Origin of the sequence: Helicobacter suis (genome assembly GCF_902196135.1) — a bacterium.
GTDB lineage: Bacteria > Campylobacterota > Campylobacteria > Campylobacterales > Helicobacteraceae > Helicobacter > Helicobacter suis_A.
In genome coordinates, this window is the sequence record NZ_CABIKE010000012.1 from 1 (window position 1) to 57,671 (window position 57,671).

The window sequence follows — 57,671 nt, forward strand, 5'->3', positions numbered from 1 at the left end:
GAACATAAAGAAGAACATAAAGAAGAACATAAAGAAGAACATAAAGAAGAACATAAAGAAGAACATAAAGAAGAACATAAAGAAGAACATAAAGAAGAAGCGATCCCAGAAACGCCTACAGAATCACAAGAACCTATAACATCACAAGAACTCCCACAGGCTATACCACAAGAACAAGAGCAAAAAGAGCAAAAGGCAGAAGAAACAAATCAAACTCCGCCACCAGAAACCCAAGAAACCCATCACGATAACACAGAAGGGTTAAATTTAGAGGATTTATTGCCACTAGAAGCACACACCCCCGCAAAACAAACAGATAGCACTAAAGAACCCACGCTAGACTCTACCCTTCCAGATGATATTCCCCTTGAATCCCACACCCATGCAGATAGTGTACATATGGACATGCTTGAGGATTTAATGCAAGAAAATTCTCCTGAGGCTCAAGAGCTCATGGATAGCATGCATGGAATGGATAGCGCGATGCACACGGCTATGGAGGACATACAACCCTTTACAGATGTAGAACCTTCTTTAGCACAAGAAACACAAGAAACACAAGAAACCCCCCCTACAGAGTCTAGTTTGACTCAAGATGCAGAAGCTAAAGAACCCCAAATAGAAGAGTCTAAAAAAGAGGAAATAGAGGCAAAAGAAATCCCCCCATCTTCTCAAGACAAAGAAACTAATCAAGAAGTAGAGGAAAATGCAGAAGTTGAAAATGCAGAAAAAGAACCTCAAGAGCCAATTCAAGAATCTCAAGAACTTAAAGAGCAACCAGAAACTCCAGAAATCCCTTCAGAAAAAGAGACACAACCCCAAGAACCCTCAGAGCCAGAAAATTTAACACCTGTACAAGAATCTACAGAATCTGCAGAATCTAAAGAACCTTTAACAACCCCGCCTGAAAAGGAATCCCAAGAGTTTGAAAAAATTGAAGATATTCCTGAGCCGGTTATGGCTAGTGTAATGGATGAATCTGAAATACCCAATGAAGAGGCCAAGCAAGAGGCACAGCCAAAGAGCACAGAAGCAGCAGAGGAAGTAAAAGAGGAGGAAAAAGCAAGCAAGGAAGAAGAAACAAGTGGAGTAGAAAATAAAATAGAAGAGGAGGCAAGCGAGGTAGAAGGAAAAATAGAGGAGGAAAAAGCAGATAGGGCGGACGAGAAAGCAGAAGCCACACTTCAAGAGCAAATACCTCAAGAGCAAACGCCTCAAAAAGAACAACCAAGTTTGCCCCCTTTGAGCTTAAGTTTTGATTTACAAACCTTGCTTAAAGATTTGCCCATTGATCCTAAGATTTTAGAGAATAAAACCCTCCATGTTCAGGTCCAATTAGCTGATAAAACATGACGGCTTATCGCATGCTTATCTTAGCTGGTCCGAGTGGATCGGGTAAGAGTACTCTTGTGAGGCATTTATTAGAGCAATGTGAGGATGTTTATTTTTCTATCTCAACTACAACGCGTCCAAAACGAGAAGGAGAGATTGAGGGGAAGCATTATTATTTTGTAAGTCAAGAGGCTTTTTTAGAAGGGATTGACAAACACCAATTTTTAGAATGGGCTAAAGTACACGGCTATTATTATGGTACTTCTCTTGTGCCCATTGAGCAGGCTTTAAAAGTAAATAAACTTGTGCTACTTGATATTGATGTACAAGGGCATCGCAGTGTTAAAAATATTTATCCTCAAGCGACTTCTATTTTTATCACAACCAAAAATGCACAGGTTTTACGCACCCGTTTAGAGCAACGCCAAACCGATAGTAACGAGGTGATTACAAAGCGCCTCATCACGGCTTTTAAAGAACTCCAAGAGATAGATCAGTTTGATTATGTGCTTATCAACGAGGATTTAGAGCTTTCTAAAAAAATGGTGCTAGAAGTAGCCCACACCTTGCGCTACAAACAACAGATGTTTCCTAAGGAGCAACTTTGCCGTGCTTGGAAAGACTAAGTTAGGCTATGCTAATATGGGGAAAATCCCTATAAAAGGATAAACATGGGCGGTTTTACAAGTGTTTGGCATTGGCTAATTGTTTTAGTGGTGATCTTGCTTTTATTTGGTGCTAAAAGAATCCCTGAGTTGGCTAAGGGGCTTGGTAGCGGGATTAAGAACTTTAAAAAGGCTGTGAAAGATGATGAGGAGGAAAAAAAAGAGGGTAAGGAGGAGGTACAAACCCTACACACCACTAGCCCTAATCCACAAACTCCAAATAGCCCACAAAGTAGTACACAAACTAAAGACCCCACCAAAGTTAGCTAAATGCATTACACGATCAAAACCCTACTAGAGCGGGTTTTACAAACAGAGGTGATCTTAGAGCACCCTAAAGATAGGAGTTTGGGGCATTATGCTAGCGTGGTGGCTTTTCCCTTAGCAAAGGTGTATAAAAAGCCACCTAAGGCTATCGCGCTAGAGTTGGTGGATCGTCTTTTAGAAGATGAAGAATGTCAGGCTGTTTTTGCAAAGATAGAGGCACTCAATGGCTATATTAATTTTACCCTCAAAGAAAGTTTTCTAGATCGCTTTTGTAATCAGGCCTTAAAACTAGGGGTAGATTTTGGCAAAGAAGCGGATAAACAAGAGAGTCTTTATTTAGAATTTGTCAGCGCAAACCCTACAGGACCTTTGCATATCGGGCATGCTAGAGGGGCGATTTTTGGAGATAGCTTTGGCAATTTAGCCCGCTTTTTAGGCTATAAGGTACACACTGAATATTATGTCAACGATCTAGGCGCACAGATTAAATTACTCGGCCTTTCGCTTTGGCTAGCTATTTGTGAGATGCAACATCTTAAAGTAGAATACCCGGCAGAGTATTATAGAGGCGCGTATATCAATGAACTAGCTCAAAAAGCACTAGAGCATTTCCCGGATTTAAACAACAATGATCCTAATCTTTACACCACATTAGGAGATTTTGCTAAAGAAGTGGTACTAGCTCAAATAGAGCAGAGTTTAGCAGATTTGGGGATTGTTATAGAAAATTATGCGAGTGAAAGGGCGATGTTTGCGCATCAAGAGGAGGTTTTTAAGCGTTTAGAGCAGGCTGGAGGTGTGTATGAGTTTGAAGGCAAAATGTGGCTTAAATCTAGTATGTTTGGAGATGAAAAAGATCGCGTGATTCGTAAAAATGATGGGGATTTTACCTATATTGCAGGGGATATCACCTACCATGATTATAAATTCAAACAGGGCTTTGATCACTATATTAATATCTTTGGGGCTGATCACCATGGCTATGTAGCCCGCATTAAGGCAGCTTTGCAGTTTCTAGGCTATGAGGCACAAAAATTAGAGGTGCTTTTAGTGCAAATGGTGGCTTTATTACAAAATGGCAAGCCTTATAAGATGAGCAAGCGCGCGGGTAATTCTGTGCTACTTAGCGATGTGCTAGAGGACATGGGCAAAGACGCTCTGCGTTTTGTGTTTCTGAGTAAAAAGCTAGACACGCATTTAGAATTTGACATCGCTAGTTTGCAAAAACAAGATAGTTCTAACCCCATTTTTTATATCCACTACGCCAACGCCCGTATCCACACTATGTTAGAAAAATTCTTCCAAAAACCAAATGCGAGTTTGCAGGCTATTCTCTCAAGTTCTTTAGAAAATCTCCCAAAGGCTGGGGGCGCTCTTCTTTTTAATGCCCTTAATTTGCCTAAAATTTTACAAACCGCCTTTCAAGATAGAGAGTTACAAAAGATATGCGATTATCTTAAAGGTTTAGCTGCCGATTTTCACAGCTTTTATAACGCCTATAGAATTTTAGACACCCCGCAAGAATTGCCTTATTTAAAGCTTTGCCAAATGGTGAGTTTGAGTTTAACAATCGGTCTAAAATTACTTGGGATTAGAGCTAAAACAAAGATGTAATAACGGACGGGGATAAGGAGGGGGAGTTACCCCGCCCGTGCCGACTAAATGCCGGCTAGTTAAAATATCTAAAATATCTGGAATTTTCTCTTAAACTTTTGTTATAATAATTTAAGTTTAAGTTAAAGGATTTGAATGCGTATCTTGTTGGTGGAAAACAACGCTGATTTAAGCAAAGAAATTAGCGCCTATCTCAGCGAAAAGAGTTTTCAGGTAGATGTAGCAGAGAATTTAGAGGATGGCGAGTATTACATCAGTATCCGCAATTACGATCTTGTGCTGATTAGTTTAGAACTTAGCGATGGCAATGGTTTAAGTTTAGTGCCTTATGCAAAGGCCAAACATGCCTCTATTGTAAGTATCGTGCTAGCTAATAACGCCTCCAGTGAGCAAGAGATCAAGGCTTTTAAAGAGGGAGTAGATGATTTCATCGCTAAGCCTTTTGATTTGGGGGTGCTTGTGGCTAGGATTGAGGCGAGATTGCGCTTTTGGGGTTCTAGTATTATTGAAATTGAAGATCTAGTGATTAATCCAGATGAGGAAAAGATCGTATATAAGGGTAAGGAAATTGAAGTTAAAGGTAAACCCTTTGAAGTGCTCACCCATCTAGCGCGCCACCGCGATCAAATCGTGTCTAAAGAGCAGCTTTTAGATGCTATTTGGGAAGAGCCGGAGTTAGTAACGCCTAATGTGATTGAGGTGGCCATTAATCAGATTCGCCAAAAAATGGACAAACCACTAGGTATTTCCACCGTAGAAACCGTGCGCCGTAGAGGGTATCGTTTCTGTTACCCAAAAAGTGTAGAAAACTCTTAAAATTGTACTACCCCAAAAACCCTTAGTATGGTTATGTTGTTTGTAACTAGGGCTAGGGGTTCTGTGTTGAATAATCTTTGCACATAAGCTTAAGGTAGCGGGTATGGATTTATACCTTTTGGTGGGCGCTTTTATGCCACATTTGCTCTTGTTAAAGCTAGGGGTTTATAGCGTGGGTAATTTAAAGTACTTTAATCCATAAAAACCCTTATAAAACGCTCAAATGCTAAAAATATTTTAATCTCTAGCGCAGGTTTGCGCGCTAAGCCTGCAAGCTTAGTAAAGCAATTAAGGCGTAGCTATAAGGTTTTGTGCTAATGCTAGCTAAGGGCTCAACTCTAAGAGTAGAGGTGCTAGAGAGCCCCTAGCTTAAGCCTTGATAATCTTAATCAATCTTGCAAGCTTAACACGCAGGGAGTATGCCAAACACCAGCGCTAAGATCAATAAAGACGCGCAAGATTGCCCCACAAGCTAGAGGTACATCATCTTTCTAGCGATTTTTTCAAAATCAAATCAAGCAATCTAAAAAAAACACTTTGGAGTTGTTCTAATTCCTCCACCCCTACCCTCTCATCAGTAGAGTGGATGCGATCATTACACACACCAAACTCTACAACCTCCACCCCCAGCGCCCTAAAAAAGCGCGCATCGCTAGTGCCCCCCTTAGTGTTAAGCGCAGGGGTGATCTCTAAAACTTCTATAATGGCTTGTTTAAGACAGGAGAGAATAAGGCTATCTTTAGAAGAAATAAATGGTAGAGAATTTTGTCTTAAATGGATATCACAGGGGACTTTAGAGAGTACTCTATCTAAGAAATTTTCCACATCTTCACGCGTTGTGGCAGGCGAATGGCGGACATTAAAGGCAATCTTTAGGCTTCTGGGTGTCATGTTTTCTGCGGGCACATGGCTTTCAATAGAGGTAAGCACCAAGCGGGAGGGCTCAAAAAAAGCATCACCCTTATCTAAAAGTGCTCCAGCTAGTAAATTTAATTTATCAGAGATAAGATCAATAGGATTAAGGCATTTTTTAGGATAGGCCACATGCCCGGGTACGCCTTGTACGATGATGTTTCCACTAATTGATCCTCTTCTACCAACTTTAATGCTATCGCCTAGGGTCTGTATACTCGTAGGTTCAGCCACCAACGCAAAATGGGGCAATAAATGCTTTTCTTTTAAAACCTCTAGCATGTGTTTTGTACCAAACTTGGCCTTACCCTCCTCATCGCTGGTTAAAAGAATAGAGAGAATCAAAGGGATTTTTTGCTCTTTAAATTTTGCATAAAACTCTATCAAAGCACAGAAAAAAGCCGCAATGCCTCCCTTCATATCCTGCGCTCCCCGTCCATACAAAAAACCACCTGTCAGCACCCCAGCAAAAGGATCTACACTCCAGCCCTCCCCCGGAGGCACGACATCTACATGCCCGGCAAAGCAAAAATGCAAGGGGTTTTCCCCGCCAAAATCTTTATAAAGAAATATATTTTTTACCGGTTCTTTGTGGGCATTTAGGATTTTAAAATCGGGCAAAAGAGAGGCTAGGTAGGCAAAAATCCCCTCCTCTTTAGGCGTGATAGTTGGGTAGGTTAAAAGTTTTTGGGCAAGAGTGATAGCATTCATGGGAGCTCTTTAAGAGTGGTTTTAGTGTGTAGGTGGAGGTAGAGTTGCAACACTTCTAAATTAGAAGGGGTGATTCCGCTAATCTGTGCAGCCTCAAAGAGACTTTTAGGGCGCAATTTCTCTAATTTTTCTATTGCCTCTAGGCCAAGACCGGGGATTTTATGGAAGACAAAATCTGAGGGGATTTTATTTTGTAACATCTGCTCCATTCTTGCAATAGAGGCGCTTTGTTTTTCAATATAGCTATGGTATTTACAGGCAATTTTAACTTGCTCTAAAACCTCTGGCTCTAAATCTTGTAAAAAGCTAAAAAGAGAGCTTAAAATCTCTACACTACAGCTATCGCGTCCGGCTAAAAACACCCCATTACATTTATCATTAATCCCGTCTTGTCCTAAATCCTCAAGTTTTTGCAAAGTCTCTTTAGAGGGCGTAAAATGCGTGTTTTTAAGATTTTCTAGGGCTTGTGTGATCTGGCTTTGTTGCTTTTGTAATTTGGCATGCTCTTTTTCACTCATTAATCCTAAAATATAAGCATACTTACCTAAGCGCCACCTTGCATTATCCTCTCGTAGTAATAGGCGGTATTCAGCGCGAGAGGTGAACATGCGATAAGGTTCTTGCGTGCCCTTGCTGATCAAATCATCAACCATCACGCCGATATAGGCCTCATCGCGCCGCAAAATTAAGGGGGGTTTATTTTGCAAAGCCAAACAGGCATTAATTCCGGCAAGTAAGCCTTGTGCTGCTGCCTCTTCATAGCCTGTTGTACCATTAATTTGGCCTGCTAGATAGAGATTTTTAATCTTCTTACTCTCTAAAGAGTATTCAAGTCCTGTAGGCTGGATAAAATCATACTCAATCGCATAACCATAACGCGTAATGTGGGCATGCTCTAAGCCTTTAATGGAGTGAATAACTTGCTCTTGTAAATGAAAGGGTAGAGAAGTACTTAGCCCGTTGACATAATATTCACTGCCACTTCTTGTTTGGGGTTCTAAAAAGAGTTGGTGGCGCTCTTTATCTTTAAAGCGATAAATTTTATCCTCAATGCTAGGGCAATAACGGGGCCCCACTCCCTCTATTTGGCCGCTAAACATAGGCGCTAAATGGAAATTTTGCTCAATAAGGGCGTGGGTTTTAGCATTCGTGTAGGTGATAAAACAAGGTAATTGTATGGGGTTAAAATTTTTTGTTTTATCGCTAAATTTAGGCGGGGGGAAATCCCCAAAGTGGGCTTCTAGCTCTGTAAAATCAATGCTATTTCCAGCCAAACGCGGGCAGGTGCCGGTTTTAAGCCGCCCTATTTCTAAACCTAGAGTTTTTAAATGCCGTGCTAACTCAATAGAAGCACTCTCACCAAAGCGCCCATTTTGGCTTGTATGTGTCCCGATGTGTACTAGGCCTTGTAAAAAAGTTCCTGTAGTGAGAATAATCTTTGAAGCTTTATATTCTTTGCCTAGAGTACTTTTAACCCCCACCACAGCCCCATTTTCTAAAAGCAAACTCTCCACCATTTCTTGAGATACGCTTAAATTAGGGGTATTTAGCACTAAATTGCGGGCGTTTTGGCGGTAGAGATCCATATCAATTTGAGCGCGCGTACCCCGCACAGCTGGTCCTTTAGAGGCATTAAGGATGCGAAATTGCAAACCAGATAAATCGCTTAAAATCCCCATGACCCCACCTAAAGCATCAATTTCTTTAACCAAATGCCCCTTACCAAGTCCACCAATGGCCGGGTTACAGCTAGCAAGCCCGATATTTTCTATTAAAAGCGTGAGTAGATGCACCCTTGCGCCCATTTTAGCTGCTACAATGGAGGCTTCAATACCTGCATGCCCCCCTCCTACAACAACAATATCTAACATGGCAATCCTTTTTACTGATTTTATAATCAGAGATTTTAATGATCATTTAATGAGAAAATTAAAATAGATTATGTTACCCTAAGTGTTCTTATTTACTTTGGTTAGGATTTAAAATGAACGCAAAATTTAGGGCGGTGGCTCGTGTTGGCTATAAGCTTTGTGGTAAGATTTATCATAAGATTTTTCGTATCGCTTTGGATAAGTACTTTTCGCGTGCTTTAGATAGACATTTAGATAGACATTTAGATAGACATTTAGATAGACATTTAGATAGACATTTAGATAGATACTATAGGTCTGGTTATCGCGAAGAGACATATGCAAAAGAAGAGGCCTTTTATCAAAATTTTCCCTTTGTTAATTGTTCTAGTTGCAACAAGACAGATTTATTAGTTACACCTCCTGATTGGAGCACCCTTAATTTTGAAAGCTACACCCAAGAACTTTTAGAAAAAAGAGGATTTAATCAGGCCTTTAGAGACAAGTTTAAAGATAGAAAACCTATTGTACTCTTTGCGGGCAATGATGCAGAGCAGGATGAAAGCGGGTTTATTCAGGATTTATCAAAAGTGTGTGAAAAAGTGTATTTATTTTATCAAGACGATGGGAGCTATGGGACAGCACATTATGGATTTAACATGGGTCGCTTGCTTAACTGCAAAGAGGCAAATTCTTTTATCAACACCACTAAAATTTGTGAGATCATAGACAACGCCCCAGCAAATGCAAAACCCGATCTTTTAATAATTCAAGGGTGGGGGTGGAATTACAGTCCTAGAGATTTATTGTTGATCAAACACCGCTACAAAGACCTTAAAATCCTCAATCTACAAATGGACGATGTAGCTGGCTATGGTTTAGATAGTCCTCTAGGTACGCATGCTATTTTACCCTTTATCGATCTAGCCCTCACTACAGCACCTGAAAAAGTAAAATGGATACTCAAAGAGGGCACACCCGCTTTTTATTTCCCTCTAGCCTCTAGTTTAGATTTCTACCACCCCTTAGAAAATGTAGAGCGTATCTATGATATTGGATTTGTAGGGCTTAATTATGGTGGGCGCGCTGAGATAATCAAAGCCTTAGAAAAGGAAAATTTTAAAGTAAAGGCCTATGGGCATGGTTTTGGAGGGAGATTACCCTTAGAGCAAACCAATCTCTTTTTTAACCAGTGTGAATTGGTGTTAGGTTGTGGGGGTACTGGAGCGGGAGGGGGTGAGTTTGGTAGAATCAACATGAAACTACGCGATTTTGATACACCCATGAGCGGGGCGGCCTATATCACCACTTATCATAAAGACTTAGCCGATCTTTTTAGTAGAGAAAGCATGATTTTTTATGACAGTACAAAAGATCTAATCACAAAGGCGCATTATTATTTAAAACATAAAGAGATACTCCAAAAGATCAGAGAAAAGGCCTTTTTAGAAGCCTCTAGTAAACATACCTATGAACAGCGCTTTAAAGAAGTGTTTAAAAAATTAGGCATTATTTAGTAGCGCTATCAAACCTAACAAATTTTTAGACTGGTTTAGTTGGTATTGTTTTTGATTGGTCTTTTTAAATTTATGTTTAGTTAGGTTAGTTATGGGTTTTAAAGCAAAATTTTTAGAGGAAAAAGCGCGCTATATCACAGGCATTCTTTTAATTATATTGGCTGTTGTGGTGCTTTGGATCAACCATGTAATTCTCTTTTGGGGGGTTTTAGGCGTAGTTTATGTACTGGGTTTTTATGAAGCCTTAGAACTTTATCAAAAAACTTATCATCTCAAGTTTGGATTTTGGTACTTTGTTGGGGCTGTTTGTGTGTGGATTTTGGGTTATTTTGCACCCATAGAAAGCGCGCTTTTTATGGGGGTTTTTGTAGCCGGATTTTTAGCCTATAAAGCTTTAGATATGCGCTTTGTTTTGCCCTTTATTTATCCTAGTTTGCCATTTTTATGTCTTTTTGCTCTTTTTAAAGATTTTGGAGTACGGGTTGTAGCGTGGCTAGTGGTGGTGGTGGTTTTAGCCGATGTGGGGGCGTATTTTGGAGGCCGGTGGCTAGGTAGTATCCGGCTTAGCCCAACCTCACCTAAAAAGACTTTAGAGGGGGCTTTAATTGGTTTTATGCTAGCTAGTTTAATAGGAGGACTAGTAGGCATAGCCTATTTAGGATTTATAAAAGCGTTTTTAGTGAGTATAGTTGTTGCCTTGAGTGCTATTTTAGGGGATTTATTTGAGAGTTATTTAAAAAGGGTAGCAGATGTTAAGGATAGCGGTTTTGTTTTGCCCGGACATGGAGGGATATTAGATCGCCTAGATGCCATGCTCTTTGCAGGTGTGAGCATGTATTTTTGCTTAAACTTTAAATTAGGGCTGCTTTTATCATTTCTATGAATTCTCTTCTTCTTTTAGGTAGCACCGGATCTATTGGTAAACAAACCCTAGAGGTGGCTAAAGCTTTAAATCTACCTATTGAGGGTTTGAGTGCGGGCAAAAATATAGAACTTCTTAATGCCCAAATCCAAGCTTACCACCCCCAAAAGGTCGCGCTTTTAGATCCACAGGATTTATCTCTTTTAAAAGTCCCTACAGGTGTAGAGGTATTTGTAGGAACTGAGGGGTTAAATGAATTAGTAGCTAGCGCTTCTAGTTCTATTATACTGAATGCACTAGTAGGCTTTGCCGGGCTAGAACCTAGCCTTGTAGCGCTCAAACAGGGCAAAACCCTAGCCCTAGCTAATAAAGAATCTCTAGTTGTAGCCGGGTGGCTTTTAGATGCAACTAAGATTTTACCCATTGATAGCGAACACTTTGCCTTACGGGATTTATTGCAAAACATCTCTAAAGAGCGTGTAGAAAGTCTATATATCACTGCTAGCGGTGGGGCTTTGCGCGATGTGCCCATCAATGAAATTTCTAGCCAAAGTTTAGAAAAAGTCTTAAAACACCCCAATTGGCAAATGGGACCCCACATCACGATTAACTCGGCTAATATGGTTAATAAACTTTTTGAAGTGCTGGAAGCGTACTATTTATTTGGAATAGAAAAGATTGAAGCCTGTATTGAGCGTAGTTCTTGTGTGCATGCCTTGTTGCGTTTTAAAGATCAAAGCTGGCATGCCCAACTAGCTAGCCCAGATATGCAACTACCCATTGCCCATGCTCTCTGCCCGAATTTAGCCCATAAAATCGCGCATAAACCCCTTGAAATTTTACAAATCCCTCCGCTTGTATTTGAACCAATTGAGTTAGCTAGATACCCTCTATGGGGTTTAAAAGACTTACTACTTGAAAACCCTAAACTAGGGGTGGTACTTAATACAAGTAATGAAATCGCGCTTAAAGCTTTTATCAATAGACAAATTTGTTTTGGAAAAATAGCCACTTGGATTAATCAAAGTCTTAATCATTTTAAAAATGTTTCCTCTTATCTACACACTTTAGAAGATGTTAAAAATCTAGATCAAGAAGTACGATTATGGATGCAAAGAGAATTTTTATAAGTTAAAGTTAATCTTTTTTAAGATAAAGTGGAAGTTTGGGCGGAGTATGGCGCAGCCTGATTAGCGCGCACCCTTGGGGTGGGTGAGGTCGTGGGTTTGAATCCCGCTACTCCGACCATTTTTATATTTATCACTCCTTTATTGATTTTCCTCTATTTTTAACACTCCATAGATTAATTTTATCCTTAAAAAGCAGAGGTTTAGCACTGGGGATTTTATGGTGTTTGGGTGATAAAAGGTTGGGGATCAATTGTTATTAATCTAAGTTTTTTTAATTTTGTTTTTTATACCATAATGGCTTGTTAATAAGAAAAATTCAAAAAAAGGGCGATCATGGCAAGAGAACAAGAGAACAAGAACGGCATGTTATAAGAGGCATTGATGCAGAAGTCGAGCAAGTAATAAACTCGTTAATGGATTTTGATCGCTTAATGGAGCAAACGCTAAACGAGTATCCTAATCTTCTAACAGACAAGCATGAGTCTCCACAAGCAAGCTAAAAAGGATTTTGAGGTAGGGTTTAAGGGTTAAGAGGCGTAATAATCCAAGTCCCTACTTTAAGGCTTCTATCTTTTAAACCCAAAATGGGTCTAATTTTGCACAAAACTCTCTTTGCCCGCAAAGTGGGTTAAATTTTTTAGAATGAAGTAGCTAGAGGGTTTTTAAGCCAAACAAATTGCATGCCTTGATCATTTTATTGCTTCACATCTCCTAACTCACAGGCTTTTTCAAAATACTTGATAGCTTTTTGATCATCCTGTTCTACTATCACTTTTAAACGCTATCCTAATTCATAGATCACCACAAAACTAGGGTTTATCTACTCCTCGGAATAAGTTTTGCTTAGATAGAGTAATTCACTTAAAGGATCACTATGCTCCGCTCTTTATGGTCTGGTGTTAATGGAATGCAGGCGCACCAAATCGCCCTAGATATTGAAAGCAACAATATCGCCAATGTCAACACCACCGGCTTTAAATACTCCAGAGCCTCTTTTGTGGATATGTTATCTCAAGTTAAACTCATCGCCACCGCCCCCTATAAAAACGGCTTAGCGGGGCAAAATGACTTTTCTGTGGGTTTGGGTGTGGGCGTGGATGCCACCACTAAAATCTTTTCTCAGGGTAATTTGCAAAATACCGATGTCAAAACAGATTTAGCCATTGAAGGCGATGGATTTTTTGTCATTAGCCCTGATCGAGGCGTAACACGCAATTTTACCCGTAGCGGGGAATTTCTCTTTGATGCAAATGGGAGCTTAGTTACTACGGGGGGGTATGTGGTGCAAGGCTGGGTGCGCGATCCTAAAGACATGGGTTCTAAGGATAGCGAAACGGATATGCTTAAAATTGATAACACAAAACCTTTACAAAATATCCGCATTGATCCGGGTATGGTAATGCCAGCGCGATCGAGCAGTAAAATTACGATGCGTGCTAATTTAAATGCAGGACGCCATGCCGATCAAGTAGGCAATGTTTTTATGCTTGATTCTTCAACTAAAACCCCTGCAGATGGAATCAAACCCCAATACGATTCAGCCACCAATCTTACCCAAATGGCAGAGGATATGGGGTCATTATTTAATGAAGATGGCGATGCGTTTTTACTCAATGAAGATCAAGGCATTTGGGTGAGTTATAAAAATGCGAGCATGAAAAAGGCTATTTTATCCTCTAAAAGCAATAATACTTTAGAGCTCAATGGAACAAAAATTTCCTTTAGCAACGACTCAGCCACAACCCATATCACTTCTTTAGCCGCTGCTAAAAATGCGATTAATGCTGTGAAAAATAAAACCGGAGTTGAGGCTTATATTGATGATGGCCAATTGCGCTTAGAAAATAAGAACAGTTTAGAGGGCGATGAGCATGTTAAAAATATCGTAGTAACCCATGCAGGTACGGGGGCTTTTGCTAATTTTGCTAAGGGTGATCAAAGTATCACCGCCTTTAGATACCGCTACACAAAAGGCATTGATGCGGATTCTACTACCGGACAATTTAAAACAACAGAGGATTTACGCGCACTCATGCAACATGATGCCAATATCGTAAAAAATCCCGGTTTAGCCAAAAATTATAAAGATTCAGCTGCCTCTGTTTCAGTAAAAATTAATAGCCATGGCATGTTTGAAATTGCCAATAAAGATGATGGAAATCCCACTAAGGATAATTTAAATATCTTTGTAACCAACTACGCCTCTGATAAAGTAACTAAAAATGTCCTCTTTGGTAAAACTATGGGCGCGCTTAATACGGCTGCTTTAATTGAAGGGGGGGTTTCTACTTCCACCTCCAGATTAACCCATGCCACCCATGCAAGTAGCGTTGATTTAGTAGATAGTTTAGGTACTAAACATAGCATGCGCTTAGAATTTTATAAAACAGGGGGAGCGGAGTGGCGTTTTAGAGCTATCGTACCTGAACCCGGGGAAATTGTGGGTAGTTCTCCTGATCGCCCTAATATATTTGAAGAGGGGATTTTACATTTTAATAAAGACGGGAGTTTAGCCGGCATGAATCCTCCTGTGTTACAATTTGCACCCCATAATGGTTCAGATTCACCTCAGCGCATCACGCTAAGTTTTGGTACGGCCGGAGGCTTTGATGGAATCACGAGTGTAGATAAAATCTCTGAGACTTATGCCATTGAGCAAAATGGCTACCAAGCGGGGGATTTAATGGATGTGCGCTTTGATAATGACGGGGTGTTGCTTGGATCTTTTAGCAATGGTAAAACTCTCTCTTTAGCGCAAGTGGCTTTGGCTAATTTTGCCAACGATGCGGGTTTACAAGCCGATGGGGGGAGTGTATTTTCTGAAACAAGCAACTCAGGTAAAGCCCTCATTGGGGCGGCTAATACGGGGCGCAGAGGCGGGGTTTCTGGTTCTAAGCTAGAGTCTTCTAATGTAGATTTAAGCCGTAGTTTGACAAATTTAATTGTGGTACAAAGAGGTTTTCAGGCTAACTCTAAGGCAGTTACCACCTCTGATCAGATTTTAAATACTTTGCTTAATCTCAAACAATAGGAGATTTTTAAGTGCATGAATATTCTGTTGTTTCCTCTCTAATGGATTTGTGCGAAGCGCATGCGCGCAAACATAACGCCACTAAAATAGAAAGGGTGGTGGTGAGCATTGGGGAGCGCACGGCTATGGATAAACAGCTTTTTATGAGCGCTTTTGAGACTTTTAAAGAAGAATTAGATATTTGTAAAGACGCGATCTTAGATATTGTAGAGGAAAAAGTAGAATTGACTTGTTTAGATTGTTCTTTTGTGTTTATCCCGGCTACTTTAGAATATGGGCAATGCATGCGCTGTGGCTCGCAAAATGTACGGATTAGTAAGGGTACAGAAATGCAACTTTTGTCTTTGGAGATGGTGTGATCGATGCGATTTTTCAGGAATTTATTAAAAAAGCACCTAAAATGAAGGAGCACTGGGAGGTGGTGCAACTCTTTGAGGAGGAACGGCAAAAATTCCAAGAAGAATTACAGGCTTATGAAGATGAAATCAAACAAGCCCGCGGGGTGTTGCGCGATTTACGCGCCCAAGTCGCACAAATTAAAGAAAATTTAAAAGATTTACAGAACTACAAACAAGATAAAGAGGAGGAGATTAAGCAAATCAAACAAGAATTGCTCTCGAATCAAATCCAGCGCGATCTCTTGCATCTGCAAAAAGACAAGCCAGAAATTCCAGATTCAGAGCAAGAACCTTTACCCCAGCCGGTAGAATCTGTAGAGATTTATTTAAAAGATCACTCCATAGCCAAAGCGCGCCCGGCTAAGCGCTTTTTTAGCGATCAACTTTACCGCCAATACCGCGTACTCTTGCGGGAAAACCGCATGCTTAAAGATCGAGTTTTTGGATTAGACTTAGAAAATAGTACCCTTAAAATTGAACTTAGAGACTTAAAAACCCAAAATCTTTTACAATCTAAAGGTCAAGAAAAACCGGATACAAAGGAGGGTGAAGAGTCTAAATGAGGGTTTTAGTCAGTGCCTTAGAGGTGAGTGCTAATGTCCATTTAAAAGTTTTAAGAGAACATCTTTTGGAGGTGGAGTGGCTAGGGATTTATGATGCGCTTTTGCCTAAAGATACCCCGCTTTTTTCCCCTAAAGAGTTTTCTATTATGGGTTTTAAAGAAGTCTTTAACCGGCTTTTATTCTTTTATAAAGCCCTGCAAGCTATGGCAAAACTTGCCAAAAAAGCCGATCTGATTTTGCTTATGGATTCCTCTTCTTTTAATATCCCTCTTGCTAAACGCATTAAAAAACAATATCCAAATAAGCCCATTTTTTACTACATTTTGCCACAGGTGTGGGCGTGGAAAGCCTACCGCGCGCCCATTATTGAAAAACATTGCGATCATCTCGCAGCTATTTTGCCCTTTGAAACTTCTTATTACAAAGAAAAGGCGAAGTTTGTCGGGCATCCTCTTTTAGATGAAATCACACAGATAAAAACCTCTTTAGAGGGTCAGGGGGTGGTTTTTATGCCCGGGAGTCGCAAACAAGAAATTACGCGCCTCTTTCCTGTTTTTGTACAGGTGGCTAAACAAATTAATCAAAAGCGTATACTCATCGTGCCCTCCAGCTTAAAAGATCAAGATTTAGAGGCTCTTTATGGCCCTGATCTTAAGCTCTTTGAAATTTCTTATAACGCGCACCAAAGCCTGTATGAAGCCTCTTTTGCCTTTATTTGTAGCGGTACAGCTACTTTAGAAGCCGCTCTTATTGGTACGCCTTTTGTACTAGGTTATAAAGCTAGACCCTTTGATTTTTTTATCGCTAAGAGTTTAGTTAAACTCACCTGTATCGGGCTTGCTAATATTTTTTATAATGCGATTTGTAATGAAAGTCCGGGGCGTGGAAAAACCATGTTACATGCCGAATTTGTACAAGAGGATGTAAATCCGGAAAATTTGCTAAGAATTTATTACAATATGGATAGAAATCGCTTTTTTAAAGAGTCACAAAAGATCCGCACCTATTTACAGCACGGGAGTGCGCAAAGGGTGGCAACTTGGATCCAGCAGACTTTATAAAAATTTAGCATTAGGAGTGATGCATGGCTATTTCGCCTACAAAAAAGAACGAGTCAGCTCCCGTTAAAATGCGCCGTGTTGGGCTGTTTGAAATCTCTGAAAATACCCAAATTGTGCCGGCTAGGGGGCTTTTAGCAGGGGTTAATGACATCGGGCAATTTATTGTAAACATGAAAAAGAATGTCCAGTTAGGCGAAAAACCTGAAGTAGAGTGGATCATCGATCAAATTTGCAACCACTGCGGGGGCAAGCTCCAGCACAAACAAAGTTTATCCACCTGCCCTTATTGTAACTGGGCTTTACACATTGAGAGTCTTACCTATTTAAATGGCGTGGCTAAAAAACCTTTGCGCTTCCAAATAGAAGGACGGGCTTTGCGCGTGCAAACCTCTATTGATATGAGAAACCCTTACCAATCTAGTTTTAAGGGTGATTTTAAAATCCGCTACTTTAACCATGCCTGCCTTTTAATAGAAGCAGGGGGCGCTAAACTCATCACCGATCCATGGCTAGTAGGGCCTAGTTTTTTAGGGAGTGGCTATTTAGAAAAACCTAGCTGTAAGGGAGCTATAAAAGCTTTAATGGAGGCAGATTTTATCTTTATCTCCTCTAATCGTTCTAGTTGCCTGCACCCTCAAACCCTCTCTCTTCTTCCCAAAGACAAACCCTTTATTGTGGGTAATTTTGCCTCTAAAAGTATAGAGAAATCTCTAAGAAGTTTAGGTTTTATCAATATCTACCCTTTAGAATTCCAAGAAATTTATGAATTCAGTGCTTTTTTCCAATTTAGCGTATTTGCTGCTGGCGATGGATTGGAGGATAGCGGACTGTATGTGTGCTTGTCTGGGCATGATGTGATCATCAATGCCTATGGAAACTACCTTAATACCTTTAATTTGCCAAGCGATCTCACTCTGCTTTGTCTGCCCTTTAGCGGGGGAACTTCAGGTTTTCCTTTTTGCATAAAAGGGGATGATTTAGAGCAAAAGAAAATCCACAGCCAGCGCCTAGAGGGCTTTAAATACCAGCTAGAGACCCTGCTAACTTTAAGCAAACCCGCCTATGTCATGCCCATAGCTACGCCTTATTTTCAAGATAGCCCCCGCGATAGCGCGATTAAGGAGCTAAACGCAAAAAACCCCTTTAAAGAAGGCCAGCAAATCTGTGAGACTTTTAGCCGTAGCCACCACGAACAGCCTGTTAAATGGCTTAATCCTGATGAAACCCTTACCCTAGAATTTAAAACCGCTGATTTAGTCCAGTGGCGCGAGGATATCCATCTTTTAAGAAAAGAAAAACCACAAGAATTTGTAGATTTTTATACCCGCCAGTTCACCTACGATCCAAAACAACTCATCACACACTTACAGGAAGCTAAGTACAAGGCTAAGGAGATCGTAACCTTTGTACCCACTAGCGAGGATTTTGAGCGGGTAGTCGCGCCCATTGTGCAGGCTAATTTTGAAACACAGGAGTTTAAAATTATCCCGGTGCGCCTTATCATCAAGGAATTAAAGGGGCATAGAGTGCTTATTTTGCGGGTACGGCGCGAAATTTTAGCCTGTGTTGTGGCTAATCATTTGTCCTTTGAGGAAATGGTGCGCGGGTTTCATTGCCGAATAGAACGCAACCCAGATGCTTACGAGGCTAATTTTTGGCATCACTTTAGCCATGTCTATATCGCCCCCAAACCCTATAGTATTTCGCTTAAAGCCAAATGATGCAACTACACGATACAAGAAGCCAAGCTAGCCTTTCTTTAGAAGAGGCTCTATTACATCCTAGTAGCCCCTCTAAAGGTCTTTATACTCTTAAAAAGTGGCCTAAGCTAGATTTTTCACAATTTTTATCTTTAGACTATAAAGGCCTTGCTAAAGCGCTTTGTATGCATTTAGGAGTTAGGCTAAATGGTTTAGAAAAAGCCTTGAATCGTTGCTCTATTCAAGCCCCCTTAAAACAACTCAAAGGTTTTTCTTTCCCCCTCTTTGTTCAAGAACTCTACCACGGCCCTACTCTAGCCTTTAAAGACATGGCTTTACAACCCCTAGGGGTTTTGCTCTCAGAGGGGGCTAAAAAAGCCCAACAAAAATTAGTGGTTTTAGTAGCCACTAGTGGGGATACGGGTCCGGCTACTTTAGAAAGTTTAGCCCAGCTTGAAAATGTCTTTGTGGTTTGTTTGTATCCTTCTAAGGGTACAAGTTTAATTCAGGCCCTGCAAATGCAAACCGCACAAGCGCCTAATCTTAAGGTATACGGGATAGAAGGGGATTTTGATAAGGCACAAAGTCTACTTAAAACTCTTCTAAATAGCCCAGATTTTAAACATGGTTTAGAAAAGCTAGGTTTTAGTGTGGGGGTGGCTAATTCTATTAACTTTGGGCGGGTGCTTTTCCAGATTGTCTACCATGTATGGGGGTATTTAGAACTCGTGCGTTTAGGTACAATAAATTATGCAGGACCTATTAAAATTGTTGTACCTAGTGGGAATTTTGGTAACGCCCTAGGGGCTTTTTATGCTAAAGAGATGGGTTTACCTGTCTGTAAAATTGCTGTAGTGTCTAATGCTAATAATGTTTTAGAGGACTTTATTAAAACTGGAGTCTATGATATTCGCCAAAGAAGTCTACAAAAAACCTATGCCCCAGCAATGGATATTTTAAAAAGCTCAAATGTTGAACGCCTGCTTTATCATCTCTTTGGTTTTAAACGCACACAAGAGTGCATGCAAGCCCTTGATATACACCAATTTTATAGCCTCACTGCGCATGAACTTAGCCTTCTACAAAAACATTTTGAAAGCTATAGCTGCACAGATGAAACTTGTTTGGAAAATATCGCAAACATTTATAACAGTCATGGCTATCTTATTGATCCACACACAGCCACCGCCTTTAATGCGCTAAAAGAAAATACCCCACATATTCTAGTCTCTACCGCTTCTTGGAGTAAATTCCCAAGCACGATTTATTTAGCTTTAGAGGGCAAAAATTGTTCTGATCAAAAGGCCTTAGAGCTCTTAGAGCAAAAAGAAATCAAACCCCCCGTCTCTGTGCAAACACTTTTAAAGAAAACCCCCCACCATTTAGAAGTGTTGCAAATCCCTGAAATTGCCAGCCATATAGAGGCATGGCTTAAAAGTCTTTAGTGCACCTCGCTCCACACTTTTTGTTTCCACAAGAAAGAAATAAAGGCCATCGCGGCAAAGAAGATCATAATCTTGATCCCCAAAGTATTTCTTTGGTGTTTTTTGCTATCCCCTGTTCTTTCTAAATAATGAATCACCTGTTTTTGGGCATCTTTACTTAAACCCACTCTTGGCATGGCCGTACCGGGTAAGAGTTTTTGTGGATCGTTAATAAACACCTCTAATTTTTCGCGCCCAAGACTTCTAATCATCATAGAAAGATCGGGTACAGCTGCTCCTAAATAGCGGTGCAAATCGGCAGGATCGGTCGTGGCTTTTAATTTGGCATATTGCATGCTATGACAACGCATACAAGCCTGTTCAAAAACAGCCTTTTCTCCTAACTTTTTAGGCGCGATAGATTTTAAATAAGCCACAATATCAGCCAAATCTTGATCGCTAAACTGGGCAAAGGCTGGCATAGGATAGGGGTGGTTGTCTTTATATTTGTGGGTGAGTTTGGCTGTTTTAGTGGGGTCTTTGATAAAGTGGGCTAAAAACTGCGGGTTAAGCACGCTAGCAACACCAGAGAGATCAGGAGGCACCACCCCAAAGCTTGAGCCGGCACTCTTTGCATCCATAGGTGCTTTGATTTTTTGGCTAGAAATGCCATGGCAAGCGGTGCAGTTTTGTGCTACTAAATTTTTGCCTTTACTCGCATCGCCCTTGCTTAAATCAATGGGTTTTAAATCCTTAAAGGCAAAATCTGCGGGGGCTGTTTTTGGTTCCATCACCGAATGGGCGTAGGGTTCTACCCCATAGTAAAGCGCGCCTATAACCACAATTAAGAGTACTAAAATCTTGAGTTCTTTCATTGCCTACTCTCCTTTCTTTTCAGCCCGGCTAATCAAAGGCAGAACAATAAAAAAGAGAGTAAGGAAGGTTAAAGAGGCCACTAACCCGACATATTTGTTATTGCCCACAGGCGGGAGCTTGCCAAAAATCGTTAACACGATCATATCTATCACAAGCAACCAAAACCACACCTGAAACGCTTTTCGTTTGTGAGCAGGTCTAACCACAGGGCTATTATCTAAAAAAGGCAAAAGGAAAAAGATAATCTGGGCTATTCCAAAGGCCACTAGACCTAAGTTTCCATTAAAGAAGAAACCGCGCAACACCTCATAACTCCAGAGGAAATACCACTCAGGGTAAATGTGGTGCGGGGTTTTAAGGCTATTAGCGCGCTCAAAGTTAATAGGATCCATCGCAAACTCGTAGTGGTAGCACACCAAATAAAAGAAAAAGACCATGAAAGCACAGATTACAAAAATATCTTTGGATAAAAATACAGGCCAAAAGGGGATAACTTTAGACTCTTTTTTATGCCCCTCTTTATATTTTTTCTCCTCCTCCTCAAAGTCTAGCACATCGCCCTCTTGGTTATTGACATGGGGAATACGCAAAGAATAAAAATGCATGCAAATAACCATAATAATGACTACAGGCAATAAGAAAACATGCAACATAAAAAAGCGAGTAAGAGTTGCATCAGCTACTACATAATTCCCCCTAATCCACACTAAAAGATCAGGGCCTATGACTGGGATTTTGCCAAAAAGCTCGGTGATCACAGAGGCTGCCCAGTAACTCATCTGTCCCCAGGGTAACATGTAGCCACTAAAGGCCTCCGCGCTAAAGATCACAAATAAAAGCATGCCTGAAATCCAGATCATTTCACGGCCCTTTTTATACGAGCCATAATAGATACCCACAAACATATGGATATAGATAATCACAAAGATCATACTTGCAGCTGTAGCGTGGATATGACGCCACAGCCAGCCAAAGGCCACTTCTTGCATGATCGTAAAATTCACGCTGTCATAAGCTAATTTGGCATCCGGCTTATAATACATCAACAAAAAGATGCCTGAGATCACCAAAGTTGTAAAAAGGACAAGTAAAATCACCCCCATCGCCCACAAGAAGTTAATGTTTTTGGGTATCCAATACTCTGTCATTAAGACTTTGACTAGTTTTTTAATCCCAAGTCTTTGATCGAGCCAGTCTCCTATGCCTTCTGCTTTTTTAAACTCTGCCATAACCTCTCCTTATGCGTGTGCAACCATAGTTTGATACTCCTGCCCCACTTCCCCAAAGGTGATCTTACTGCCCTCTAATTTAAAGGGGGGGATTTCAAAAGGTTTAGGCGGAGGTGTACCGGCGATATTGACTCCATCGCTGGTAAATCTTCCCCCATGGCAAGGGCATAAAAAGCCTTTTTCAATGGATTCAAAATTAGGGATACAACCCAAATGCGTACAGATTTGTACCCCCACTGTAAAAACCCCCCCACTGATTTTAAAATCCCGTTTGGCATCAAAATTCATCCCCGCTTTTTTCTTGATGATATAAACCGGTTTGCCCCGCCACTCCACAGCAGAAAAGCTCCCCTCCTGCATGCTAGAAACATCTACGGTTGTAAAGCCTGCAGACACCACGCTAGGCAAAGGGTCCCAAGTTTTTTTCATCGCCACTAATCCAGCAAGTGCTCCCACGCCGGCAACTCCTGAAAGCGCCATGCCTAAAAAATCTCTCCGACTGATCTCTGCCATTATCGCTCCTACTTTGTTTTTGCAAACCGCCATTTTACATTAAAAAACCTAATATTGATCGCTACAGGGTTTTCTAAAGTGCCAAAGCGCCCGTATTGCCCTCTAAAAACTAACCTTTATTTGTTTGAGTTAGGTAATGTAACTAGCCGTGCTTTAATCTTAGAATTTCCCCCTCCAAAGGGTGTTAAGATGTTTTCATGAAGTCTAAAGTATCTTTATTGAAACTAGGCGTATTTAGCGTGGGGGTTTTTCTAAAGACTTGTTTAGAGCTAACACTCTCTTGGATTTGCAATAACGCCTCTTTAATCTCCTCTAGCTTTTCTTGTAAATAGATCTCTGTATTTGAAGCACTCTTTAGAGGATTATTCACTTCTATACTTAGGCTTGTCTGTTCTAATGTAACTACTAAAGGCGTATCAAAGAGTACATGGCCTAAAAACTGCGCTTTATTAATGACTTCTTGCATTTGCATGCGCCCCTCTTGCGTATCTGATAGAGGCATTAATTTAAGTAATTTATTGCAAGCAATCTGTAAAACTTGTAAAGCCCCTATGCTTTCATTGAGACTCTTAATTTCATGGCTAAATTTCTCAATCTTGCTAGATTTTTGCCGGGTATCTAACATTTCTAGTTCTTGCGTATCTAGCGCGCCTAAATGTTTCTCAAAAGCCTGCAACATGTCTTGTTTTAACATTTTTATCCTTTGCTACGAGATACGCTAAACAAGCATTTTTTATTCCCTTTAAATACAACGCGATTAGTTGAGTTTTAGGTATAATGGCGGCTTATTTTGATGTAGAAGAAGGTCCATGAAAGTTATTTTCTCTTTATTGCTTATCTGTGTCGCTTCTTTAAAGGCTGCTAGTATCCATGTGTTTAAAAAACAAGGGGATAACTCAGCCCCTACCTTGCTTTTAATGGGTGGGATTCAAGGTGATGAGCCGGGTGGGTTTAACACCACTAATATCTTTTTAATGCACTATAAAATCTTATCGGGTAATGTGTGGGTGGTGCCTGTGCTTAACCGGTATTCTATGCTACGCAACCACCGCGGTGTTTATGGGGATTTAAACCGCAAGTTTGCCTATATTAGCCGCCGTGATCCAGAGTATGCTTTAATCCAATCAATCAAAGCAACAATTATGGATTCTGAGGTTAATGTGATCTTACACCTCCATGATGGCAGTGGGTTTTATCGCCCCTCTTATCAAAGCGCCTTGCTTAACCCTAAGCGTTGGGGCAACTCTTTTATTATTGATCAAGAAGAACTCCCCCATGTAAAATTTGGGCATTTAGGCCGTATATCGCGCAACACCACACACCACATCAACCAATTTCTACTCAAATCTCTCCACCGGCATTATATCCGCAATACCCACACCGCTAGGGGTGATAAAGAAATGGAAAAGGCTTTAACTTATTTTGCTATCCGGCATAAAAAACCCGCCTTTGCCCATGAAGCTAGTAAAGAATTACCCTTAAATGAGCGGGTTTATTACCACCTTTTAGCCGTTGAAGGCTTAATGCAACAATTAGGAATCACCTACACTAAAGATTTTACCCTCAAGCCTGCTAATTTATACCGCCTCATCAATGATAAAACCCTCACGCTTACTCTCAATCAAAATATTTTATTGCCCCTCTATGGTTTGCGCCCCCAACTTAAATTTTTTCCCTTCCCCAAACATGTCGCTATAGATAAAAATAGCTTAGATTCTCAAAGCTACATTTTAGGTCTCTTGCCCCATAAAAACCAAATTTGGCTCAAATATGGCAACAAGCTCATGACTCGTTTAACCCCCCTATATTTAAACTTTGATCACAGCCTTAGAGATATCCAAATAGAAGTAGATGGGCAAATCAAAACAGCTACACCGGCTAGCATTTTGGAAGTTAAAGAAGCCTTCAAGGTTTTACCTAAGGAGGGTTACCGGGTAAATGTGATTGGTTTTTCGCTCAATGATGGCAAAAAATTACCTAATGAAGTGGGGGTGAGCATTGCCTATAAGGATCTAGAGAAGAAATTTTCTATTGATAGGCAGGGCAAGATTTATCGTATTGAAATTTATAAAAATCATGCCTTTAGTGGCATGGTTTTGGTTCGCTTCATTTATAATGCTCTCTAGTTTAGAAATTCTACGCGTGCTTAAAAGTTTAGATTTACTCAAAAATGCACCTGCTTTGTGGTGGCCTTCTGCTGGTGAATTTGAAGTGATCTTGGGGGCTATTTTAACCCAGAATACGCGTTTTAAACAGGTACTTAAATCCTTAGAAAATCTTAAGTTAGCTGGGATTTTAAGCGCTGATTCTAACATAACACTACACAATCTAGCCACAATCCCTATAGAAAAACTAATCCCCCACATTGTCCCTAGCGGGTTTTATCGCCAAAAAGCGCGTTATGTGTGTTTGCTTAGCCAAAATATTTTAAGAGATTTTCAAGATTTTAAAACTTTTCAAAAACAAGTTGATCGCGCGTGGCTTTTAAAACAATTAGGCATTGGCCAAGAAAGTGCAGATGGGATTTTAAATTATGCTTGTTTACGGCCGGTTATGGTAGTGGATCGCTACACTTATCAATTTTTATTATCACTAGGGCTAGAAATTAAAGACTATGGCATGTTACAAAAGTTTTTTATGCAAGGCATTACTAATCATTTAGACAAAGCCCTCGCCCTTTATGAATACAAACTTGATTTAGCTGCTATTTATGCGCGCTTCCATGGGAAGATTGTAGAGTATATGCGCGCTAGTGCTAAACCTCAATTAAAGGAATTAAATGGTCTTTATTGATGCTTGTTTAGGTAAACAAACCCCCTACACCCCTATTTGGATGATGCGCCAAGCCGGCCGTTATTTAAGTGAATACCAAGAGATTAGAAAACAGGCTAAGAACTTTTTAGATTTATGTGCTAATGTTGATCTAGCAAGTACGATTACTCTCCAGCCAGTAGAAATTTTAGATGTAGATGCGGCTATTCTTTTTAGCGATATTCTTGTACTGCCCCATACTATGGGTTTGCCTTTAGAATTTGTTCCGGGTTTTGGACCTAAATTTTTACGAGGCATAGAGAGCTTAGAAGACATTCAAGTTTTACACACCGCCTATCAAAAATTAGAATTTGTCTATGATACTTTATCTAGTGTGCGCGCTAAGCTAGAGCCTAGCAAAGCCCTTATTGGTTTTAGTGGCGCGCCTTGGACTTTAGCAACTTACATGGTTGAATCTCAAGGGAGTAAAACCTACCATAAAAGTAAAAAACTCCTCTATACAGACCCTAAACTTTTGCACACTCTATTAGACATGCTAAGTACAGAGATCATAGGCTATCTTTCCATGCAAATTAAGGCCGGAGCCGATGCGATCATGCTCTTTGATTCGTGGGCAAATGCTTTAGAATGCAAAGCCTATTTAGAATTTGGCTGGTCTTATATCCAAAAAATCACCCATACCCTTAAAACCATGCACAAAACAACCCCTATTATCGTATTCCCTAAGGGTATTTCTGGCTACTTAGAGCATTTAAACGGCGATTTTGATGTCTTTGGGTGTGATTGGAGTACCCCCCTAGAATTAGCTAAAAGAATTTTAGGGCACCGTTATGTTTTGCAAGGAAACTTAGAGCCTGCACGGCTTTATAACCAAGAAGCGATGTTAGAGGGTGTTATGCACATTTTAGAAGTGATGGGCAAAGATCCGGGCTTTATTTTTAATTTAGGGCATGGCATGTTAGCTGATTTGCCCCGCACAACAGCTATAGAACTCGTGCGCTTAGTACATGAAAAAACCAAGCGTTAAAGAGATGACTATTCTACTTTGCACTGAGCAGTTTTATCCCCTGCAAACAGGAACGGCTACAGCTGATTATGGCTTGTGTTTAGCCCTTTCTAGACTTGGGTATAATTAGGGCGAAATTTATCCTACACCCCCAGTTTTTTCAAGAAATAGCGGTAGTAGCACCACCTTCTAAAATTAGCAATGCGTGTCCATAAAGCAACCCTATAGTTTTTCAAAAATCCTCTTTGCTGTTTTTGACTTAATGCACTCAGAATCGCAATATTTTCTGGAGTAATGATGGTGGATTTTGTGTAATCTTGATAACAAAATACACTCATTGGGATATAGGTAAAACAAGGGATTTTGTGCCTATGAGACTCTAGTAAAAACATATCTACAGGTTCTATAAAAAATTGGCTTGCACTTATAAAAGCTTTGGCAGCCTTTGGGGTGATGTAGTAGGCAAGCGTTGTTCTGATATCCAAATGTGTTAGATAAAAATATTTATTTAAGATCGTTTCTGAATTTGGGTTTGGCACAATTTCTGTGCCTTTTGTACCAAGTATTGCAGATTCTTCAGGTTTTTCAAACCGCGTATATAGCCTCACAAAATCAAACGGATTGTTAAGACAATCTATACAACTCTGATAGAAATTAGGTAACAATTCCGCGTCATCTTCTAATACTACAATAGGCTTATTAAGTGTGATACACTTCAGCCACAAAAAATAATGGCTGGCATAACAACCTAGCTCTTCAGGGATCATTTCTCTGCCCTCTTTGCTTAAAAACCAACTGCTGTATTTTAACTTTTGGGGTGAGTAGGAATTTTCAATAAATCCTGTATAACCTAAATCCTTTTGGAAGTAACAACTGTGTTTGTCAATAGCATCAAAGATATGGAAGCGAAAGTCCAAAGAATAGTAATTTTGTGGAGGGTTTTCTACCATTGATTGGCAGTAAGCGTGCCGAGAGCTATTCTTGAGAGAGATTATGAAAATATCTAGAAAATCTAGCATGGTTGCCTCTGAATTTAAAATACCCACCGGTATAACAAAACTTGATTAAATCACTCATATGCAGTGTTTTTAATATACGTTCAAGGTTTTAGTACATACTGCACACTAAAAAACTACTAGTTTTTCAATAGTTTTATTGTAGAATAGCCGTTTTGAAGGAATACAATGATCATTCTTTTTTGTACAGAACAATTCTACCCTCTCTCCACCGAAGCAGCAACGCTAGATTATGGTTTAACCTCTGTGCTTGCCAGGCAGGGACATCAAGTTTATATGATCACTTCTAGCCACTCTGCAGATGGTTTTAAAATAAAGAGAGAAGGGGTAGTCCATTATATCAACGATAAAGAAGCCATAGAAATAGAAACTAACCTATTTGTGTTAGAATTTGAAATTGTGTTAAAGTCTTCTTGTGGGGGTTATATAGGCGAGTGTGAAGCCTACAAAAATTTTATGAGATCTTTTGAATGTGATTTGTTAGTGATTTCTGGGCTTTGCACATGGAGTTTTTTATTGATTTTAGACTCTCTTCTTACTCTCAAAGCTAAGAGGAAAGTTGTGAGAGTCCACGAAGAATGGATTTTAGTTAACATCCAGAGCAAAGGGCGCAAGGCTTATATCAAGAAAATTATTTTCAACTCTATTAAAAAAGGTTTGAAGTACTTCTTTTACAAGCCTGATGTTTATGATAAAATCTTCACTCTCCCTGCACTCAGGCACAAAGTTAAAAATTCCTTAAAATATTTTGACAAAGTCTTTTTTCTGCCACATCCACAAAGTCGTATTGATGTCTATCTTGCATCTTATTGCTCTGATATAGGTATTTTGCCAAATGGTGTTTTTGAAAAAGACATCCATCCTCCTAAGATTTTAAAAAGTACTATCCCTAATCAAGACTGGGAAAAAGGCCCTTATCTTTTAGCTTTAGCGCACTTTTTAGTTGATTGGCACACTCTGCTTTTAGACGCCTTCTATGCTAGTAGTACAAAACTTCCGCTCATATTAGCTGGTGGCCATGTTTCAGGTTATAACTTGCAGTCTGTGCAAGCTTATAAATCTAAGCTAGATACACAACATGGCTATAGGGAAGTTTATCTGCTTCATGTAAACGAAAAACGTGCTTTTGAGTTACTCCAAAATACTACCCTATTTTTACATGCTGCCTCTTTGTCTTCTTATAAAAGTTTTCCCGTTATGGTTTTAAAAAGCCTTTCTTTTGGAGTGCCTATTATCTGCATGGGGGCGGATACTGATCCAGATTTGGTAGTTAAAGATTCTTTAGAAATGGCTCACATGATCGATTGTTTATTAAATAACCCTGATTATTACAACGGCATGGCTACAAGCTTGCATGCTAGAATCAAAAACTACACCTACGAAAAAATCGCTCAAGAATTAATCGTCTAATCTATTAGCGACGCGTATTGTCTTGTAAAATAGTGGTAATAGTACATCCTGCGTATTCTTTCAAATAAAATTCTCCAGTAGCTTACTTTTGTTTTTTTCTTATAGATGGGATCGTTTTGGAGTAAAGTAGCATTTTCTTGAGAGTAGATTGTAGATTGTGTGTTATGAGTATCAGGACGCACACTAAAAGGGATATAAAGCATGCAGGGGATTTTATGGGCATGAATTTTGTTAAAAAACTGATCTACCGGTTCACACCAGTGGAGACTAAAACTCACTAAAGTTCTTGCTGCTTTTGGGGTAATGTAGTAAGCCATGTTGCCATAAGTATCTAGCACAGAAAGGTAAAAATGCCTTAAGAAAATAATTTCCCTTGCTGGATTTGCTAAACACGCCTGTTCTCCATGGTGTGTAGTAATGATGAAACTAGAGCCATCCACTCCATATGAAAAACCTGCCCAAAGCCGCACTAGATCAAATGGACTTGAGAGGCAGTCTATCAAACTCTGATAAAAATTAGGTTGCAATCCAAGGTCATCTTCTAAGATACAAATGGGTTTATTAGATTCTATGCATTTGATCCAGAGCATATATTGGCTAGCATAACAACCTAGCTCTTCAGGTAACATCTCTCTACCATCAAGGCTTTCAAACCAAGATTCTCCTATTTGCCACTCAGGCTTGTAGGAATTTTCAATAAGTCCGGTATAGCCTAAATCTCTTTTAAAGTAATGGCTATGTTTGTCAATGGCATCAAAAATATGGAAATTAAACTTAATAGGGTGGTTGTTTGGCGGTGGATTGTCTACAATAGCTTGGCAAGTGGCGTATCTCTTACTATTTTTTAGAGAAATAATATAAATATCTAAAGAGTCTAGCAAGCGCGATCCTTTCAAGTTACACTGGTTTAATTGGCTATAATCGTCCAAAAACAAGGAATGTTTATGACCATCCTCTTTACCACCGAACAACACCACCCCTTGCAGATTGGATTAGTCGCGCAGATTATGGGCTTAGCTTAGCGCTTGCTAAGGCAGGGCATCTAGTATATGTGATCACAACAGGCATGTATGGGGAGACAAAAATTACTAGAGAAGGGAAATTAAGTTCTATCTCTAGCGGCAACTTAAGTATCAAAATTTTGTGCAAAATTTTAAGTGTGATTTGCTGATCAATTCAGCTATTTTGACATGGAATACAGATTTTATCTTATCATCACTCCCCCCCAACTAAATCCCAACCCCCCAATCCCCCTAAACCTAAGAGGCCTTTAAACCTTTTAGCTAGCTAGTCTAATTCAAAGGTATTTGAAAAAACCGCCTAATTGTGGCGGGGCAAATCCCCAAGAGGGGTAGGAAAAATGATCACACAATTAGCCCACGCTAATAGCTTTAAACAGGCTATTAAAAGCACTGGTAAAAATATTTCTATCTTTATAAATTTGGCTTTTCTGTTCCTCACTTAAATCTTTAGCGTTTTTAACCTTTAGGATACTTTGGCGGGTGATTTCTGCCTTGTATTCTCTAGCGCCTTTGTTCAGGGCGTTTAGACTTAACAATATGCCCTTTGGTGAGCGTCATTTAAGTATCCCCTTAGTATCATACAACTATGTAGTCTAAATTGGAGGTAGTGTTTTTTTTGAAAAAGATTGTAATCGATGTAACCGTTCTTTTAGAAGATCTGACGGGTCTTGGGTACTATACTCTGAATTTAGTTCAATCTTTAGAGAAGCATTTTAAAAATCGAAATGATATAACAATCAAGCTTGTTGCCCAAGATAAGCTTTATAATCTCGCATTTTTTGGTAGTCCTGCGTTTTTTCGTGGCCCTGTGTTTTTTGATAGTCTAGCAGAATTTGAGCAGCAACATCCCCTGCAAGATACTAATCACGTTTCTGAAAAATTAACCCAATATGCCAAGCCGCACATTTTAAGGCGCATTCTGGGCAAGATTTATCGCTCCATTAAAAAATTCCTTAAGGAATCATTATCACAGAGATTTTATTTTTTGAAGTACCGTTATGGTATAGGGTTTTTGTTTGTGAAGCGTTGCGAGGCTCTTTGCAATGAGACTTTTGACCTCTACATTGAACCGGGGTTTATGATTGTTCCCCTCAAGGCTAAAAAAATCCTGGGAGCTATCCACGACTTGCCCTTATGCGATCCGCAAAGCTGGTTAATATCCCGAGATGATCAAGCCCGTTGGGAGTACTATGTTCAGCCCAGAATGTCTACTTATGATACGGTGGTTTGTTTTAGCGAGCATGTCAGAGCAGACATTCTTAAAACATTTGGATTTCCCGATTCTAAGGTACATGTTATCTACCATGGGCTTAGGGATTACAAAACCACTACTCCTGCAAATCTACCACCTCATTTAGGAGAGTTTATTTTAGCAGTTGGCGCTGGGTCAGTGCGTAAGAATGTGAAAAGATTAGTAGAAGCGTTCCAATTATTGCCACAAGAAATACAGCAGCGCTATAAAGTGGTGCTCACAGGACCGGGTATAAAAACGGGTTCGTGCGTGGGGATAGAGCATTGTGGGATAAAACCATATAGCTTTATCACTAGTCTAGGTTATGTTTCCGATTCTTTGTTGCATGCTCTTTATGCCCATGCCCGTGTTTTGTGGTGGGGGAGTCTAGCTGAAGGTTTTGGTTGGCCTATGCTAGAGGCTATGCAGGCTGGGTGCATGGTGTTGGCTAGCAATGTCTCTTGCATGCCAGAAATTCTAGGGGATGCAGGGGTTTATTGCGATCCTTATGATGTCCAAGACATTGCAAAGCAATTAGAAAAAGTCCTCACAGATGGAGAGTTACGAGAGCAGTGCATAAAAAATGGCTTGGAGCGTGTTAAAAAATTTGATTCTTACAAGAGCATGCAAAAGCATATGGAGATTATTGATGAGATGCTAGGGTTTGTGTAATTAACCATGCTTTCTATTTGACTAGCTGGAGTTTAGGTATACCTTGTGATGTTTTCAGTCTAAATAAATTTATTAAAGGGGCGTAATTTGGGAGTCTTTGTTAGAAGACTTTTTAAAATATGGTACATACTGTGTCAGTTAGCAGAAGAAGTATTTTTCCTCATGAGTTTTGCTATGGTCTGGGTTTTGCGTAAAATCAAAAAACCAAGAATTCGCCCAAAAACCTTGCTATTGATCAAGCTTGATGCAATAGGCGATTATGTGTTATTCAGAAATTTTTTGCAACCTCTAAGAGAGGCTTATGCTGGTTATGAGATCACTTTTTTGTGTAATGCAGACTTCTTAGAAATTGTCCACGCTTATGATAGGTTTTGTGTGGATCACATCATACCTGTAGATATGCGCAACTGGTATTGGATGCATGCCTTATTTTACCGCCCCAAGGTGTTGTACTTATTAAACAAGCAAGGCTATGAAATTGTGATTGTCCCTACATACCACCGCTTTCCCTACAGGGATGACTACTTGGTCAGGCTTATCCATGCCCAACATAAAATTGGCTCTAAGGGACTTGAGCTGACCAGACAATGGCATGAAGCTACAGAGAAACTAAGACCATGTGATATGGCCTATACTACTTTATTAGACACCACTCCAGAGGAGCTGTTTGAATTTGAGCGCAATAAAGAATTTTTTAGCCAATTATTGCAACGACCTCTTACAGAAATCCAACTCCATCTCCACGCATTGCCAGCTAACACCTCTCTTTCTTTGCCAATGAGCTATGGTGTCTTCTTTTTAGGTGCATCCGATCCAAGGAGAAAGTGGGCTCTTGCTTCTTGGATTGCCCTAGCCAAAAAAATCTCCCCTGCTTTTCAAATTGTGCTATGTGGGTCCAAAAAAGAAGTCTTAGATGCCCTGCAGATTATAGACGGTGTTCCTGAGGCAATTAATTTAGCGGGTAAGACCACTTGGATTGAACTCTTGCATGTGCTCTCTAAAGCATCCTTTATTGTCTCCAATGAAACGGCAATTCCTCATTTTAGTGTGGCTTTGGGTCTAGGACCTGTTTTTGTCATTAGTAATGCCAATGGATCAAAGCGCAAGAAATAGCGCCCCACTTTAGCGATCTCCTCAAAGCGCTCAGATTGTAGCGCGGCTTTGATCATTTCATAGTCAAGCACATTGGAGATTAGGTGTGGTTGGGTTAATCGCATTCACTCTCCATTAATGATGTTTGCAAATAAATAAATCCACTTTCTCAAAAGCATTTTCTGTATCTGTTTTCTCTAACATATACTTAGAGAGTACCTCAAAGAAAGAACCCCTAATTTGTGGTGATTTATCTTGGATATAATTTTCTTGAAATTCTTCAAAGGTCATGCACGCTCCTTTAATAGAAAAATTTTTACAAAATACACTCTAGCATGGTAGCCTGTTCTTTATTCCTTAATTGCAATTTGGCTAAACTAGTTTTGTGCGTAAAAATGTGCGGGAGGGGAGTTTGATAGGCAGTTTAACAGGATTTGTATTACCGCTATGAATTGCTTCTAATTCTGTGCCATTTTCTAAAAGAATGGTGTATAACTGAAGATAGTATTTATTTTCATAAAAATAGATCTTACCAATTTCATTAGCCATAGGTTTTATAGATGCACCAAAGGGTAAAACCAATTCATAGGGTTGGTTAGGCTTAGTGGTGAATTTACATAAAAAATACAAGCCATTATCTAACACCTCGCCATTAACCTGAAAATCGCCCTCGCTGATAGCGGTTTTAAAGTTTTGGGTGTCTAATTTCTCATAGGGTCGTTTGATCAAATACCCCTCACTAAATCCTCTATTTTTAAGCGTGGCTAGTTCGGCTTGATAGAGGGCTGGGCGGTATTGGTTGTTATAATAATCCTCAATAGCGGTGCGGTAGGTTTTAGTTGTAATGGCTGTGTAGTAGCTAGATTTAGTACGCCCCTCAATTTTAAGCGCGCTAATAGCCTTAGAATCTAGGATAGTTGCGATATGATTAGCTAGATTGAGATCCTTAGCATTTAAAATATGTGTCCCTATTTCCTCTTCTTCCTCTAGGCGCATCATCACGCTTGTATCTGGGTTTTTAATATAAACCTCATAATCAAACCGACAATCATTAGCACAACTCCCCCGATTAGGCACGCGTCCATGCTGGAGTGCTGAAATCAAACAACGCCCCGAAAAAGCAAAACACATACTCCCGTGTACAAAAACCTCTAATTCTAAATCTGGTAATGCCTCTTTAATCTGCACCGCATCGCTTAAACTCATCTCTCTAGCCGCTACAATGCGCTTAACCCCCATTTCATAAAAGGCGCGCGCATCTAAAACATTCATGACATTAGCTTGAGTAGAAAGATGGATAGGGATATGGGGGGTGATTTTTTGGGCAAGTTTAAGAACCCCAATAGTGGCGATGATGAGGGCATCTACTTGACAAGCGGCTAACTTTTTAAGGTGTTCTTCTAAAAGTTTAATTTGGGAGTTAAAGGGAAAAGCATTTAAAGTAGCGTAGAATTTTTTACCCCTTGCATGGGTATAATCCACCCCCTCTTTAAAACTCTCTAGATCAAATTCTTTAGCCGCGCGGTTACGCAACGAAAATTGCCCCAAACCGGCATAAACCGCATCTGCGCCATAATCAAGGGCGATTTTAAGTTTAGCAAGATTGCCAGCAGGAGCGAGCAACTCTACAGGTGAGATAGGCATAAATGGTAGATATTTTATTTCTTCCCAAAAGCAGCAATAAGCGCTTCAATATCGCTTTCACTCGCTACACTTTCATTATCATCGCCAACAATATAAGAAGCAGAGCTAACCCGTTTAGAATCTTCAATATTGCCTTCAAATAAAGAATTCATATACTGGGTAAGCGCGCGCATGACATTAATGACCCGCTCGATCTTTTGGCGGTGGATATCCTGATACTGCATAATATCCATAGCCTGCATAGAAGAATCTAAACACCCTTCGGCTTTTTCTTGGATAGAGTCAATACTTTGTAAAATTTCATGGGTTTCATTCAAAGAGGTTTGAAAAGTCTGGATGAGAGGGAAAGCTTCGGCTAGGATTTCAAAGATTTCTAAGTGTTTTTGCAAGGGTGTTTTGATTTTTTTAAGGGTTTTTAAAATGCCCTCAGAACTCATGTTGACATAATCTAGTTGATCAAAAACTTGGGTAGCTTTAACCTCAGAGTCTTTTGTTACATCATCAAGCTGGTGTACTACTTTGTGTTCTTCAGTAGGGGGGGGAGGTGGCCACTCCTCAGAATCAATCTTGCCATATCTCTCTGCGTACTTCTTATCCACTTTCATATAGCCGGTTTCTGTAGCGGTTTCTTTTTTACTCTCCGCCCCAGTAAGAGTGTGCTCTTCCTCTTTTTGTTTTGCCTCATCAGAGGAATTTATTTCTCGATCTAGAGGTTCTACTATCTCTAAACCGCCTCCATTGATCAAGGCATCCAATTCTTCCTGGGTCATCTATCCTCCTTAGATAATCTGGCGATTATAGTTTATCTTACTTATATAAATGCTTTAATGGCACACCTAAGCTTGTTCTATGTAATTGTCATTTTAACTCTCAAGCGTTTTTAATGCTTTTTGTACACTCACTAAATCTTTATCGCCCCTCCCACTTAAATTAACCACCATGAGTGTCTCTTGTGTACAATTTTGCGCTATCTTTAAAGCATAAGCTAAAGCATGGGCACTTTCAAGTGCAGGGATAATCCCCTCAGTTTTGCAAAGCTCTACAAAAGCTTTTAAAGCCTCTTGATCGCTAATAGCGACATAGCGCGCACGCCCTGTTGTTTTTAAATAACTGTGCTCAGGACCTACCCCTGGATAATCTAATCCAGCAGAAAGGCTATGACTCTCACAAATCTGCCCTTGACTATCTTGTAAAATATAAGTTTTACTGCCATGTAAAATCCCTACACTTCCCTTACATAAAACCGCCCCATGTTTATTAGTCTCTAAACCTAACCCCGCTGGTTCTACCCCAATTAACTTTACTTTTTCATCTTCTAAAAAGCCAGAAAAGATCCCCATAGCATTAGACCCCCCTCCCACACAAGCAATTACATAATCAGGTAATCGCCCCTCTTTTTCTAAAATCTGGGCTCTGCTCTCTATGCCTATCACGCGTTGGAAATGCTTAACCATTTGCGGATAAGGATGAGGGCCAGCCACCGTGCCTAATAAATAATGGCTAGTGCTATAAGAACTAGCCCAATCTCTAAGGGCTTCATTGATTGCATCTTTTAAACTAGCCGATCCGCTTTTTACGCTAATCACCTCAGCTCCCATTAAACGCATGCGAAAGACATTAGGTTCTTGTCTTTGTATATCTTTCTCTCCCATGTAAATCACGCATTCTAACCCTAAAAGCGCGCAGGCAATAGCACTTGCCACTCCATGTTGGCCTGCACCCGTTTCAGCAATGATGCGTTTTTTACCCATTTTTTTAGCCAAAAGCGCTTGGCCAATGGCTTGGTTGGTTTTATGCGCCCCCCCATGGATTAAATCTTCGCGTTTTAAATAAAGTTTGACTTTGGGGTTTTGTACCACATTTTGCACCAGAGTTAAGGGGCTAGGGCGACCTACAAAATCCTTTAATAACCGGCTAAACTCAGCTTGAAAATCCACATCATGCAAACACGCCTCAAAGGCCTCTTGGAGTTGTTCTAAAGCAGGCATCAAAACCTCAGGAACAAAGCATCCTCCAAATTCTCCAAAATAACGATCCATCAATACTCCCGTAACATTTTTGCAATTTGTGCGATCTTTTGTTTATTCTTTTTACCCGGTGTATTTTCCACACCTGAATTAATATCTAAACCTAGTGCGCCTGTACTAATGGCTCTTTGTAAATTACTAGCATTTAACCCTCCAGCTAGCATAAAAGGATGGGATAATCCGCTTAGAATTTCCCAAGAAAAAGCCACGCTATTACCCCCAGCTCTAGCACCCTTGCTATCATACAAAATTAAATCTGCGTGTAAAGTGTGAGCGCTCAATTTAGACGCATTTACATCAACGCGCTCTACCTGCCAGATCGCACAAGAGAGGGCTTGTTTTAAAAGCGCAATTTGTTTAGAGGTGTAGTTTCCATGTAGCTGTATGGCTTTTAAGCGCAGTTGGCATGCATATTGGATAATGGTTTTAATATCTGCTTTGACAAATACCCCCACAAAGTCTAGTTTAGGCACTTTTTTAATCAATTTGGTCGCTTTTTTAAGAGAAATACAGCGCGGGGATTCTGGATCAAAAATTAAGCCGCCATAAATAAACCCGTGCTTAAAAACAGCCCTAGCATCTTTCACCCGCTTAAGGCCACAAACTTTATTTTCCCCTAAGATGAGTTTTTTACAGGCTTTGTTGAGATTTTTCTGAGACATTAAAGAACTCCCAACTAAAAGGCCATGTACATGCCCACAGAGTTTTTTAACATCAGCATGGCTTATTATCCCTGATTCGCTAATGATGATTTTATCATCCGGGATTAGAGGGCGTAGCTCTAGGGTGGTGTGTAAATCAACTTTGAGTGTTTTTAAATTGCGGTTATTAATCCCTAAAATAGACGCGCCCAAGTGTAAAGCTCTTTGTACTTCCTCTTGGTTATGCACTTCTGTTAAAACCGCCATTTGTAAAGATTTAGCTAAAGTGGCTAACTTAGTGTAGGTCGCATCATCTAAAATACTAAGCATTAATAAAATCGCATCTGCACCCATAAAACGGGCTAAGCGCACTTGGAAGGGATCAATAATGAAATCTTTACATAAAATGGGTTTACTGGTATTAGAGGCTATGATCTGTAAATCGTTATGAGAACCTTGAAAATACTTTTCATCAGTGAGCACAGAAATACAAGTGGCGTATTTTTCATATACGCTAGCAATTCTAAGTAAATCAAAATGGCTTCTAATTAAACCCTTAGAAGGGGAGGCTTGTTTGCACTCTAAAATAAAACTAGTGCGCCTCTCTTCTAGTGCTTGTGAAAAATCTCGCGTACTATTCTTAAGCGCCTCTGGAATAAGATAGCGGTTTTTAAGAGACTGCACCTCTAATTTTTTATGTTCTAACATGGTTGTTAAAAAATCATGCATGGCTAATTTTAACAATCCTCTCTAAATTTTCATAGGCTTTTTGACTCTGCATACAATCCTGAGCCATCTTTACCCCTTCTTTAAGATCACTTACCCTACCGGTTAAATAAAGCACGCAGGCGCTATTGGCCGCAATACTGGCTTTATGTGCCTCTATGCCCTTGCCTTGTAAAATATTTAGGCAAACTTGTACATTTTGTTTTAAACCCGTACTTTTAATCGCATCTAATGGATAACTTTTAAGCCCAAAATCTGCCGGGTATAGATCGTATTGTGTTATTTCTCTTTCTTTTAACTCACACACAAAGGTTTTCCCGTGTAAAGCCACCTCATCTGTAGCAGATCCATGCACCACCATAGCTCTTTTTACCCCTAATTCTTGTAAAGCTAAAGCTAAAGGATAACAAAGTTTTGCATCATAAACGCCTAATAGCTGGATAGTCGGTCTTAAAGGGTTAAGCAAAGGCCCTAGTAAATTAAAAATAGTGCGGGTTTGTAAGATGCGTCTAAGTTTTGCCACTTTAGCAAAGCTAGGGTAATAAAGGGGTGCAAAGAGAAAAGCAAAATTAGTTTGATTTAGACTGATAGCAAGGCGCTCTTGTGGCATTAAGAGATCTAGCCCTAAGCATTGGAGTAAATCTGCACTCCCGCTTCCACTAGCGCTATAATTGCCCGCTTTAGCCATTTTAACACCTAAAGAGGCACACACTAAAGCGCTAATAGTGCTAATATTAATGCTTTTAATCCCATCTCCGCCCGTGCCACAATTATCCACCCAATTACCCTGTAGTGAGCACTCCACTAGCAAAGTTTTAGCCGCATTAGCAATCTCTAAAGGGCTTTCTCCTTTGCATTTAAGCGCAATTAAAAGGGCGCTTAGTTCAATTTCATTTAAACGATCTTCTACAATCGCCTTGAAAAGTGCCTCTATTTGTAAAAAATTTAAATCCTGTCTAGCGCATAGGTGGTTTAAAGTGTCAAGATACATTGGCTTACCGGTTTTTAAGCCATTATAACAAAAAAGACCGAACCAGCAACAACACACCCCCACCCAAAACAGCGCTTAACTACGCCCTACTAACAGCACCTCTTCTCCTCATCTGCTTCTAAATCATCAGATGCACTATCTGCGCACCCGCATAATTCTTCTAACTGTGCACACCTGTATTTGAGTGCCTCTAACCTACCTTTAGCAACCTCATATTCGGTTCGTAGAGCGTGCAATCTCTGGCGAAGTGCTTTAATTTGAATAAGCCTATCTTCTCCTTGCAAATTCATGAACCAAAAACCTCACTTTCACGGCCTAAACCATTTATTTTTTAAAGGCATGCGCTACTTAGCAAAAAATTCCTTAAAATACCCTTATTGCCTGATAATATCAACGCCTTTTGGGGGATTAAATTCAAATAAAGCAGCCCCCAAAGGGATATTAGTCCGGACATCGCTAAAAGTAATGCGTACCTTCTCTTGGAGTTTATCAATAAAATCTAACTGAACGGGTAACCCTTTTTTTAAAGTGAGGTAATAAGTGGTTTGGTTAATATTAGCTTTATAGTGGCCATCTTTTTGTAACTTAGCCTTTTGCAAAATAGCAAAAAAATTAAGGTCTTTAGTCAGTTTACTAAAGGTGGCTTGCAATAGCTTAGGTTCATAAATAATCACCTGCTTATTTTGCATATACACCTCTTTAGGGGTAGGCTTGTTATAAACCCATTTAGCATAAAAAGGGGCTTTAGCTAAAACCTCACCTTCATAAACCGGGTTGATCGGGGAGGGTTTTTTGCCTAAAATTTCTTGTTTAAAATGCGCGCTGAGAGTTGTAAATTGCAAGGGCGCAGCCACCAAAAAATGTAAAGAAAATAGAAAAATACACCAACGCATGTTTATCCTTTTTATATTTTATTGGGAATTCTACAAGATTTTGTTAAAATCCGATCCAATGCAACATAATTCAAGTATCCTTGAGCTTAAAGGATAAATATGATTAAAGCCATGCTCAGTAAAATCATTGGCACTAGAAACCAACGGGCGATCAAGAATTATAAAAAACGCGTGGTCGCGATCAATGCTTTAGAGCCAGAAATGACAGCCCTAAGCGATGCAGAGTTACAGGCGCGTTTTGATCATTTAAAAGTACAAGTCCAAAGCCATGAAAAAGGCTTAGATGAGGTGTTGGCTGAAAGTTTTGCTATCACTAGAGAGGCTTCTAAACGCACGCTTGGCCTGCGCCATTTTGATGTCCAGCTCATTGGGGGCATGGTTTTACATGAAGGCAAGATTGCTGAGATGAAAACCGGAGAGGGTAAAACTTTGGTGGCCACTTTGGCCGTAGCCCTTAATGCTTTAAATGGGCATAGCGTGCATGTAGTTACGGTAAATGATTATCTAGCCCAGCGCGATGCTAAAGAAATGGAGCCTCTTTATAATTTTCTAGGTTATAGCGTGGGTGTGGTAACCGGAGAAGTAGATGACGAGGCGCGTTTGGGGGTGTATGCCTGCGATGTTGTGTATGGCACGAATAATGAATTTGGCTTTGACTACTTGCGCGATAACATGAAATACTCCCTAGATCAAAAGGTGCAAAAAGAACATGCTTTTGCTATTGTAGATGAGGTAGATTCAATTTTAATTGATGAGGCGCGTACACCTTTAATTATCTCCGGTCCGGTTAATAAACGCATGGAAAATTATGAACGGGCTGATCAAGTAGCCAAACGCATGAAAGTGGAGGAAGATTTTAATATTGATGAGAAAAACCGCGTTATTTTAATCACTGAAAAAGGGATTAAAAAGGCCGAAGAACTCTTTGGTGTGGATAATCTGTATAGTTTAGAAAATGCCATTCTCTCCCACCATTTAGATCAAGCACTCAAGGCGCATTATCTTTTTGCGCGGGATAAAGATTATGTTGTGGCCAATGGGGAAGTGGTAATTGTTGATGAATTTACCGGGCGCTTAAGCGAGGGGCGGCGTTTTAGTGAGGGGTTACACCAAGCTTTGGAGGCAAAAGAAAAAGTTGGGATTAAAGAGGAGAGCCAAACCCTAGCTGATATTACCTTTCAAAATTACTTTAGACTTTATGAAAAACTCTCTGGCATGACCGGCACAGCCCAAACAGAGGCTACAGAGTTTTTAGAAATTTATCATTTAGAAGTTGTGTCTATCCCTACTAATTTACCTATCCAGCGCAAAGACCTTAACGATCTGATTTATAAAAGCGAAAGAGAAAAATTTGAGGCGGTGGTGGCTAAGATTAAAGAATTACACGCCATAGGCCAACCCGTACTTGTAGGGACGGCTAGTATCCAAAAAAGTGAGGCTTTGCATGCTTTATTACAAAAAGAGCGCATTGCTCATACCGTGCTAAATGCCAAACAACACACTAGAGAGGCTGAAATTATTAAAGATGCCGGACTAAAAGGAGCGGTTACCATTGCAACTAATATGGCCGGTCGTGGGGTGGATATTAAACTTGGCCAAGAAGTCAAGGATTTAGGCGGTCTTTATATCATTGGCACGGAGCGCCATGAGAGTAGACGCATTGATAACCAATTAAGAGGCCGGAGCGGGCGGCAAGGAGATCCGGGGGTAAGTCAGTTTTATTTGAGTTTAGAGGATAGTTTGTTGCGTATCTTTGGGAGTGAGCGCATTAAGGGGGTGATGGAAAAATTAGGGCTACAAGATGGGGAGTATATTGAATCTAAACTAGTTACCCGTTCAGTAGAAAATGCACAGAAAAAAGTAGAAGCCCTGCATTTTGAAAGCCGCAAACACCTTTTAGAATACGATGATGTGGCCAATGAGCAAAGAAAGACGGTGTATAAATTTAGAAACGAATTATTAGATGATGGCTATGATATTGGCGCGCGCATTGCAGAAAACCGCCAATACGCCATAGGCCGTATTTTAGAAACAAATCAGGCTTTTAAAGAACAGGATTTTCAAGATGAGGATTTAGTCCATGTGGCCCAAAATTTGCAAGAAGAATTTAATTTACACCTAGATTTTAATGCATTAGAGCAAAGAGATTTAACTTCTGTAGAAAATTTTATTTTAGAGGCTTTAGAGGCGCAATATAACGCTAAAATGGCGCATATGGAGGATCAAAATAAAATCGAGCGAATCGTGTATTTACAGATTTTAGATCAAGCTTGGCGCGAACATCTCTACACAATGGATAATCTTAAAACCGGTATTGGGCTAAGAGGTTATAACCAAAAAGACCCTTTAGTGGAGTATAAAAAAGAAAGTTACAATCTCTTTTTAGAGCTCATTGATTCAATTAAGCTAGAGGCTATCAAAACTTTTCACAAACTTGAGTTGGTGGCGGATGCACCCGATCAAACCCAACAACTTTTAAGTGGCTTAGAAGAATCACAAACGGATTTAAGTTTTAATAACCAAAATATTGAACTAGGATTAAATAACTGGGAAACAGAACCTAAACGGGGTAAAACCATGACGCGTAACGCTCCGTGTTTTTGTGGGAGTGGCAAGAAATATAAACACTGCCATGCTAAAAGTGGCCCTAAAAAAGGAATCTTTGCCCCACAAAATAAGCCCCGTTGATGTTTAAATCCTCTTCCTTAGCGGTATTTTTAGTCCGCCGTTATTTGCGTTTTGATAAGACTCAGCCCTTTATTAGCATCACTGCGCTTTTGGCGTTTTTAGGGGTGGGGGTGGGGGTGATGGTTTTAATTGTGGCTATGGCTATTATGAATGGCATGGGTAAGGAATTTGAAAATAAGCTCTTTGTTATGAATTATCCTCTTACCCTTTATGCCACTAGCTACTATGGAATTGATCAAAAAACCGTGATTGCTTTAGAAAAACGCTTCCCTCATCTTATCTTTAGCCCCTTTTTACAAGCCCAAGTCATGGCGCGTTTTAATGGGATGTTAAGCGGGGGTATGCTCTTTGGGGTTAATATCAAACAAGAGGTGCGGATTAATCATATCCTTAAAAAGGGATTAGAGGGAAATGTAAAAACTTTCATGCAAAACCCTTTTAATTTGGTAGCTGGCAAGGGTTTTAAAGAATCTCTAATGCTAGCAGAAGCCCACAAAATTGATTTATTTTTCACTAAGCTAGAACCCACCGGCTTTGTACTCTCCCCCACCATGAAACGCTTTAATTTGCAAGGGTATTTTGAATCGGGCTTAAAAGCCTATGATGGGAGCTATCTTTATACCAATATTCAAGCTTTGCGCGCTATTAGAGATTTGCCAGAGGGGATTTATGACGGGGTGCATGTGTATTCTAAAGATGCGATGAAGGATTTAGAGAGAATCAAACAAGCTTTAAAGACTATCCCTAATAATGGAGTGGGGATTGAAGGGTGGTGGCAACAAAATGGGAACTTTTTCTCGGCTATGGCTTTGGAAAAACGCGCGCTTTTTATCGTTTTAATGCTCATTATTTTAATGGCCTCTCTTAATATCATCAGTTCTTTACTCATGGTGGTGATGAATCGCCGCAAAGAAATTGCGCTATTACTTAGTTTAGGCGCGACAAAACAAGAAATTAAAAAAGCCTTTTTTAGTTTAGGGGCTGTGATTGGTATGGGGGGGATTGTTTTAGGAATTCTTCTAGCTTTTTTGGTGCTATGGATTTTAAAAACTTTCCCTATTATTTCTCTGCCCGCAGATGTTTATGGCATGGATAGATTACCCTTAGATCTTTCTATGGGGGATTTTTTAGGTACTGTGCTTGGGGCATTAATGATCGTAGCGCTCTCCTCTTACTATCCCGCCCTCAAGGCTTCAGGTGTTAATGTATTAGCGATTTTGCGTAATGAATAGGTTTTTCAGTCTCTTTTAAATTATTTTGCAGTAAGATCAGACTGCCTTTAGTTTATTCTTTAGTTCAAGATTAGCCATGGAGAAGGATTTTGAAAAACATTTATGTCGGAAATTTGGTTTATAGCGCTACAAACCAAGATGTTGAGGAATTGTTTAGCCAATTTGGCGCTGTCAATTCGGTGAAGTTGATCCAGGATCGAGAGACTAAAAGACCTAAGGGTTTTGGATTTGTGGAAATGGAAGATGAAGGGGCACAAAAGGCAATCTCTAGTCTAGATAACACTGATTTTATGGGGCGCACTATCCGCGTTACTGAGGCTAACCCTAGAAAGTAGGCGCTTAACTTTAAACATTAGACCAGCGCTTTGAGTTTTCTTAACCGGTGATAAGAGATAGCAAAGCGGTGGGCTTCGTCTCTGAGTTTTTGTAAGAATTGCAAGCATGAATCCTGTGCTTTAAGATGCCATGTCTGATTAGACTCGTATATTACATCCTCCACATCTCCTCTAGCGCGTTTGGCTTTTCCCCGCACTTTAGCCTTAGCAATCCCTAAAACTTTAATATCAAACCCGGTGGCTTTTAAAATATCCTCAGCCAAACACACCTGTGCTCTGCCTCCATCTAAGAGCCATAAATCTGGTATTTCTTTTAGATTTTTTAGCCGCCTTTCTAGCATTTCACGCATTTGCGCGTACTCATCTTTGCCTTGCAATAAATAACGCCGGTAAGCATTTTTAAGCCATTTTCCATGAGAAAACACCACCATACCCCCCACGCAATGGGTTTGTGCGTGGTGGCTAGCATCAAAAATTTCAATTCTTTGGGGGAGTTTTTGTAGCTTAAAGAGTGTTTGCAGGGCATGGATTAGTTTTTCATTAGATTGCTCTGATCGCTTTAAAAGGGCTTGGATTTTTTGTAAATGATCGCGATAGATCGCTGCCTCTTCAAAACGCTCTTGTAAAGCCAGTGTGCGCATGCGCTGTTCTATTAAAGCCACAAGCTTACTTTTATCGGCTAATAAGGCTAAAGCTTGCTCAACGAGTAAGGCATAATCTTGTTCAGTGATTTTACCCTCACAAGGCGCTTTACAACGGCGCATTTCATAAAAAATACAGGCCTTTTTGCCCTGTAAACATGTTTTACTTTGCACTAAAGGTACAAATTCAAGTAGGCTTTCTAAAATATCTCTGGCTCCGCTACTAAAAGGACCAAAGCCGGTCTCACCGGGCTTGATTTTACGGGCTAATGCAAAAAAAGGATAGGGTTTGGTTAGATCCACACAAATATAAGGGTAGGTTTTATCATCTTTGAGCAAAATATTATACTTGGGCTGATGAGTTTTAATCATCTGGTTTTCTAAGAGAAGTGCTTCTTCTTCATTGGCTGCAAATTGTGTTTGAATACTAGCAATTTGGGCTACCATGTGTTGTACGCGCAAACTATTTTTAGGGTTAGGCAAAACCTGCCCGTCTTTGATTTTAAAATAGCTTAAAATGCGTTTTTGTAAATTCTTAGCTTTTCCCACATAAAGCAATCTATGCTTAGTATCAAAATACAGATAAATGCCGCTATGAGTGGGCAGATTAACAAGAATCTTAACATCCATTGTTATGCTTAACACAGGTGCGAATCAACTCAAACACCGCGTGGATTTCTGGATCTGTTGCATGGTTAATAAAGTGCCCTTTAGATCGCTCCGAGTAAGTGGCTTTAGGCGCTTTACTCTCAAAGTTTTGAGCGATACGGCAGGGTATATAAGTTTGTATTTGCAAATTAGGCGGTACTTCAATCTTTAATTGCTTAATGGCCTGTAATAAAATTTGGCTAAATTCTTGGTAGTTTGCCTGAAAATAATAGCGTGTACTAGGGTGTTTAAACACAAGCAAGAGTTTAGAATTTTTCATTACAATAGAGACTAACCCCATACTCACAGCTGGTGGGAGAAATAATTTTAATTTATCCAACTCCAAGCGCATTTTAAGAGGTTTGAGATAAGGCGCTTGTAGAATGGAGGAGAGGATACTTTGCGCATCTTTCATCTGTTTATTTTAGCATGTTTATTAACCGGTTGTGGCTACAAAGCCCCCCCTTTTTATAAGCCAAACAAGCCCCCAGCCACAAAAACACAAAAACCAAGCTCAGGCCAAACGATCCAAGAATAGGGAATTTAGGTATAATGGCCTTTTTTAGCGGAGGTTGTTATGTTTGAGCCCTACCCATTTGAGCGGTTGAATGCCTTGTTAGGAGATGTTGCTCCTATAACTGAGCCTTTAGACTTTTCCATTGGTGAACCCCAGTTTGACACCCCTTTTTCTATCCAAAAAGCCTTAAAAGAACACACCGATGCGTTGCGCTTTTATCCTAGAAGTATGGGTACGCATTTTTTAAAAGAGGCACAGCTTAGTTTTATTAAAAGGCGTTTTGGATTGGACTTACAAGAGTGGCAGATCATACCCACACTTGGTTCTAAAGAGGTGCTTTTTAATTTCCCCCTTTTTTACTTGCATGGCAAACATTCCCCCAAAATAGCCTTTTCTAACCCCTCCTATCAGGTTTATTTAGCTAGCGCTAGAGTGGCTAGGGCAGAAGTGATTTTTATGGATCTTTCTAAAGAGAATAATTTTACCCCTCTTTTGCCTGAAGGGGCTAAACCTAATTTAGTGATTCTAAATTCTCCAAACAACCCCACCGGGCGCACTCTAGATTTAGAGGAGCTTAAAACTTGGGTCTTACGCGCCCTTGAAGAGGATTTTGTCTTACTCAATGATGAATGTTATTGCAATATTTATAGCACCACCCCCCCGCCCTCCATTTTAGAGGCCTGTAAACTTGTGGGTAATTCTGAGTTTAAAAATGTCTTAGCGGTTAATTCTATTTCTAAATCTTTAAGTGCCCCGGGATTGCGTAGCGGTTATATTGCCGGAGATGCAAGCATTCTTGCGGCTTATCAGATTTTTCGATCATATAGTGGGTGTGCTATCCCTTTACCACTCCAGTATGCTAGCGCTGCAGGGTGGCTAGATAGCAGTGCGCAACAAAATATCCATGAAATCTATGCAACCAATTTAAAACTTGCCCAAGAGATTTTACAAATCCCTATCTTTCCTACTAGCTTTTATGTGTGGCTAGAAGTGTCAGATGGACAAAAATTTACCCGCTATTTATACGAACAAACCGGGCTAAAAGTTTTGCCCGGAGATTTTCTAGGCTATTTAAAAAGCCCACACACTAGGGATTTTGTGCGCATTGCTTTAGTTCAAACCCCTGAAGTTTTAAAACCCGCCTTAGAATGCCTGAAAAATGCCTTAGATTCTTATAAGCTTTCTTTATGCTAAAACGGCCTATCCACACCTATAAAATCCATTTTATTGGCATTGGTGGGATTGGCATTTCAGGGTTAGCCAAATATTTAAAAGCGCAGGGGGCAATTGTAAGCGGATCAGATATTGTAGAGAGCTCTATTACGCGCTATTTAAGAAGTTTAAATATCCCTATTACTATCCCGCATAATAAAGACGCCCTTGACGATCAAGAAGTGGTGGTACACTCTGCCATTATTAAAGCTGAGAATGTAGAAATTGTGGCTGCTATGGAAAAAAATTGCATCATTTTATCGCGCAAAAGAGCTTTGGAGTATATTTTAGGGGATAAGCGGGTTTTTAGCGTATGCGGCGCGCATGGAAAAAGCAGTACAAGCGCGATGTTAAGCGCGCTTTTGCCCCACTTTGGAGCTATTATTGGAGCAACTAGTAAGGCTTTTGGATCAAATGTCAAAGAAAGCCATAGCCATAGCTTAGTTTTTGAGGCCGATGAATCCGATCAGAGCTTTTTACATTCCAATCCTTATTATTCTATTGTAACTAATGCAGAGGTAGAACATTTAGATGGGTATGATTACAATTTAGAGGCTTTTTATGCGGCCTATCAGGAGTTTTTAGCATTAGGTAAAAAGCGCGTGATTAATGCTAATGATCCCTTCTTAAATACTTTAAATTTAAAAGCCAAGCGACTTTATCCTAATCAAGATATTTCAGAAATTAGCTATTTTTTAAGAGATGAAGAGCCTTATACGCGTTTTAAATTCAAAGATTTAGGGTTTTTTGAAGTGTGGGGACTAGGGGTACACACCGCTACTAATGCGGCTTTGGCAATTTTGGCTGCTTTAGATGAACTCCCCTTAGAAACTTTGCGCCAAAATCTTTTGGATTTTAAAGGGATTAAAAAACGCTTTGATATTTTGCAAAAAACAGAACTTATCATCATTGATGATTATGCCCACCACCCTACAGAAATTAGCGCCACTTTAGAGGCCTTACAAACCTATGCAGATTTAAAAGGAATGTCAGATGCTCTAGTGATTTGGCAGCCCCATAAATTTTCGCGCCTACTAGATAATTTAGAGGGGTTTCAAGAGTGCTTCAAACACCCCATTATCCGCGATCTTTATATTTTGCCCGTTTATAGAGCCGGTGAAAAACCCCGTGAGGTGGATATGCCTAATCTCTTTAAACACCTACAACCCACTTTTATTGATCGAATCTGGCGTACAGCAGAGGGGTTAGATTTCTTTGTAGGCGAATACAAAATCCGTACTCTTAAAAGAGGCCTAGTGATTGGATTTGGAGCCGGAGATATTACCGATCAACTCAGAGGCGTATTTTGCTAGCATGGATTATTCTTTTATTAGTACTCATACTTTTATTGTTCTTACTCAAAGATTTTTTTGCCAAAGGGATTTTACAAAAACTAGTTGTTTTGATCTTTTTAATGGCTTTGGGGGGGGCTTTGGGTGTTTATACTTACAAGCAAGACCGGATTAATCAAACCCACATGGCATTAGAAAAGGCATTTTTACGTGGAGATGAATTAGAGTGCAAGGGTGTTAAAGTCAACTCTAAAACCTTTAGTTTAGTAAGAAAAACGCTAAGTTTTCTAGGCAAACAAAACACTTCTATGCAAGGGGTACTAGTGCAACTACGGACTTGTAAAATTCTTTAATGTTGCCCCTACAGCTAGATTTAGAAGGGTTTTTAGAGCGTTTCAAGAGTTTTTTAGCACGCCCTAAAGACTTTGCCCTTGCTAGCACAAACCCCCATATTTGGGAACACCTAAGAGAATTAGAAACACTCCAAATAAATCCCCCTCCAGCGGTCATTTTTTTACAAGAGGCTTTAAAATCCTTTAAAAAAGGCGGGGTGTTGCAACTTGAAACCTTGTTTGCATTTACCCAGATGACTCGCTATTTACTAGCTTTTAAAAAAAACACCGATTCTAAAGTACAGCCCTATCTTTTTGATTACATCCAAAATATCCAGATTCCCCCTCCCCTTTTAGATTTAGAAAAACAAATGGCAGATACCCCCGCTTTTAAAACAGGGTTTTATAGCGATTTAGACGCTTTATTAGAGAGTTTAGAGCGACTCAAGCGCGCACAACAGCAGGTTTTTAGCCAAATTTTAAGCCAAAGTGTTTTAGACCCCTATTTAGTGGATAGACAGGTTCATTTCATACAAGGGTTAGAAACTCTCTTACTTAAGCCCGGTTTTTCACATGCGCTTAAAGGGGTGGTGGTGCAACGATCGCATAGCGGGCAGTTTTATATCCAGCCTTTGGAGTCTAAAAATCTCGCCCATAAAATCCAAGAAAAGCAATTAGAAATTGAACTGTGCATTGGGCGAATTTGTACCCATTGGACTCAAATTTTACACCCCCATTTTTTATTTTTACGCTTCCTAGATCGCCAGTTTGATTATCTAGATCACTTACAAGCCCGGGTACTCTTTGCTAAGGCTGAAAATCTTTCTTTTATTAAGCCTAATTTAGAAGGTGTTCTTATTTTAAAAGACTTTGCCCACCCTAATCTTAAAAACCCTAAGCCTATTTCTTTGCATTTTGATAAAAAACTTTTACTGATCACAGGTGTTAACACGGGGGGTAAGACGATGCTACTTAAATCCATTTTAAGCGCCGTGTTTTTAGCCAAACACTTTTTACCCTTTAAAATAAACCCGCACCACTCCCATGTCCCTTATATAGAAAATATCCACGCCATTATTAGCGATCCACAGAATAGTAAAAATGATATTTCTACTTTTGCCGGGCGCATGTTAGATTTTGGCCAAGTTTTAGATAAATCTGATCTTTTACTAGGGGTTGATGAGATTGAATTAGGCACAGATGCGGCTGAGGCAAGTTGTTTGTATAAGGTGCTTTTAGAGCACTTAGTAGAAAAGAATGCAAAGGTTGTCATAACCACACACCATAAACATTTAGCCATGTTATTAGCCAAAAATCCAGCCGTACAACTCTTAGCAGCTAATTATGATCTAGAAAAGCAAATGCCTACTTATACTTTTACTCCCGGACTTATCGGTAAAAGTTATGCGTTTGAAAGCGCTTTAAGATATGGGATACCTTTAAATTTAGTGCAAATGGCTAGACATCTCTATGGGCAGGATCAAGAAAATCTAAGTGCCTTGATTGAAAGAACAAGCGCCCTTGAACAAGAATTAAACTTAGAGCGCATGCGTTTACAAGAACGCAGTCAAGCCCTAGAAAATCTAGAACAAGAGGGTTTAGAGAAACTAAAAAAACTAGAGGAGCAGCAACAAAAGAAACAAAATACTTTAGAGAAAAGCTATTACAAGGCGTTAAGAGAGTTGCAAGAGGCTTTAAAGAACTTCCAACAATCCCACAATAAAAGCCAAGCCCACCAAAATATCCAAGCTATCCAACTGGATTTAAAAAAAGACCTAGATAAAACGCCTAAAGAACCTAATAAACCCACATCTATAGAATTAGGTACACTGGTAGTTTATAAAAAAGCTAGTAGCAAAGAAAGAGGGCGTATCATCGCTAAAAATGGGGATTTGTTTGTGGTGGCTTTGGATAATGGGCTTAAAATCAAGGCAAGAGGCACAGATTTACAAATTGCTACTAACCAAACGAGCAAACAACCCCAAGTTAAATTAGAGATTAAACCAAAAGCACAGGCTAACATGCATTTAGATGTGTGTGGATTAGATGTACAAGAGGCTTTAGAAGAGGTACAAGGGTTTTTATCTAACGCGCTTTTAGCGGGCTTTAATGAGGTTGTGATTATCCATGGAAAAGGCAAGGGCATTTTACGCCAAGCCATCAGACTCTGGCTTAAAAACCACCCTAAAGTACTAGACTTTTGCGATGCTCCTTTAAAATTAGGGGGCTCTGGAGCACAGATTGTAAGGATTTAAATTTTAAGGTGTGGGGATTTGATCTAGTTTTATAGCGCGCACTTGGCCATAAAGTTCTTGCTCTTTCTCATTTAGTTGCTTTGTATCCAAGTTCTGTTTTAAGAGCATGGCGATGCTACAATCATCAAAGGTCTTTTGGCGCACACGCTCCATGAGTTGCTCTAGGGCCGTTTGCATTTTTAAATCTATGCCAGGTACACAACCCACCCGCATATAGGATCGTAGCTTATCCACAAGCTTTTTTTTGCGATTATCATAAAAAGATTCAGCGCTCCCATCAGACATGAGTACAAAACCTTGTATGTTTTTATCGCGCAAATTCCCCTTGCCAATGAGCATATATAAGACTGCATCTTTAGAGGTAACAAAGGTGGTTTCATTGCTAAATTCCCCATCTCCTGCATGCCCGATTGCTTTAAGTTCACTCCCCATTAAAACCCCAAGCTCCCCATCGCCAAGACGCATCCACAGATAGTCATCGCCCCTAACAGCCACAGCCAGTAAAGTAGAGGCAAGGTCTTTAAGTTCGCAGGTTTTCTTTTGGAGACAATCCTGCAGGGATTTTAAATGCTGTGAAACCCCTAAAAAAGAGGGGGTAGTTTTAAAGCTTCTTTGGAAAAGATTTTGCGCCTCTTTGGTTAAATGTATTTCCTGTTTGAGTGTCTCATTGATCTGCTCTAAACTTTTATCTAAAGAGGCTGTTTGGATGTTTTGTAGATCCTTAAGATTGTAGGATTGACTCCATTTCTTAATCTCCTCTTGTAGTTTGCAACTCTGCACAGCTACATTTTTTAAACTTCCCTCTAAAGAGGCGCTTAGAGATTTAACCCTGTTCTGCAAATCTTCTAATTTTTGTTGCTTCTCTTTAATACTCTCTAACTCTTTTTTAATCTCTCTAAGAGTTTGCACAGCCTTCAAAAGCTCAGAGGTGGGTAACGAGATTAGTAAACTCTTCTCAGAAGAGGGTTGGAGAGTGATGCCCAGATTTTGGCGCAAGTCTTTTAAATCTCTATGGAGGGCTTGACTCAAATTCACCTGCTTATCAAAATTTGCAAAGAGAGTAGGGAGATTCTCTTGCTCTATTTTGTATAAAACTTGTAAAAGTTCTTTATAGCAAAGGGGGCTTTGTTCTTGTAGGAGAGACTCACAAATTTTTTTCCCCGCATGCACTAAATCATCTAAAATCCTGTGGCTCTCCTTATCAATAGCCTTAAAACGCCCCTCTAAATTCTGGCGATCCTCTCTAAATTGTTTAATCTCTCTAAGCCAGCCCTCCTTTTGGCTTTCAAAAGACCTTTTTAATTCCTCCTCATACCTACTCATTTCTCCTGCCTGTTTAGCAGAAGCATCGCGTACTTTGTCTACTTCCTGTTGCAAATCTTTAAGGTTATCTGTACTCCACACCTTAAAGGATAGCCCAGTGATGTGCTTATGCAAATCATCTATCAAAACATTAAAGGCGTTAAAATTATCTTTGGCAAATTTTCTAAGGGCTTTAAAGCGACCTTGCAAGTCTTGATCTAGAGTGCTAAGCGATAGATTCTTAATAGCTTTAGGAGGCAAGGATGCAGATAGAAAAAGCTTTGGCAGATTAGCAAGCGCGCTTTTTATCTTAATCCGCACTCTTTTAATGTCCTCCTCAGGTTTTTCTTTGGAAACAAGTTGTTTGAAAAACACACCAAACGCCCCCTTATTCTCCCCGATGTGCTTTTCAAGAATACGGTCAATCTTTTTGTACTTCTCCTCGCTTTTTTCTACAAACGCGTCAATCTCCTCCTCACTTTTAAAAAGCGGTTTTAAATAAAGCGCCTCTATGGCCTTTTTTAAATCTTCTAGTCTGCTATCCATGTCCTTAAAATCTACAAAGTAGCGCAGATTCTTAGCATAATTTTGTAGACTTTCTAATTTCTTTTTCACACATTCAAGAGATCCATGATAGGCTTTAGACCGGCTTGCAAGTGTGTTTGCATAACTTTTATTCAAGAAGTCTTTTGCATCTTTTAAATCCTCTTGGAGTGGTAGCAAAAACCCTTTAGCCCTGCTCTCTAAAGCCCGCAATTCCTGCAACATCTTTTGTACAAGCAAATCTATATCGCTTCTATCCTGCAACAATTCTTTTGTCTTGGTTTTAGCAAGATCATTTAAGGCCTGCAGGACATGTGCTATGATGTTCTCGCGCACCTCTTGAGGCTTCTTTGTATCAAAGTAGGCATCAAATCTTTGCTCTAGCACCTGTACAACTACTTCTACGCTCTTTTTTGCCCCAAAGTGTGAAAATCTTGCAGAGCCCGCCCCATCGGCTAGAGCGATCACACACACTTCTTGATCATCTGACAAGCAATATTTATCTTGGCAGGGAATAGGGGGGTTTTCTTGCAAGTGCGATCGCCCTTGCAAAGCATGTCCAAAAGCCTTCCATTTAGCCATTTTAAGTCCCTTAATCTACATCCGCCCAAGCATCCTTAGGAGGCAAACTCACCTTTTCACCCGGGCGTGAATGCGAAGTTTTAACGACGCTAGCAGAGAGCCATTTAAAGAACTCTCTAAAGTTTAGACCCTGCAGTTTAAGAGGTGGATTAATAGGTGAAAAACGGCTTAGGGTATTTGCATCGCCTCCACTAACAACAATGGGCATGATATAGAGTTTTTTGTTCTTAGCCATGTCGCTAGATTTTTGAGCTGCGCTATCAATGCTATCTGTAGGCTGTCCATCTGTCATGAGTACAAGCCAGGGTTGGAAATAAGGCACTCCCTTACCCTTATACTCCTGTTTGCGTTTCTCCAAACAATTAAGCGCCTCAGTTACCCCTCCTCCCATAGGCGTGCCTCCATCTGCACTAAAACGAGGGGCGCTCTCATTGCGGATACTTTGAAAGTCTTGCACCACGCGTACCCCACTATCTCCAAAGGTAACAATACACACATCCGCACATTGTTTAGCCTGCATATCATCATTGATTGCCTCATAAAAGAGCCGCACCCCCTCGTTAAGTTCGTCAATGGGTTGTCCATCCATAGAGCTACTCGTATCTAGGCACAGGCATACGGGCACGCGTTTAGAAGGGTTATCGGCTAAATCATCGCCGGTGTCTTCGCCTAATTCATCATCATCAAAATCACTCATGTTTTCTCCTTGCTAAAAATTAAGGGTTTAGTTGTCTTAAAAAATACTGCAAAGCCTTTATCCACCTGATAGGGGCTAGGCGTTTTTTGGGTTCATAATATTTGCCTCCTTTTTTAAAGGTGTGGTAGAAGTACTCTTGTAGGGTAGGGTTTAAAGCATCCCATCGTTTTTTGGCTTTTTCATTGGGTACTAAGGAAGCATCGCCATTTGCTAGCGGATAGACAAATCTACCTGCTTTCATGTTCTCATCTCTTTCACTTCCCTTGCTATCATAAGGGTGCCTACCCAAAGTTAAAACCACAAATAGCAAGCAAGCGATGGCGTAGTACTCATGGCTTTTGTTGCGTAAAAACCCTGCCATCTGCTGGCCAATTAATGAGGGGTCTAAATATTCTGGTGTGCCCACAGGACAGGGGTATTTTTCAATTTGATAGCTATCACAATCTATAAAAAACATCTCAGCATTTTGTGTAAAAAATAGGTTATGCGGGTTAATATCACCAACGATAATGTCCTTGCTATGTAAGGATTGGATAGTTTTTAAAAAACTTAGGCAAAGCGTGATGAGGTCTTTAGTTTTCCAAGTGGGGATGTGATCTTTAATGTCTTTAGGACCGCCTAAAATGCACTGCAAAGCCTTTCCCTGCGCCTGTTTCATTAAAAAGCCTACAAACTCACCCTGTTGATTCTTTAAAAGATGGGTGGGCATGCACACTTGTGCCCCTGTTTTGATCTGGCGCAGTAATTTTAATTTGGTGGGCATGTAGTCTGGTACGCTTGTACCCTTACCGGGTTTATTCTGATAGATTTTAGCTAGCATGGGAGTATTTGTTTTATAAACTTTGCCTTCGGCCCCCTCACTAAGCTCCTCTGTCAGAGTAATAGAGTGGCTCTGCCCGTTTTCCTCAAAACTGATGCGATCGTTAAGCTGAGGAATGGTGCTGATAGAAAGGGTGTTTTTTGTGGTGTGGACCTGGTGCTTGACTTTAGTGATATCCTCTTTTTTAAAACGCAACCAAGAAAATGAGGATTTTTCAGGTACAAAAATTAAAACAGCACTCTTTTTTAAGCGTGCTACGCGTTTAGCAAGATCGTTATTTTTGGTAAGCAGTAAAGCTTTTTTAGAATTATAAAGATCTTCTAACTTTTCTCTAACCGCGTGCATGCCCCATTTCTGAATGCTGCAATACATTTTGTAGATCTTCTGATAAAGGGGATTACGATCCTTTTGCTCTTGGATGTGGCGTAGTACATCCCCGGGGATAAAGATTTGCTTAGAAATCTTTTTTAAAACCGGTAGCAGTTTTTTTGTGTAAAACTTGTGAAACTTATTTTCCATAAGTAGCGTCTGATCTATAAGAAGCACCTCGTAATTTTGCATAAAAGACTCGAGGTCGTCGTTTTTTAAGGGTTTTTTTATAAACACCTATCATTCCTTACATATCCCCCTCTTCACTTCCGGACTTAACCACTAAGGTTAAGTGGTTAAGTGGTTAAGTGGTTAAGTGGTTAAGTGGTTAAGTGGTTAAGTGGTTAAGTGGTTAAGTGGTTAAGTGGTTAAGTGGTTAAGTGGTTAAGTGTAGCATATATGAGCAACGATAAAGTAAATAATGGAAAATTCTTAGGCGCTCTAATACGAATCAATTGTAGAAGTGCAAAAAATTTACATGCTAAAAACTTTATCTTTCAAAATCTCTTAAAAGTCTTTGAGGAGGGGTTGGAAGGCCTGTAAATTACGCTTTTTAGATTAATGCAATCTGATTTGCATTAAATGCATGGGGATTGTAAAATCTCAGGTCTAAAAAGCCCAAATGTCTTTAAGTAGGTGGGACTCCTATCTTACATACAATACCCGCGTTCTGAGCACTGGAGGAGTAATTGGGCTTGGAAGTTTCTATTCAGTGAGTCTATGGTAATGGGGTTTCTTTTATATGGATCGTCTCTGCTTTGGCGGTAGATAATTTGGGTTTTTAAGATCCTTTTAGAACCATCAGGCTCAAACTTGAAATTTTGCTCGCTATATTGGTGCAAGTAAAACACCCCATCTACAACCTTAAAGGTGATATAAAGGATGCGATAAAGTTTGCCAGAAATATGTCCAGAAAATTCTAAGGTAAGGTAATTTCTCTTATAGACAAAATCAGCCCGGCCAACCCCGTCCATACAAAATTTTTTCCGTAAAGCCCTGCCATTTTTCATGATCTTTAAGCAGCTAGTTAGGTTATTTTTGGATTCATCGGTCGTAGTTTGGCTAATTAGAGTGTAGTGTGTTCCATCTAAAGAAACATCTTGGGCGCTAGTATCTGTATAAGTCCTTGTGTGTCTAGTATCTATTTTATTTTGTAAATTCTTTAAAAGTGTGTCATCAACAGCATACATGGGAAATTGGTACGCATCATCGGGCTGATCATAAAAGACTTTTTGATCAACACAAAAGCGGGCTAAATAAAAAGTACCATGTATAAGATTAAATGCGATGTTAATGTTAGACTTCTTCCCGGGAGTTGTAGGTGTGGAGTCTGTGTGCTTAGAGAGTGTAAAATTAACCCTATCAGAGCCATCTGTGCTGCTTAACTCTATGCTCTCAAAGCCTTTTAAACAAAAACCTTTGTATAATCTCCCCTCAAATAAAACCCCCAAACAAACCCCCTGCAAACCTTGATCGCCATGGGTTTGTGCGCGTGCATAGAGAAAGGTATAAGACTCACCATTAAGATTTACAGTTCTTTGGTTATTTGTATCAGAAGTAAAGTTATGATAATTACCCGTCGTATTATTAGACTTTTCAACAAAGTCTTTTGTCCATTGGAGTAGCTGTTCTCTGGCTTGAAAAACACCCATAGCATGTAAACACACAAGCCCCAGAAGCGCTAAAATTAAGAGTGTTTTTTTCATATCAATCTCCTTTATAAACAATACCCGCTTTTTTTGCACTTAGATAACAAATCTTCTTGAAAGTTACTATCTAGCGATCTAAAGTTAATGGGGTGTTTGCGTTGTGGATCATCTCTGGATTGGCGATAAACAATTTGCGTGCCTATAAGCTTTTGCATGCCATTTGGGCCTATTTTAAAATTTTGCTCGCTGTATTGGTGCAACCAAAATTCCCCCTATGAGTCTAAGGGTGTATAATTCACCTTGCATATAGATATAATCCATAGAGCTTTGCAACGCCTCACCCCTGAATCTAAAGACGCGTTTTTTATCTTTCAAGCTCTCTAAAAGTTGGTTATTGATCGCTTGCAGGGGGAATTTGTGATCGTTGTTAGGATCGTCTCTGGGCTGCTTATAAAATAAATGGCATCTTTTCTGCTCAAAGTCCTCACACTCTGTAAAGCTGTATAAATAAAACGCATTATCTTTAGCAATTCTAAAAGCCAATATAACAGGCTTAGAGTGAGAAGCTAAGGTTGGTGTAGAGGGGATAAAGCGCGACATTTTAAATCTAAGAAGTCTGATCCCTTGATTAGGGTTGAAAAAAGAGAGTTTTGTAAAATTTTTTAGACAAAACCCTTTGCTTAGTTTGCCCTGAGGTGAAATGATTCCTAAGCACATACCCTTAGCGCTCACTTTTTTATAGTTTTTGTAAACCTCCCCATAAGCACTTAGAAGGGTGGTGCTTACCCAATTTTTTAGATTATCCGGACAAGATATGCGGTATTTGACCGCCCAATTAGAATTAGCTAACTCCTCTTGCTTAGGGTATAACAATGTGGTGTATTGTCCTTGCTCAAAGGGTTGCATAAAATCTTTGAGCCACTGTTTGATCTGGGTTAAAGCG

The 57,671-nt window shown here is 39.9% G+C and carries 52 protein-coding genes and 1 tRNA gene (1 of these 53 running past the window's edge); 29 read left to right on the plus strand and 24 right to left on the minus strand.

Translation table 11 applies throughout. From position 1 onward, the window contains the following. From G6Q06_RS06925 to hsrA, 5 genes are all read left to right on the plus strand, one after another. Nucleotides 1–1,353: hypothetical protein (locus G6Q06_RS06925; RefSeq protein ID WP_163566138.1), on the plus strand; the 1,353-nt coding region annotated here is incomplete at its 5' end. After that, on the plus strand, nucleotides 1,350–1,958 hold the full coding sequence (gene gmk / locus G6Q06_RS06930; protein WP_163566139.1) for a guanylate kinase: 609 nt from the start codon (nucleotides 1,350–1,352) through the stop codon (nucleotides 1,956–1,958). The genes G6Q06_RS06925 and gmk, both read left to right, overlap by 4 nt. Before the next feature lie 45 nt (nucleotides 1,959–2,003). Further along, nucleotides 2,004–2,267, plus strand: a complete 264-nt coding sequence (tatA, locus tag G6Q06_RS06935; protein WP_006564254.1) for a twin-arginine translocase TatA/TatE family subunit — start codon at nucleotides 2,004–2,006, stop codon at nucleotides 2,265–2,267. Continuing rightward, on the plus strand, nucleotides 2,268–3,878 hold the full coding sequence (gene argS / locus G6Q06_RS06940; RefSeq protein ID WP_163566140.1) for an arginine--tRNA ligase: 1,611 nt from the start codon (nucleotides 2,268–2,270) through the stop codon (nucleotides 3,876–3,878). It abuts the gene before it with no gap. Nucleotides 3,879–4,013: 135 nt separating this feature from the next. After that, complete coding sequence (gene hsrA, locus G6Q06_RS06945) at nucleotides 4,014–4,694, plus strand: homeostatic response regulator transcription factor HsrA (RefSeq protein ID WP_163533645.1); 681 nt, start codon at nucleotides 4,014–4,016, stop codon at nucleotides 4,692–4,694. A 483-nt stretch (nucleotides 4,695–5,177) separates the two neighbouring features. Here hsrA and dapE read toward each other — a convergent pair whose 3' ends face one another. Together dapE and mnmG are read right to left on the minus strand one after the other, a co-directional pair. Further along, nucleotides 5,178–6,317: a succinyl-diaminopimelate desuccinylase gene (gene dapE, locus G6Q06_RS06950; protein WP_163566141.1), complete on the minus strand. Its 1,140-nt coding sequence runs from the start codon at nucleotides 6,315–6,317 to the stop codon at nucleotides 5,178–5,180. Continuing rightward, nucleotides 6,314–8,188, minus strand: coding sequence for a tRNA uridine-5-carboxymethylaminomethyl(34) synthesis enzyme MnmG (gene mnmG, locus G6Q06_RS06955; protein ID WP_163566142.1), 1,875 nt, complete (start codon nucleotides 8,186–8,188; stop codon nucleotides 6,314–6,316). The genes dapE and mnmG overlap by 4 nt, the downstream gene beginning before the upstream one ends. Nucleotides 8,189–8,301: 113 nt before the next feature. On the opposite strand from mnmG, the gene G6Q06_RS06960 reads away from it, so the two are divergent. The 11 genes from G6Q06_RS06960 (at nucleotide 8,302) to thrC (ending at nucleotide 19,874) form a co-directional block, all read left to right on the plus strand. Further along, nucleotides 8,302–9,684, plus strand: a complete 1,383-nt coding sequence (locus tag G6Q06_RS06960) for a glycosyltransferase (RefSeq protein WP_163566143.1) — start codon at nucleotides 8,302–8,304, stop codon at nucleotides 9,682–9,684. Between the two features lie 91 nt (nucleotides 9,685–9,775). Beyond that, entirely contained in the window at nucleotides 9,776–10,567 is a 792-nt protein-coding gene (locus G6Q06_RS06965; RefSeq protein WP_163566144.1) for a phosphatidate cytidylyltransferase, read from the plus strand. Beyond that, on the plus strand, nucleotides 10,564–11,676 hold the full coding sequence (gene dxr / locus G6Q06_RS06970) for a 1-deoxy-D-xylulose-5-phosphate reductoisomerase (RefSeq protein WP_163566145.1): 1,113 nt from the start codon (nucleotides 10,564–10,566) through the stop codon (nucleotides 11,674–11,676). The genes G6Q06_RS06965 and dxr overlap by 4 nt, the downstream gene beginning before the upstream one ends. 40 nt (nucleotides 11,677–11,716) lie before the next feature. After that, nucleotides 11,717–11,794 (plus strand) — tRNA-Pro (locus G6Q06_RS06975). A gap of 181 nt (nucleotides 11,795–11,975) precedes the next feature. After that, nucleotides 11,976–12,176 carry a hypothetical protein gene (locus G6Q06_RS06980; protein WP_163566146.1) on the plus strand — a complete coding sequence of 67 codons (201 nt, stop codon included), beginning with the start codon at nucleotides 11,976–11,978 and terminating at the stop codon, nucleotides 12,174–12,176. 374 nt (nucleotides 12,177–12,550) lie between these two features. After that, nucleotides 12,551–14,707, plus strand: a complete 2,157-nt coding sequence (gene flgE, locus G6Q06_RS06985; protein WP_163534632.1) for a flagellar hook protein FlgE — start codon at nucleotides 12,551–12,553, stop codon at nucleotides 14,705–14,707. Nucleotides 14,708–14,718: 11 nt separating this feature from the next. Further along, nucleotides 14,719–15,066: a hydrogenase/urease nickel incorporation protein HypA gene (gene hypA / locus G6Q06_RS06990; RefSeq protein ID WP_163564671.1), complete on the plus strand. Its 348-nt coding sequence runs from the start codon at nucleotides 14,719–14,721 to the stop codon at nucleotides 15,064–15,066. After that, nucleotides 15,063–15,668: a nickel-binding protein Mua gene (gene mua / locus G6Q06_RS06995; RefSeq protein WP_240329321.1), complete on the plus strand. Its 606-nt coding sequence runs from the start codon at nucleotides 15,063–15,065 to the stop codon at nucleotides 15,666–15,668. Before hypA ends, mua begins: the two co-directional genes overlap by 4 nt. Then, the gene (lpxB, locus tag G6Q06_RS07000) at nucleotides 15,665–16,729 is read left to right on the plus strand and encodes a lipid-A-disaccharide synthase (protein WP_163566147.1); all 1,065 of its coding nucleotides are present in this window, start codon (nucleotides 15,665–15,667) and stop codon (nucleotides 16,727–16,729) included. The genes mua and lpxB overlap by 4 nt, the downstream gene beginning before the upstream one ends. Before the next feature lie 23 nt (nucleotides 16,730–16,752). Continuing rightward, nucleotides 16,753–18,450 (plus strand): MBL fold metallo-hydrolase, encoded by a 1,698-nt coding sequence (locus G6Q06_RS07005; RefSeq protein WP_163566148.1) that lies wholly within the window; start codon nucleotides 16,753–16,755, stop codon nucleotides 18,448–18,450. Further along, nucleotides 18,450–19,874, plus strand: coding sequence for a threonine synthase (gene thrC / locus G6Q06_RS07010; protein ID WP_163566149.1), 1,425 nt, complete (start codon nucleotides 18,450–18,452; stop codon nucleotides 19,872–19,874). The genes G6Q06_RS07005 and thrC overlap by 1 nt, the downstream gene beginning before the upstream one ends. On the opposite strand, the gene G6Q06_RS07015 is transcribed toward thrC, so the two are convergent. The 4 genes from G6Q06_RS07015 to G6Q06_RS07030 form a co-directional block, all read right to left on the minus strand. Continuing rightward, entirely contained in the window at nucleotides 19,871–20,728 is an 858-nt protein-coding gene (locus G6Q06_RS07015; protein ID WP_163534627.1) for a c-type cytochrome, read from the minus strand. The two genes, thrC and G6Q06_RS07015, sit on opposite strands and share 4 nt — an antisense overlap. A 3-nt stretch (nucleotides 20,729–20,731) precedes the next feature. Continuing rightward, the gene (locus G6Q06_RS07020; protein WP_163566150.1) at nucleotides 20,732–21,958 is read right to left on the minus strand and encodes a cytochrome b; all 1,227 of its coding nucleotides are present in this window, start codon (nucleotides 21,956–21,958) and stop codon (nucleotides 20,732–20,734) included. Nucleotides 21,959–21,967: 9 nt separating this feature from the next. Then, nucleotides 21,968–22,471 carry a Rieske 2Fe-2S domain-containing protein gene (locus G6Q06_RS07025; RefSeq protein WP_163534625.1) on the minus strand — a complete coding sequence of 168 codons (504 nt, stop codon included), beginning with the start codon at nucleotides 22,469–22,471 and terminating at the stop codon, nucleotides 21,968–21,970. A gap of 184 nt (nucleotides 22,472–22,655) precedes the next feature. Then, complete coding sequence (locus G6Q06_RS07030) at nucleotides 22,656–23,165, minus strand: flagellar FLiS export co-chaperone (RefSeq protein ID WP_240329322.1); 510 nt, start codon at nucleotides 23,163–23,165, stop codon at nucleotides 22,656–22,658. 115 nt (nucleotides 23,166–23,280) lie between these two features. Between G6Q06_RS07030 and G6Q06_RS07035 the strand changes: the two genes are divergently transcribed. The 3 genes from G6Q06_RS07035 to hemE are packed head-to-tail and all read left to right on the plus strand — an operon-like array spanning nucleotide 23,281 to nucleotide 26,270. Next, complete coding sequence (locus G6Q06_RS07035; protein WP_163566151.1) at nucleotides 23,281–24,597, plus strand: M99 family carboxypeptidase catalytic domain-containing protein; 1,317 nt, start codon at nucleotides 23,281–23,283, stop codon at nucleotides 24,595–24,597. Next, nucleotides 24,587–25,264, plus strand: a complete 678-nt coding sequence (locus tag G6Q06_RS07040) for a 3-methyladenine DNA glycosylase (protein WP_163564660.1) — start codon at nucleotides 24,587–24,589, stop codon at nucleotides 25,262–25,264. The genes G6Q06_RS07035 and G6Q06_RS07040 overlap by 11 nt, the downstream gene beginning before the upstream one ends. Beyond that, on the plus strand, nucleotides 25,251–26,270 hold the full coding sequence (gene hemE, locus G6Q06_RS07045) for a uroporphyrinogen decarboxylase (protein WP_163564658.1): 1,020 nt from the start codon (nucleotides 25,251–25,253) through the stop codon (nucleotides 26,268–26,270). Before G6Q06_RS07040 ends, hemE begins: the two co-directional genes overlap by 14 nt. A gap of 122 nt (nucleotides 26,271–26,392) precedes the next feature. Here the strand turns inward: hemE and G6Q06_RS07050 are convergent, their stop codons facing one another. Next, complete coding sequence (locus tag G6Q06_RS07050) at nucleotides 26,393–27,268, minus strand: glycosyltransferase family 25 protein (protein WP_163566152.1); 876 nt, start codon at nucleotides 27,266–27,268, stop codon at nucleotides 26,393–26,395. Nucleotides 27,269–27,433: 165 nt separating this feature from the next. Here G6Q06_RS07050 and G6Q06_RS07055 point away from each other — a divergent pair, with 165 nt between their 5' ends. Next, nucleotides 27,434–28,675, plus strand: coding sequence for a glycosyltransferase family 4 protein (locus tag G6Q06_RS07055; protein WP_163564654.1), 1,242 nt, complete (start codon nucleotides 27,434–27,436; stop codon nucleotides 28,673–28,675). Here G6Q06_RS07055 and G6Q06_RS07060 read toward each other — a convergent pair. Both G6Q06_RS07060 and G6Q06_RS07065 read right to left on the minus strand, forming a co-directional pair. Further along, nucleotides 28,672–29,556: a glycosyltransferase family 25 protein gene (locus G6Q06_RS07060; protein ID WP_163566153.1), complete on the minus strand. Its 885-nt coding sequence runs from the start codon at nucleotides 29,554–29,556 to the stop codon at nucleotides 28,672–28,674. The two genes, G6Q06_RS07055 and G6Q06_RS07060, sit on opposite strands and share 4 nt — an antisense overlap. A gap of 491 nt (nucleotides 29,557–30,047) precedes the next feature. Then, nucleotides 30,048–30,233, minus strand: a complete 186-nt coding sequence (locus tag G6Q06_RS07065) for a hypothetical protein (protein WP_163533667.1) — start codon at nucleotides 30,231–30,233, stop codon at nucleotides 30,048–30,050. Nucleotides 30,234–30,313: 80 nt separating this feature from the next. Here G6Q06_RS07065 and G6Q06_RS08635 point away from each other — a divergent pair, with 80 nt between their 5' ends. Both G6Q06_RS08635 and G6Q06_RS07075 read left to right on the plus strand, forming a co-directional pair. Beyond that, nucleotides 30,314–31,600 (plus strand): glycosyltransferase family 4 protein, encoded by a 1,287-nt coding sequence (locus tag G6Q06_RS08635; protein WP_240329324.1) that lies wholly within the window; start codon nucleotides 30,314–30,316, stop codon nucleotides 31,598–31,600. 87 nt (nucleotides 31,601–31,687) lie between these two features. Further along, nucleotides 31,688–32,713, plus strand: coding sequence for a glycosyltransferase family 9 protein (locus tag G6Q06_RS07075; RefSeq protein WP_163566154.1), 1,026 nt, complete (start codon nucleotides 31,688–31,690; stop codon nucleotides 32,711–32,713). 114 nt (nucleotides 32,714–32,827) lie between these two features. Here the strand turns inward: G6Q06_RS07075 and G6Q06_RS07080 are convergent, their stop codons facing one another. The 7 genes from G6Q06_RS07080 to lolA form a co-directional block, all read right to left on the minus strand. Further along, nucleotides 32,828–32,983, minus strand: coding sequence for a hypothetical protein (locus tag G6Q06_RS07080; RefSeq protein WP_163566137.1), 156 nt, complete (start codon nucleotides 32,981–32,983; stop codon nucleotides 32,828–32,830). A gap of 81 nt (nucleotides 32,984–33,064) precedes the next feature. Further along, complete coding sequence (locus tag G6Q06_RS07085; protein ID WP_205435996.1) at nucleotides 33,065–34,330, minus strand: peptidase U32 family protein; 1,266 nt, start codon at nucleotides 34,328–34,330, stop codon at nucleotides 33,065–33,067. 20 nt (nucleotides 34,331–34,350) lie between these two features. Beyond that, nucleotides 34,351–35,106, minus strand: coding sequence for a protein phosphatase CheZ (cheZ, locus tag G6Q06_RS07090; protein WP_006564345.1), 756 nt, complete (start codon nucleotides 35,104–35,106; stop codon nucleotides 34,351–34,353). 93 nt (nucleotides 35,107–35,199) lie between these two features. Further along, nucleotides 35,200–36,375 carry a tryptophan synthase subunit beta gene (trpB, locus tag G6Q06_RS07095; protein ID WP_163566156.1) on the minus strand — a complete coding sequence of 392 codons (1,176 nt, stop codon included), beginning with the start codon at nucleotides 36,373–36,375 and terminating at the stop codon, nucleotides 35,200–35,202. Next, nucleotides 36,375–37,733, minus strand: a complete 1,359-nt coding sequence (gene trpCF, locus G6Q06_RS07100; RefSeq protein WP_163566157.1) for a bifunctional indole-3-glycerol-phosphate synthase TrpC/phosphoribosylanthranilate isomerase TrpF — start codon at nucleotides 37,731–37,733, stop codon at nucleotides 36,375–36,377. The genes trpB and trpCF overlap by 1 nt, the downstream gene beginning before the upstream one ends. Beyond that, nucleotides 37,726–38,721 (minus strand): anthranilate phosphoribosyltransferase, encoded by a 996-nt coding sequence (gene trpD / locus G6Q06_RS07105; protein WP_163566158.1) that lies wholly within the window; start codon nucleotides 38,719–38,721, stop codon nucleotides 37,726–37,728. The genes trpCF and trpD overlap by 8 nt, the downstream gene beginning before the upstream one ends. A gap of 374 nt (nucleotides 38,722–39,095) precedes the next feature. Then, complete coding sequence (gene lolA / locus G6Q06_RS07110) at nucleotides 39,096–39,614, minus strand: LolA-like outer membrane lipoprotein chaperone (protein WP_163566159.1); 519 nt, start codon at nucleotides 39,612–39,614, stop codon at nucleotides 39,096–39,098. Between the two features lie 99 nt (nucleotides 39,615–39,713). Between lolA and secA the strand changes: the two genes are divergently transcribed. From secA to G6Q06_RS07125, 3 genes are all read left to right on the plus strand, one after another. Beyond that, nucleotides 39,714–42,302 carry a preprotein translocase subunit SecA gene (secA, locus tag G6Q06_RS07115; RefSeq protein WP_205435990.1) on the plus strand — a complete coding sequence of 863 codons (2,589 nt, stop codon included), beginning with the start codon at nucleotides 39,714–39,716 and terminating at the stop codon, nucleotides 42,300–42,302. Further along, on the plus strand, nucleotides 42,302–43,534 hold the full coding sequence (locus tag G6Q06_RS07120) for an ABC transporter permease (protein WP_205435991.1): 1,233 nt from the start codon (nucleotides 42,302–42,304) through the stop codon (nucleotides 43,532–43,534). Before secA ends, G6Q06_RS07120 begins: the two co-directional genes overlap by 1 nt. An 89-nt stretch (nucleotides 43,535–43,623) precedes the next feature. Then, complete coding sequence (locus tag G6Q06_RS07125) at nucleotides 43,624–43,869, plus strand: RNA recognition motif domain-containing protein (protein WP_034375995.1); 246 nt, start codon at nucleotides 43,624–43,626, stop codon at nucleotides 43,867–43,869. A gap of 17 nt (nucleotides 43,870–43,886) precedes the next feature. Here G6Q06_RS07125 and G6Q06_RS07130 read toward each other — a convergent pair whose 3' ends face one another. Next, nucleotides 43,887–45,140: a GIY-YIG nuclease family protein gene (locus G6Q06_RS07130; protein WP_205435993.1), complete on the minus strand. Its 1,254-nt coding sequence runs from the start codon at nucleotides 45,138–45,140 to the stop codon at nucleotides 43,887–43,889. Beyond that, the gene (locus G6Q06_RS07135) at nucleotides 45,130–45,573 is read right to left on the minus strand and encodes a hypothetical protein (RefSeq protein ID WP_163566162.1); all 444 of its coding nucleotides are present in this window, start codon (nucleotides 45,571–45,573) and stop codon (nucleotides 45,130–45,132) included. The genes G6Q06_RS07130 and G6Q06_RS07135 overlap by 11 nt, the downstream gene beginning before the upstream one ends. A 162-nt stretch (nucleotides 45,574–45,735) precedes the next feature. Between G6Q06_RS07135 and G6Q06_RS07140 the strand changes: the two genes are divergently transcribed. The 4 genes from G6Q06_RS07140 to G6Q06_RS07155 are packed head-to-tail and all read left to right on the plus strand — an operon-like array spanning nucleotide 45,736 to nucleotide 50,766. After that, nucleotides 45,736–46,869 carry a succinyldiaminopimelate transaminase gene (locus G6Q06_RS07140; protein ID WP_163566163.1) on the plus strand — a complete coding sequence of 378 codons (1,134 nt, stop codon included), beginning with the start codon at nucleotides 45,736–45,738 and terminating at the stop codon, nucleotides 46,867–46,869. Continuing rightward, on the plus strand, nucleotides 46,863–48,200 hold the full coding sequence (gene murC / locus G6Q06_RS07145; RefSeq protein ID WP_163566164.1) for a UDP-N-acetylmuramate--L-alanine ligase: 1,338 nt from the start codon (nucleotides 46,863–46,865) through the stop codon (nucleotides 48,198–48,200). Before G6Q06_RS07140 ends, murC begins: the two co-directional genes overlap by 7 nt. Next, nucleotides 48,152–48,532: a hypothetical protein gene (locus tag G6Q06_RS07150; protein ID WP_163564820.1), complete on the plus strand. Its 381-nt coding sequence runs from the start codon at nucleotides 48,152–48,154 to the stop codon at nucleotides 48,530–48,532. The genes murC and G6Q06_RS07150 overlap by 49 nt, the downstream gene beginning before the upstream one ends. Continuing rightward, complete coding sequence (locus G6Q06_RS07155) at nucleotides 48,532–50,766, plus strand: endonuclease MutS2 (RefSeq protein ID WP_163566165.1); 2,235 nt, start codon at nucleotides 48,532–48,534, stop codon at nucleotides 50,764–50,766. The genes G6Q06_RS07150 and G6Q06_RS07155 overlap by 1 nt, the downstream gene beginning before the upstream one ends. A 3-nt stretch (nucleotides 50,767–50,769) precedes the next feature. Here G6Q06_RS07155 and G6Q06_RS07160 read toward each other — a convergent pair whose 3' ends face one another. The 6 genes from G6Q06_RS07160 to G6Q06_RS07185 form a co-directional block, all read right to left on the minus strand. Next, nucleotides 50,770–53,193: a protein phosphatase 2C domain-containing protein gene (locus G6Q06_RS07160; RefSeq protein WP_163566166.1), complete on the minus strand. Its 2,424-nt coding sequence runs from the start codon at nucleotides 53,191–53,193 to the stop codon at nucleotides 50,770–50,772. Nucleotides 53,194–53,203: 10 nt separating this feature from the next. Continuing rightward, nucleotides 53,204–53,890 carry a vWA domain-containing protein gene (locus G6Q06_RS07165; RefSeq protein ID WP_163566167.1) on the minus strand — a complete coding sequence of 229 codons (687 nt, stop codon included), beginning with the start codon at nucleotides 53,888–53,890 and terminating at the stop codon, nucleotides 53,204–53,206. 19 nt (nucleotides 53,891–53,909) lie between these two features. Then, entirely contained in the window at nucleotides 53,910–55,316 is a 1,407-nt protein-coding gene (locus tag G6Q06_RS07170; RefSeq protein WP_240329327.1) for a protein kinase domain-containing protein, read from the minus strand. Nucleotides 55,317–55,729: 413 nt separating this feature from the next. Beyond that, a complete protein-coding gene (locus G6Q06_RS08640) occupies nucleotides 55,730–56,785 on the minus strand; it encodes a hypothetical protein (RefSeq protein ID WP_240328724.1) in 1,056 nt (351 codons plus the stop codon). 11 nt (nucleotides 56,786–56,796) lie between these two features. Continuing rightward, nucleotides 56,797–56,943, minus strand: coding sequence for a hypothetical protein (locus tag G6Q06_RS07180; protein WP_163533683.1), 147 nt, complete (start codon nucleotides 56,941–56,943; stop codon nucleotides 56,797–56,799). 16 nt (nucleotides 56,944–56,959) lie between these two features. Next, a protein-coding gene (locus G6Q06_RS07185) for a hypothetical protein (protein WP_163566168.1) crosses the window boundary here: on the minus strand, nucleotides 56,960–57,671 show its 3' portion. It continues 155 nt past the right edge of the window; the window shows 712 of its 867 coding nt (coding positions 156–867); its start codon lies off the right edge, out of view — the gene reads right to left on this strand; the stop codon is at nucleotides 56,960–56,962.

Excerpts from the sequence above, each read along its gene's own strand:
- gmk (WP_163566139.1), top strand. The coding sequence starts at position 1,350 with ATGACGGCTTATCGCATGCTTATCTTAGCTGGTCCGAGTGGATCGGGT.
- tatA (WP_006564254.1), top strand. The coding sequence starts at position 2,004 with ATGGGCGGTTTTACAAGTGTTTGGCATTGGCTAATTGTTTTAGTGGTG.
- argS (WP_163566140.1), top strand. The coding sequence starts at position 2,268 with ATGCATTACACGATCAAAACCCTACTAGAGCGGGTTTTACAAACAGAG.
- hsrA (WP_163533645.1), top strand. The coding sequence starts at position 4,014 with ATGCGTATCTTGTTGGTGGAAAACAACGCTGATTTAAGCAAAGAAATT.
- dapE (WP_163566141.1), bottom strand. The coding sequence starts at position 6,317 with ATGAATGCTATCACTCTTGCCCAAAAACTTTTAACCTACCCAACTATC.
- mnmG (WP_163566142.1), bottom strand. The coding sequence starts at position 8,188 with ATGTTAGATATTGTTGTTGTAGGAGGGGGGCATGCAGGTATTGAAGCC.
- G6Q06_RS06960 (WP_163566143.1), top strand. The coding sequence starts at position 8,302 with ATGAACGCAAAATTTAGGGCGGTGGCTCGTGTTGGCTATAAGCTTTGT.
- G6Q06_RS06965 (WP_163566144.1), top strand. The coding sequence starts at position 9,776 with ATGGGTTTTAAAGCAAAATTTTTAGAGGAAAAAGCGCGCTATATCACA.
- dxr (WP_163566145.1), top strand. The coding sequence starts at position 10,564 with ATGAATTCTCTTCTTCTTTTAGGTAGCACCGGATCTATTGGTAAACAA.
- flgE (WP_163534632.1), top strand. The coding sequence starts at position 12,551 with ATGCTCCGCTCTTTATGGTCTGGTGTTAATGGAATGCAGGCGCACCAA.
- lpxB (WP_163566147.1), top strand. The coding sequence starts at position 15,665 with ATGAGGGTTTTAGTCAGTGCCTTAGAGGTGAGTGCTAATGTCCATTTA.
- G6Q06_RS07005 (WP_163566148.1), top strand. The coding sequence starts at position 16,753 with ATGGCTATTTCGCCTACAAAAAAGAACGAGTCAGCTCCCGTTAAAATG.
- thrC (WP_163566149.1), top strand. The coding sequence starts at position 18,450 with ATGCAACTACACGATACAAGAAGCCAAGCTAGCCTTTCTTTAGAAGAG.
- G6Q06_RS07015 (WP_163534627.1), bottom strand. The coding sequence starts at position 20,728 with ATGAAAGAACTCAAGATTTTAGTACTCTTAATTGTGGTTATAGGCGCG.
- G6Q06_RS07020 (WP_163566150.1), bottom strand. The coding sequence starts at position 21,958 with ATGGCAGAGTTTAAAAAAGCAGAAGGCATAGGAGACTGGCTCGATCAA.
- G6Q06_RS07025 (WP_163534625.1), bottom strand. The coding sequence starts at position 22,471 with ATGGCAGAGATCAGTCGGAGAGATTTTTTAGGCATGGCGCTTTCAGGA.
- G6Q06_RS07030 (WP_240329322.1), bottom strand. The coding sequence starts at position 23,165 with ATGTTAAAACAAGACATGTTGCAGGCTTTTGAGAAACATTTAGGCGCG.
- G6Q06_RS07035 (WP_163566151.1), top strand. The coding sequence starts at position 23,281 with ATGAAAGTTATTTTCTCTTTATTGCTTATCTGTGTCGCTTCTTTAAAG.
- G6Q06_RS07040 (WP_163564660.1), top strand. The coding sequence starts at position 24,587 with ATGCTCTCTAGTTTAGAAATTCTACGCGTGCTTAAAAGTTTAGATTTA.
- hemE (WP_163564658.1), top strand. The coding sequence starts at position 25,251 with ATGGTCTTTATTGATGCTTGTTTAGGTAAACAAACCCCCTACACCCCT.
- G6Q06_RS07050 (WP_163566152.1), bottom strand. The coding sequence starts at position 27,268 with ATGCTAGATTTTCTAGATATTTTCATAATCTCTCTCAAGAATAGCTCT.
- G6Q06_RS07055 (WP_163564654.1), top strand. The coding sequence starts at position 27,434 with ATGATCATTCTTTTTTGTACAGAACAATTCTACCCTCTCTCCACCGAA.
- G6Q06_RS07080 (WP_163566137.1), bottom strand. The coding sequence starts at position 32,983 with ATGACCTTTGAAGAATTTCAAGAAAATTATATCCAAGATAAATCACCA.
- cheZ (WP_006564345.1), bottom strand. The coding sequence starts at position 35,106 with ATGACCCAGGAAGAATTGGATGCCTTGATCAATGGAGGCGGTTTAGAG.
- trpB (WP_163566156.1), bottom strand. The coding sequence starts at position 36,375 with ATGGATCGTTATTTTGGAGAATTTGGAGGATGCTTTGTTCCTGAGGTT.
- trpCF (WP_163566157.1), bottom strand. The coding sequence starts at position 37,733 with ATGCATGATTTTTTAACAACCATGTTAGAACATAAAAAATTAGAGGTG.
- trpD (WP_163566158.1), bottom strand. The coding sequence starts at position 38,721 with ATGTATCTTGACACTTTAAACCACCTATGCGCTAGACAGGATTTAAAT.
- lolA (WP_163566159.1), bottom strand. The coding sequence starts at position 39,614 with ATGCGTTGGTGTATTTTTCTATTTTCTTTACATTTTTTGGTGGCTGCG.
- secA (WP_205435990.1), top strand. The coding sequence starts at position 39,714 with ATGATTAAAGCCATGCTCAGTAAAATCATTGGCACTAGAAACCAACGG.
- G6Q06_RS07120 (WP_205435991.1), top strand. The coding sequence starts at position 42,302 with ATGTTTAAATCCTCTTCCTTAGCGGTATTTTTAGTCCGCCGTTATTTG.
- G6Q06_RS07130 (WP_205435993.1), bottom strand. The coding sequence starts at position 45,140 with ATGGATGTTAAGATTCTTGTTAATCTGCCCACTCATAGCGGCATTTAT.
- G6Q06_RS07135 (WP_163566162.1), bottom strand. The coding sequence starts at position 45,573 with ATGAAAGATGCGCAAAGTATCCTCTCCTCCATTCTACAAGCGCCTTAT.
- G6Q06_RS07140 (WP_163566163.1), top strand. The coding sequence starts at position 45,736 with ATGTTTGAGCCCTACCCATTTGAGCGGTTGAATGCCTTGTTAGGAGAT.
- murC (WP_163566164.1), top strand. The coding sequence starts at position 46,863 with ATGCTAAAACGGCCTATCCACACCTATAAAATCCATTTTATTGGCATT.
- G6Q06_RS07155 (WP_163566165.1), top strand. The coding sequence starts at position 48,532 with ATGTTGCCCCTACAGCTAGATTTAGAAGGGTTTTTAGAGCGTTTCAAG.
- G6Q06_RS07160 (WP_163566166.1), bottom strand. The coding sequence starts at position 53,193 with ATGGCTAAATGGAAGGCTTTTGGACATGCTTTGCAAGGGCGATCGCAC.
- G6Q06_RS07165 (WP_163566167.1), bottom strand. The coding sequence starts at position 53,890 with ATGAGTGATTTTGATGATGATGAATTAGGCGAAGACACCGGCGATGAT.
- G6Q06_RS08640 (WP_240328724.1), bottom strand. The coding sequence starts at position 56,785 with ATGAAAAAAACACTCTTAATTTTAGCGCTTCTGGGGCTTGTGTGTTTA.
- G6Q06_RS07180 (WP_163533683.1), bottom strand. The coding sequence starts at position 56,943 with ATGCAAAAGCTTATAGGCACGCAAATTGTTTATCGCCAATCCAGAGAT.